We start from the raw sequence: 40,748 nt of genomic DNA on the forward strand, positions 1-40,748 counted from the left end.
ACGGCGGCCATGGCGTCGCGGTGGATGTTCTCGTTCGGGCGGAACGTCCCGTCGGACCAGCCGTTGAGGTGGCCGTTCTGCTTGGCCCAGGTGATCTCGGCGGCGAACTGGTGCCTGGCCGGGACGTCGCGGAACGGCCCGGAGGACACGGCGGCGACCGCGTCGGCCGGAGAGACCTGCAGGCGGCCGAGCGGGCCCGTCGAGGTCGACTTGAGGGTGCGCTCGATCTGGGCCGGCGTCAGGCTCGGATTCGCCTCGAGCATCATCGCCGCGGTGCCCGCCACGAAGGGCGCGGCCATCGACGTGCCGTTCTTGTAGCCGTAGCTGGGCCGCACGGGCCCGGTGCGGCCGGTGTCGATCGCCGAGATGATCGCGTGCTGGCTCCCGTGCCCGCCCGGGGCGAGCACGTCGACGTGGGGGCCGGTGTTCGAGTACGAGGCCACCTGCCCGTTCTGATCGGCCGCACCGACCGCGATCACGCCGTTGCAGTTGGCCGGCGGATAGTCGGAGGCGTCGGCCGAGCCGTTGCCGGCCGAGACGACGACGGGCACGTTCGCGCCGTTCGCGTAGGAGATGGCCGACTGCATGGTGCGCCCGCACTGTCCGCGCAGGTTCAGCGACATGTTGATCACGTCGGAGGGATTGCGGTTGACGGCCCCGCCGATGGTCTGCCCGGCCGCATAGCGGATGCCGTCGGCGATATCCGATTCGAAGCCGTACGTGCAGCTGCCGAGCACGCGCACCGGCTGGATGCGGGCGTCGCGGGCGACCCCGGCGATGCCCTGCCCGTTGCCGGTGCTCGCCGCGGCGATGCCCGCGACGTGGCTGCCGTGCCATGTTGCGTCACAGGCGGAGCCGGCGGTGTCGCCCGGGTCGGTGGGATCCGAGTCGCGGCCGTCGCCGTCGACCGTGTAGCCGGGGTAGGCCGGGGAGACGAAGTCGTAGCCGGACACGCGCTTGCCGTTGAGATCGGGGTGGTTGGCCAGGCCCGTGTCCAGGACGCCGATCGTGGTGCCGCGGCCGGTGGCCGTGGCCCAGGCATCGGGCACGTTCCGGGCCTCGAGGGTGTACTGGACGCCGTAGAGGGGGTCGTTCGTGGCGGAGGCCCGGGCCACGCGGTCCGGCTCGGCGTACTCCACGCGGGGGTCCTCCTCGAGCTGCTCGACGAGCTCCTCCTGCTCGGCGGCCTCGAGCTCGGCGTCGAAGGCCATGACGTCGGCCGCGTCGCCGGTCTCCTTGAGCCGCTCGGGGGTCTGCGCGGCATCGCCGGCGGGCAGCACCTGCGCCTCCTCGGCGGCCTCGGCGACGGTCTGCTCCTTCTGCGCGTCGGTGTCCTGGGGATCCTGGAACTTCACGATGACGCGCGGGGTCTCCTGGGGCAGCTCCTCCTCGCCGGCCGCGGGGCCGGTCTCGTCGAGCTCCGAGCGGTCGACCGGGCCCGCCGGGGCGGGATCGATGCCCTGGGACGAGGCCTTGGCGGGGTCCTCCTGCGCGGAGGCGGGCAGCACGGACAGCGCCGGGGTCACCGCGAAGGCGGCGGCCAGGGCGAGGACGAGGGGCCGCGGCGCACGGCGGGGCCGTCGGGCGCGCGCATCGGTCAGGGGCGGCTGCGAGGACGGGGGCACGAGGGGAGAGGGCACGATCTGGTCCACTTCTGAGGGTGCGGGGGGAGGGGCGGGACGTCGGCTCGGGGGAGGCCGTCGTGTCCTCTGAACACCCTACGCATGCGGACAGCGAACAGCAGGAGGACTCACGGGCGGCGTTCAGCTCGCGCTCGGTCTCGAAGGCGTCCTGACGCCGGGCGGCCGACGGTGTACGATGGCTCGCTGGTGCCCAGCGCACCCGCACCCCAGCGTCATGGCTTCTGGCACAATCCAGCGGCCTCTCCAGCTAAGGAACACAGACTCATGAAGAACGACATCCACCCGGACTACCACCCGGTCCTCTTCCGCGACCTGGCCTCCGGCAAGGTCATCCTGACGCGCTCGACCGCGACGTCGCAGAAGACGGAGACCTGGGAGGACGGCAACGAGTACCCCGTCATCGAGGTCGAGATCTCGTCGGAGTCGCACCCGTTCTACACGGGCAAGCAGCGCATCATGGACTCCGCCGGCCGCGTCGAGCGCTTCAACGCGCGCTTCAAGTCCTTCGGCAAGTCCCGCGGCTGAGCCACCGGCCGGTCCGCCGCACGGCGCCCGACCGGCCGCTGCGCGAGGGGCCGCACCCGCTCGGGTGCGGCCCCTCTCACATTCCGCCGCGCACCCGCGCCACGGGCCGCGCGGCGGGCTACTGTCGACCACGATGAAGACCCCCCGCTTCACCCTCCCCTCCCTGCTCGTCGTCGGCGTCCTGGTGCTCTCCGGCTGCGCCGACGGCTCCCAGGGGCCCGACGCCCCGCAGACGCCGTCGGCCCCCGAGCCCTCCGAGCCATGGCCCACCGCCGCCCCGCCCGAGGATCCGCAGCAGTGGATCGCCGATCGCCGCGCCGAGCAGGCGGACGGCGCGGCCCCGGCCTCCGCCCCGGCGTCCGAGGACGCCGACCTGGCCCTCGATCTGAGCCTCGGCGATCCCGTGGGCACGACCTACCGGGAGGACGCCGCCGGCATCTCCTTCGAGGCCACCGAGCTCGCCGACGAGCGCCTCAGCGCCGAGAACCCGGATCTGGTGCGGCTGCTCGGCTCGCTGGAGCGGCCCACCCTGCGCTTCGGCGGGAACTCGACGGACCGCCGCTTCTTCTTCACCGCCCATGACGAGCCCGTCCCGACGGACTGGCCCCTCGAGGACGGCGAGGAGATCACGCGCGTGACGCCGGAGGACCTCGAGCGGGTCGCGCGCCTGGCCGAGGAGGTCGACGCCGACGTCATCGTCTCGGCCGACCTGGGGCACGCGGACCCCCATCGCGCGGGCGAGCTCGCCCAGCACGCCCAGGCCGCGTTCGGCGAGCGCCTGGCGGGGGTGATGATCGGCAACGAGCCCAACGGCTTCCCCGACATCCCCCAGAACCCCGTGCCGATCCGCGACGAGGACTGGGGGACCGAGGAGTACGTCGACGAGGCCCAGGACGCGGTGGACGCCGTGCGCGAGGCGGCCCCCGGCGTGGTGGTCGTCGTCCCGGGCGCGTACGACGCCGCCTGGTGGGAGGCCGCGACCGAGACCGAGCTGACGGAGCCGCCCGGGCACTCCGCGCTGGCCATGCACCAGTACCCGCTGCCGGAGTGCGGCGACCCGGACGGGGACGCCCACCGACCCGAGCAGGAGCCGACGGTCGAGAACATCACCTCGCCCGGAACGCGCGAGCGCGTGGACGACCTGGTCGCCGAGGCCTCCGCGACCGCCCGGCAGGCGAGCATGCCCCTGTGGATCACGGAGACCTCGGCCTCGTCATGCGCCGGGTCCAACGAGATCACCGAGACCCTGGCGGCGGGCGTCTACAGCGCCGACTACCTCCTGCGGGCCCAGCAGCTCGGAGCGCAGAAGGTCGCGTTCCACTCGTCGCTGGCACCGTGCCGCGGCGGGGCGCCCATGTCCCTGCTGTGCTCCTCCGGGACGTTCCAGACCCCGGGCGCCGCCTTCGTGCCGCGCACCAACGGGCTGGCACTGGCGCTGACGGGATCGCTGCCGGGCGGGGCGTTCCTGGAGGTCGACCAGAGCACGGCGGACGGGCGCGCCGACGGGGCCCGGGGGACCCGCAGCACCGCCTACGCGATCCGGCACGACGACGGCTCGCTGTCCGTGGCCGTCATGGACTTCCGCGATCCCGGCGAGCAGCCGCGCCCGGTCGAGCTGAGCGTGCCGGGCCGGCCGGAGCGGGCGAGCGTCTCGAGCCTGAGCGGGCCCGGGTGGACGCAGCACTACCCCGAGACGGCGCTGTTCGACGACGCGGATCCCGACGGCTCGTCCACCGACGACCCCACCCGGCCCGCGACGCAGGACGAGGACGACGTGGCCCTCGACGCCGAGGCCGCCGCGCGGCCCGTGGCCGACAGGCACGCATCCGTGGACGGCTTCGGGCTGCCCCTGCTGCCGCAGGACGACGCCGCGGCGGAGGTCCGGGCCGGCGAGGACGGCAGCGTCGTCACGTTCTCCGTTCCCGCGGGATCTGCCAGCGTGGTGCGCATCCCGGCCGTATGATGTGCCGACGACACCCCCGTACCGACGACCCGCCGGCCTCTGCCCCCTGATCCCTGGCCGGATCGGGTCGTGCTCCGAGCCTGGAGGCCCCCCGCATGAGCAATGAGATCCAGGACGACCTCTTCGGCGGGGACCGCCGGGGCTCCTCGAGCGACGACCGGCCCCGGAAGCGGGGCCGCGGGCGGAAGGTCCTGCTCGCCTTCCTGATCGCGTTCCTGGTGGTGCTGGTCGGGGTCATCGCGGTGATCGCGCTCTACATCGGCGGGCTGTCGCGCTCCTACGACGAGAACGTCACCTCCGTCCCGTCCACCGAGGCGTTCCCCGACGACGCCGACCGGCCCGAGGACTCCGAGGGGACCACGATCCTGCTGCTCGGCTCGGACAAGCGCCCCGAGGGAGGCGGCGAGCTGGGCCGAGAGGGCGCGCGCGCGGATTCGATCATGCTCCTGCACATCCCCGCCGACGGCGGCGAGGTCTACGTCATGTCGGTCATGCGCGACACCTGGGTCGACATCCCGGGCGTGGGCGAGGCCAAGGTCAACGCCGCCTACCAGAACGGCGGCATGCCGCTGATGGTCGAGACGCTCGAGGGCCACTTCGGCACCCGCATCGACGAGGTCATGGCCGTGGACTTCGAGGGCTTCGAGGGCCTGGTCGACGCCCTGGGCGGAGTGACCGTGGACGTCCCGCAGTCCTTCACCTCCGACTCCGGCACCGAGTACTCGGCCGGGCCCATGGAGATGGACGGCGAGACCGCGCTCGAGTTCTCGCGCGAGCGCTACAACTTCGCCGACGGCGACTACACGCGGGTGGAGAACCAGCGGGCGTTCATCCAGGCGCTGCTGGACCGCTTCCTGCAGCCCGAGGTCCTGGCCAACCCGGGCAGGATCTCGGAGATCGTGGACACCATCTCGCCGTTCCTGACGGTCTCCGACGGCATGGGCTCCGGCTACATCCGCGGCCTGGTGCCCAAGATGGTGGGCACCTCCCGCTCCGACATCCACATGTTCACGGTGCCCACCAACGGCACCGGCACCTCCGCCGACGGCCAGTCGATCGTGATCGCGGACGAGGAGGCGATGACCGAGATCGGCGATGCCATCGACGAGGGCACGCTGGACGAGCACTACGAGGGCCTGGCGGCGGACGACGGGAGCGGTCTGTGACGCCAGCGCCGCTGCGGGCACTGCTGCTGACGCACTCCTACTGGCCGGAGCACTCCCCGCCGCAGCGGCGGTGGCAGACCCTCATCCCGCATCTGGTCGATCGGGGATGGCGGATGACCGTCGTGGCCCCGGTGGCGCACTACGGGCCGGGACCGGACTACGACGCGACGACCCGCGGCCGGATCGGGCGAAGCTCGGGCGGGCCCGTGGGGGAGCGGATCGTCCGCGTCCCGTTCCTCACGGGCCGCGACGCGCGGCTGCCCAAGCTGCTCGATCAGATGGTGACCGCCCTCGGCAGCGCCGTGCGGGCGGCGGCGGTCCCCGATCACGACGTCCTGATCGTCACCGCTCCGTCGCTGCCGCTGCTGGCCGGCGGCTGGCTGGCGGCCCGGATCAGGCGGCGGGCGCTCGTGGTCGAGATGCGCGATGCCTGGCCCGATCTGGCGGCGGAGGCCGGCGTGGTGCAGGGCCGCGCGCAGAAGGCGATCAACTGGGCCGTCGAGTTCGTGCAGAACCGGGCGGAGCTGGTCGTCACGGTCACCGACGGCTTCGCCCAGACCTTGCGCAGCCGCGGAGTGCGGGAGGTCTGCACGGTGCGCAACGGCGTGCGGCTCGAGCGCACGCCCCTGCTGCCTCCGCCCCCGCTGGAGCGCGATCGGCTGGAGGTGCTGTACCTGGGCAACCACGGCGAGAGCCAGCGGCTCGAGCGGCTCATCGAGGCCGCCGCGCTCGTGGGGTCCGGGATGCGCCTGACGCTCGTGGGACAGGGCTCGCAGAAGGCCATGCTCAAGCGCCGCGCGGGCGAGCTGGGGGTGCCCGTGCGCTTCCTGGACCCTGTCTACCGCGACGAGGTCTTCGAGCTCTACCGGCAGTCCGACTCCCTCGTGATCTCGCTGCGCGACGACTGGAAGTCCTTCGAGGCCACGATCCCCTCCAAGACGTACGAGGTCATGGCCGTCGGCCGCCACCTCACCGCGATCGTGCGCGGGGAGGCGGCCTGGGTGCTGCGCCAGGCCGGGGCCGGGGACGTCGTCGGCTCGAGCGCCCGGGAGATCGCCGATCTCTGGGAGGGGCTGATCGCGGACCGCTCGCGGCTGCAGTGCACCCAGGACGGACGCGCCTGGGTGGCCGAGCACGCGGACTACCGGGATCTGGCCGGACGGTACGACGAGATCCTGCGCCGCGCCCTGGAGATCCGCGGCCGGCGGGCCGGGCGATGACCGCCGGGGGCGCCGCCCGCCGCTCGGATCCGCGGCTGCGCCATCTGAGCCTCGTGGCCCGCACCGCCTGGGAGCACCTGGGCGGGGACCCCGCGGTCTTCGCGCTGCAGGTCTCCCGGCGCCTGCCCGGCCCGGTCACGGCGCGGGCCGGGCGGATGCTGGCGGCCGCCGGGGACCGGGCGCTCGGTCTGCATGCCCTGGGCCTGAGCCTGCTGGGGGAGGACTCGGCGCTGTCCGAGGCCTTCGACCACACGGTGGCGGACCCGTCGACGCCCCCGCGCACGCTGCGGACCCTGGCCGAGGTCGCGCTCGCGGTGGACGCGGCCGATGACGCCTTCCGGCTGAGCGCCGCGATCCCCCGGTCGGCGGCGCCGCGCGGGCTGGCCGGGACCCTGGCCCGCCGCGACACGCATCTGGGGGCCCTGGGCCAGGCCCTGGTCCCGCTGCAGCGGGCCTGGCTGCGCGGGGACGCCGCACGGGCCGAGGCCGCGCAGCTGCTGCGCCTGGCCGACGAGCGAGCGCAGCTGCACGGCCGGTCGCCGTCGCTGCCGCCGCTGGAGGGCCCGTACCGCCCTCAGCCGCGCACCGTGGTCCACGTGCTGACCAACTCGCTGCCGCACACGCGCAGCGGCTACGCGATGCGCTCGCACGCCCTGCTCAGCGCCCAGGCCGAGGCCGGCTGGACGGTCCACGCCCAGACGCGCCCGGGCTATCCCGCCCAGGTGGGTCGCCTGCGGGCCCGGGACCTCGATGTCGTCGACGGCGTGCGCTATCACCGGATCTCGCCGGCCGCGCTGCCGCGCACGGCCTCGGGGCGGCTGCAGCTGCAGGCGCAGCGCCTGCTCGAGCTGTGCCTCGAGGTCCGGCCCGCGGTGCTGCACACGACCACCCACTTCGTGAACGCGCTCGTGGTCCGCGAGGTCGCGGCGGTCCTGGGCATCCCGTGGGTCTACGAGGTCCGCGGCCAGCTGGCCGACACCTGGGCCTCCCGCCGTCCCCCGGTCGCCGCGGTCTCCGAGCGCTACGCGTGCTTCCAGCAGCGCGAGGCGGAGGCCATGGCCGCCGCGGACGACGTGGCGACGCTGGGCGCGGCGATGGCGCGCCGGGTCGAAGAGGTCACGGGCGGGCGGGTGCCGGCCTCCGCCGTGCGGATCAGCCCCAATGCGGTCGGCGCCGAGCACGCCGCCGCACTCGAGCCGGTCGAAGAGGCCCGCGCCCGCCTGGACCTCGCGTCGCTCGGGATCGGCCCGGAGCAGTTCCTGATCGGCACCGTGTCCTCGGTGGTCGACTACGAGGGCCTGGACGATCTCGTGCGGGCCGTGGCCCTGCTGCCCGCGCCGATCACGGCCGTGATCGTGGGCGACGGCGCGGCCCGGCCCGGGCTCGAGGCGCTGGCCCGGGAGCTCGGAGTCGCGCAGCGGGTGGTCTTCCCGGGGCGCGTGGACCGCGACGGCGCCCGGACCTGGCAGCGGGCACTCGACGTCTTCGTCGTCCCGCGCAGGGATCGGGAGGTGACCCGCTCCGTCACCCCGCTCAAGCTCGCCGAGGCCTCCGCCCGCGGCGTCCCGGTGATCGCCTCGCGGCTGCCGGCCCTGCAGGAGCTCGTGGAGGACGGCGTCACCGGGATCCTCGTCCCGCCCGAGGACGCGGAATCGCTGGCCGACGCGGTGCGGCGCCTGTGGGCCGAACCGGGGTCGGGCCCTAGACTCGGTCAGGCCGCCCGCGCGGCGGTGCTGCGCGAGCGCACCTGGGACGCGGTGGCCGCGCGCACGCTCGCGCGCTACGACGAGCTCACGGACGCGCACGAGCAGATGGAACGGACGACGGAGGCGGGATGAGCGAGACCACGGATCACCGCTCCGAGCCCGCATCCGCAGCACCCGGGCCGCGGCGGATGCACTACGACTCCTCGACGCTCATGGCCGTCGGCGCCCGCCCGCCGCTGGGGGAGTACCTGCGCCGGCTGTGGGGCGCCCGGCACTTCGTGGTCTACGACGCCCGCGTGCGGCTGTCGGTCAGCCAGGAGCACACGATCCTGGGCAAGGTCTGGCTGATCCTCAACCCCATGATGCTGGGGCTGACCTTCTTCCTGATCTTCGGTCTGCTGCTGCGCACGGACCGCGGGATCGACAACTTCATCGGCTACCTGATCATCGGGCTGATGATGTTCCTCTACACCTCGCGCTCGGTGGCCACCGGGGCCCGGAGCATCGTGCAGGGCAAGAACCTGATCCGGGGCTTCTCCTTCCCCCGGGCGGCCCTGCCCATGGGCATCGTCGTGCGGGAGGCATGGAGCCAGCTCTACGTCCTGGCCGCGATGTTCCTCTTCGTGCTCATCGCGCCGCCGGCGGAGCCGATCACGCCGCTGTGGCTGCTGATCATCCCGATCTTCGTGCTGCAGACGATCTTCAACTGGGGCACCGGCATGCTGCTGGCCCCGCTGGTGCACAAGATCCCGGACGTGGCCAACCTGATCCAGCTGGGGACCAGGCTGTGGCTCTACGCCTCGGGGATCTTCTACGATCCGGCGCGCTTCACGGACAATCCCACGATCCTGGCCCTGTTCCACCTGAACCCGCTGTACCAGGTGCTCCAGATGGCCCGCGGCGCGATCCTCTACGCCGAGCCCCCGGCGCTGGGCTCGTGGCTCATCCTGATCGGCTGGGCCGTGGGCGCGCTCGTGATCGGCCTGCTGGTCTTCTGGTGGAACGAGGAGAGCTATGCCGATGAGAAGCGATGACTCCCTGTTCGAGGACCCCTCGGTCGATCCGCAGTGGCAGGGCCGCGAGCGCCGGTCGAGCGTCGGGCCCTGGGTGGCCGAGGACGGGTCCGGCCTGACCGGCACGCGGCTCAAGCCCGTGCGGGACCCGGCGGTCGTGATCGACGACGTGACCATGGTCTACCGGGTCACGAGCACCGGCGGCGCGGACGAGCAGAAGCTCTCGCGGCCCTCGCGGCTGCTGCGCCGCGCGCTGGGACGCCCGCCGCAGGTCGACAACCAGGCCCTCACCCGCGTCAGCCTCCTGGTCGAGCAGGGTGAGTTCGTGGGCTTCGTGGGCCGCAACGGCTCCGGGAAGTCCACGCTGATGAACATCGTGGCCGGGCAGATGAACCCCACCGCGGGGCGCGTCTGGGCGATCGACCGGCCGTCCAAGCTCGGGGTGAGCGTCTCGCTCGTGCCGGCGCTGTCGGGGGAGCGCAACATCCGCCTGGGCTGCCTGGCGCAGGGGATGACGCCGCGGCAGGTCGACGAGGCCATGGACGAGCTCATCGACATCGCCGCCCTGGGCAAGGCGCTGCACTGGCCCATGAAGGCCTACTCCTCGGGCATGGCCGCCCGGCTGCGCTTCGCGGTCGCCACGGCGACGAACCCGGAGGTGCTCATCCTGGACGAGGCCCTCGGGACGGGCGACGCCCAGTTCCAGGCCCGCGGCAAGGCCCGGATGGACGAGATCCGCGACAACGCCGGCTGCGTGCTGTTCGTGTCCCACTCGATGTCCGAGATCCGCGCCATGTGCACGCGGCTCGTGTGGATCGACGCCGGCGAGGTCGTGGCCGACGGCCCCGTCGAGGACGTCGTCAGCAGGTACGAGCAGTACATGCAGCTGCTGGCCGACGGGAACCTGCTCAGCGCCCGGAGGTTCCGCGACCAGGCCCAGTCCGAGCGCATCCCCCTGGAGCTCATCAACACCGCGTGATCCGCGCATCGCGTGACCGAGAGGACCCCGAACGTGTCTGTGCCGAAGCCCCCCAAGCCCTCGATCCCCTCCCTCCCCGCGATCCCCTCCGTCCCCTCCGTCGCCGAGCTGCGCACGATCCTGTGGCACCTGCGCCGCGGCGGGCCCCAGCAGGTGCGCAAGCACCTGCGCCGCAGAGCGCTGCCCGGCGGCTCCTCAGAGGCGGTGATCTCCGGGGCCGTGACGACCGGGGCGGCCGGTGCCGGGGGCGCCGGGAAGAAGCCGTCCGGGCGGCCGCGCGTCTCCTTCGCGCCGACCGAGTGGCCGCAGCGCTGGGACCGGCCCTTCGCCGACGTCGCGGTCGCCACGATCCTGGACGACTTCTCCTCCCGGGCCTTCAGCTACGAGTGGGATCAGATCCCGCTGTCGCGCACCGGGTGGCGCGATGAGCTCGACGAGCACCGCCCCCGCCTGCTGTTCGTCGAATCCGCCTGGCACGGCAACGGCGACCAGTGGCAGTACCAGCTCACGGGCACGTCGGGGGTCAAGGAGCCGTTCCGCGAGCTGGTCGCCGAGTTCCGCCGCCGGGGGATCCCCACGGTGTTCTGGAACAAGGAGGACCCGCCGCACTACGACGACTTCCTGGAGTGCGCCGGGCTCTTCGACATCGTGCTGACCTCCGACTCCAACCGGCTCGAGCACTACCGCCGCGATCTGGGCCACGACCGCGTGGGCGTGCTGGCCTTCGCCGCCCAGCCGGCTGTCCACTCGCCGGCCCGCGGCAAGTCGGGATTCGACTCGCGCGAGGTCGCCTTCGGCGGCATGTACTTCGCCCACAAGTTCCCCGAGCGCCGGGACCAGATGGACCTGCTGCTCGGCGGGGCGCTGGACGTGTCGCCCAAGATGCAGCGGGGCCTGGAGATCTTCTCCCGCTACCTGGGCGACGACGAGCGCTACCAGTTCCCGGCGCCGCTCGACCAGCGCGTGGTGGGCTCCCTGGACTACGCCCGCATGCTCACGGCCTACCAGGCGTACAAGGTCTTCCTCAACGTCAACTCGGTGGTCGACTCGCCGTCCATGTGCGCCCGGCGGATCTTCGAGATCGTCTCGCGCGGAACCGCGGTCGTCTCCACGCCGTCGGCGGCCGTGGGGGAGTACTTCCCCCAGTCGGAGCTGCCGGTGGTCGAGACCCGCGAGCAGGCGGCCGACGTCGTGCGGGCCCTCGTGCGCTCCAAGCAGCTGCGCGACCGCACGGTGCGCCGGGCTCAGCGGCGCGTGTGGGCCGAGCACACCTACACGCACCGGGCGGCCTCGGTCCTGGACCTCGCGCTGCCCCGGGAGGCCGGGTCGTGGCAGCCGTCCGTGCCCACCGTGTCCGTGCTGCTGTCCACCAACCGCCCGGACCGCCTGGCCGAGGCGATGGACTCCGTGGCGGCCCAGCGCGGCGTGTCGGTCCAGCTCGTGCTCGTGTGCCACGGCTTCGACCCCGCGACCGCTCGGGCGCAGGAGCTGGCCCGGCAGCGCGGGATCGAGGACCTCGTGATCGTCGAGGCCCCGGGCGAGTGGACGCTGGGCACGTGCCTCAACGCCGGCGTCCGGGCCGCCACGGGCTCCGTGATCGCCAAGATGGACGACGACGACTGGTACGGCCCCGACTACCTCGCCGATCAGCTCGCGATGCTGCGCGTGACCCAGGCGGACGTCGTCGGCAAGCAGGCGAGCTACCTCTACGTCGAGTCCTACGACGCCACGCTGCTGCGCTTCGGCGAGCGCGAGCATCGCTGGACGGACTTCGTGCTCGGGCCCACGCTCATGGCCTCCCGGGAGGTCTTCGAGGCCCACCCGTTCCGCGATCGCACCACGGGCGAGGACACGGGGTTCCTGCAGGACGTCGTGGACGGCGGCGGGCGCGTCTACGCCACGGACCGGTTCAACTTCCGCCAGTTCCGCGGCGGGCACGGCCACACCTGGAACGTCACGGATCAGCACGTCATCTCGACAGGCGTGGTCATGTTCTTCGGCCGGGACACCACTCACCTGTGCGTATGATGAGCCGCGCCTGAGCTTCCCCCGAACGGCCTACAAGTCCCCGCAACCGCTCTACTCCGCCGCCTCGCTGCCGAGGCGCAGATCAAGGACGCACCACCATGAACGAGAGCACGCAGACCGTCGTCTTCGTGGGTCTGGGCTACATCGGCCTGCCCACCGCCGTCACCCTCGCCAACAGCGGTGTGCGGGTGAAGGGGGTCGACGTCAACGAGTCCGTCGTCGAGCGGATCTCCCGGGGCGAGGTCACGATCGTCGAGCCGGGGCTCGAGGAGGAGCTCCGGCGGGCAGTGGAATCGGGTCAGCTCACCGCCTCGACCGAGATGCAGCACGGCGACGCCTTCGTGATCGCCGTGCCCACGCCGTTCAAGGACGATCACGTGGGGGACACGTCGTACATCGAGGCTGCCGCTCGGAACATCGCCCCCCTGCTCGAGGGCGACGAGCTCGTGATCCTCGAGTCCACCTCTCCGCCGCAGACCACCCGGCACCTGGGGGAGGTGCTGACCGCCGCGCGGCCGGACCTCACGACCGACCCGGAGGAGGCGCAGCAGGGGCAGAAGAAGCTGATCCACCTGGCCTACTGCCCCGAGCGCATCCTGCCGGGCCGGGCCATGGAGGAGCTCATCTCCAACGACCGCATCATCGGCGGCATGACCCCCGAGGCCGCCAAGCGCGGCAAGGCCGTCTACGAGACCTTCTGCAAGGGCGAGCTGCTCGAGACCGACGACGTCACCGCCGAGATGGCCAAGCTGACCGAGAACTCGTTCCGCGACGTCAACATCGCCTTCGCCAATGAGCTGTCCCTGATCTCGGACCGGCTGGGGATCGACGTGTGGGAGCTCATCGAGCTGGCCAACCACCACCCGCGCGTCAACATCCTCCAGCCGGGCCCGGGCGTGGGCGGGCACTGCATCGCCGTGGACCCCTGGTTCATCGTCTCCTCGGACCGGGAGAACTCGAACCTCATCCGCACGGCGCGCGAGGTCAACGACGGCAAGCCGGAGTGGGTCATCGGCAAGGTGCGCGAGGCCCTGGCCCACCGCTCCGATCCCGTGGTCGCCGCGCTCGGCCTGGCCTTCAAGGCCAATATCGACGATCTGCGCGAGTCCCCGGCGCTGAACATCACCAGGGATCTGGCCGAGGCGCTGCCGGAGGCCTCCGTGCTGGCGGTGGAGCCCAATGTCTCGGAGCTGCCCCAGGCGCTCGCGGGGCTGTCCAACGTGGAGCTGGTCGAGTACCAGGACGCCATCGAGCGCGCCGATGTGGTCCTGGTGCTCGTGGACCACGACGAGTTCAAGAGCGTCCCCGCCACGGCGCTGGCCGGCAAGACGGTGGTCGACACCAAGGGGCTGTGGCGCTGAGCCGCCCCCGGTGAACGACCGGCCGGCCGAGCCGCTTCGCGCCGAGGCGGCCCGGTCGGCATCTCCCCGGCCCACGACGAGAGGATTCCACGGTGCACGATGACGAGCGCCGCCGCCGCGGACAGGCGCGCCGGCTCCTGACGCAGGACGTCCCGCGGGATCCCGAGGGGGTCGTCGAGCAGCTCGAGACCCAGCGGACCGCCCTCCACGAGCTGCGCTCGCGGGTCCGCACCGCCGAGGCGACCGCGAAGACGGCCGGCGCCAGAGCAGGAGGGCTGGCCCGGGAGCTCAAGGAGGCCCGGGAGGAGATCGAGCGGCTGCGCGCGGCCGAGCGCGAGCGGACGGCCGCCGAGCCGACCGTGCCAGGGGCCGAGTCCGAGGTCGCCGCCGGGCCTGCCGCTGCCGGGCCTGCCGCTGCCGGGACTGCCGCCGCGTCGGCCGGGGCCGAAGCCCGGGCTGAGGATCCGGCCGAGGCCCGGGGCGTCGCCGCCGAGGCGAAGGCGGCCGAGCAGCCGGACCCGCAGTCCGCGGGGGACGCCGCCGGCGCGGATCCGAAGGCCTCGGAGCTGAGCCTCGAGCGGCTCGAGGACGAGCTGGAGCAGGAGCCGACGCCGGGGCGCCTGGCGGCCTGCCTCAACCGGCTCTGGTACGCCCACGGCGCCATGGACCGGGCCGCGGAGCTCATCGCGGGCCATGCCGGGCTGATCCCGGAGATGGCGCCCAAGCAGCGGGAGCTCGTCGAGAGGATCCGCGGGACGGCGCACCTCGAGACGATCCTCGATCGGATCGTGCCGGCCCGCAGCGCAGGAGCGGCCTATCTCCCGGAGCGCGACCGGATCATGTACTGCGCGTACTCGACCCCGGCCTTCCACTCCAACGGCTACAGCGTGCGCACCCGCGGCGTCGTCTCCGGGCTGCGCCAGGCCGGCGCCGACGTCTTCGTCGCGGCTCGTTCGGGCTACCCCTGGGACCTCAAGCGGGTCGAATCCAAGCCGGCCCGCCGGCGCCGCCACAGCACCCGGATCGACGGCGTCGAGTACGTGCACCGGCCCGAGGGCGATGCGACCGCGATGCGCGTGGACGACTACGTCCAGGTGGCCGCGGACAGCTACGTCCGCGAGGCGCGCCTGCGCAGGCCGTCGCTGATCCATGCCGCCTCCAACTTCCTGAGCGCGCTGCCCGCCCTGATCGCCGCCCGGCGGCTGGGGCTGCCGTTCGTCTACGAGGTGCGGGGGCTGTGGGAGGTCACCGAGGCATCCGCCAAGGAGGGCTGGGCCGACTCGGAGCGCTATGCCTGGCAGGCCCGCATGGAGGCCTTCGTCGCGGCAGAGGCCGACGCCGTGCTGGCCATCACCCAGGAGACCAAGGACGAGCTGGTCCGCCGCGGCGTGCCCGCCGATCGCATCCGGCTGCTGCCCAACGGCGTGGACACGGCCTCCTTCCTGCCGATCCCGCGGGACGACGGATACGCCAAGACCCACGGCATCACGGCCGACGCGCCGGTGATCGGCTTCGCGGGCTCCTTTGTGGCATACGAGGGCCTCGAGCTGCTGCTCCAGGCCGCCAACATCCTGCGCGGGCGCAAGGTGCCCTTCCAGATCGCCCTGGCCGGCAGCGGCGGCGTCTACCCCGAGCTGAAGGCGCTCAAGGAGCGGTACCGGCTCGGATCCCGCGTCCGCTTCGTCGGCCGCCTGCCGGCGGAGGAGATCCCGCGCTTCCTCTCCGCCGTGGACATCGTGGCCTGCCCCCGGCTCTCGCTGCCGGTCACGGAGATGGTCTCTCCGCTCAAGCCTCTCGAGGCCTATGCCGCCTCCAAGCCGACCGTCCTCTCCGACGTCTCCCCGCACCGCGTCCTGGCCGGGGAGGACCTCGAGCGCGGGCTGCTGTTCGAGCCGGGGAATCCGAAGTCCCTGGCCAACGCCCTCCAGGCGCTGGTCGAGGACCCCGAGCTGCGCACGGCCAAGGGCCGGGCCGGCCGGCTGTGGGCGGTCGACGAGCGGCAGTGGCCGCTGCTGGGCCGGCGGCTCCTGCAGGTCCACCGCGAGGCGGCCGAGGCGCACCGGACGGCCGCCGCCGAGGGGCGGCCGGTCTCGCAGCTGCGCATCGGGCTGATCGCGGACGAGTTCACGACCAAGACCCTGCAGCGCGCGGCCCGGATCGTCGTGCTCGAGCGCGACGGATTCGAGGTCCAGCTGCGGGAGGCGGACCTGGACCTGGTGTTCATCGAATCCGCGTGGAACGGCAACGACGGCCAGTGGCATCGCGGCGTCGGCTGGTACTCCGAGGAGGAGGACGAGCCCATGGCGCGGCTGCTGGAGCAGTGCCGCGGCCTGGGCATCCCGACCGTGTTCTGGAACAAGGAGGACCCGGTCCACATCGACCGGTTCCGCCGCACCGGTGCCCGGGCCGATCACGCGTTCACGACCGATGCCGACATGATCGGGGCATATCTGCGCGAGGCCCACGAGCTCGCCGGGGCGGGGGCTGCAACGGCCTCGTCGTCGTCGTTCTACGCCGATCCGGCGGTGCACAACCCGCTGCCGAGCGCCCGCCCTTACGAGGACTCGATCGCCTACGCGGGCACGTTCTACGGGGAGCGCTATGCCCAGCGCTCCCAGCAGCTCGAGCAGCTGCTCCGGGCGGCGCGGACCGCCGCGGACGGGGACCTGGTGATCTACGACCGCCAGCTCGCGGTGCCCGACTCGCCGTACCGCTTCCCCCCGGAGTTCGCCGGCGCGGTGCGCGGTGCGCTGCCCTATGACGAGGTGCTGGACAGCTACAAGTCCCACATCGCGAACCTGAACGTGAACTCGGTCTCCGAATCGCCCACGATGTTCTCGCGGCGCGTCGTGGAGATCGCCGCCAGCGGAGGCCTCGTCATGTCCGCGTGGTCGCGCGGGCTGACCGAGACCTTCGACGGGCTCATCCCCAACACCAGCAATGAGCTCTACTGGAAGGCGTACCTCCGCGCGTGGGCCCACGACCCGGAGGAGCACCTGGGCGAGGCCTGGCTGCAGATGCGCACGGTCCTGCGCAGCCACACCGTGGAGACGGCGCTGATCCTCATGGCGCGCACCGCGGGGATCGCGGTCCGCGGCCTGCGGCTGCCGTCCTGGGGCTGCGATCTGCGCGCGGAGGACGCCGACCGGGTGATCGGCCAGTCCGTCCCGCCGCAGGCGGTCCGGGCCGCCGGAGCGACGCAGGAGCAGCTCGATCGCGCCCGTGACCTGGGGATCGCCGTGCTCGATGCGGCCGACCCGCTGCCGTCGGACCTCGAGTGGTGGGCCGAGCTCCCGTTCGTCTTCGCCCGGACCTGGGCCGAGGACCTCCTGTGGTCGACCCGCTGGGGCGGCTGGGACATCCTGGCGTCCCGATACCGGGACGCGGCGCCGGGCGACGGTCGGATCCCGGCCCGGCCGGGCCCGATCCCCGAGGACGCGAACGGCCGTCTCAGCCGGCTCGACGCCGCAGGCTCAGCGGAGGCCCCGGAGGCGCTGGTCCTAACGCTGCCGCGGCCCGCCGAGGACCGGGAGAGGGCCCGGTCTGCGGCCGCCGCGCGGACCTCCTCGCAGGAGCCGGCCGATCCGGCGGCCGCCGGCCGCATCCTGGTGGCCGGGCACGATCTGAAGTTCGCCCGCTCCTGGATCGAGCACCTGACGGCCGGGGGCGCCGAGGTGCTGCTCGACGAATGGGAGAACCACGCGGAGCACGACGAGCAGCGCTCGCTCGAGCTGCTCTCCCGGGCGGACACCGTGTTCTGCGAGTGGGGGCTCGGCAATGCCGTGTGGTACTCCCAGCACGTGCGCCCCGATCAGCGCCTGGTCGTGCGCGTCCACGCGCAGGAGCTGCGCCGCCCGTACCTGAGACGGATTCGGCATGCCGCTGTGGACCAGTACGTCTTCGTCGGCGAGCTCATGCGCGATGCCGCCGTGCGCAGCCACGGCGTGCCCCGCGGCAGGACCCGGGTGGTCCCCAACATCGTGCGCGCGGACGAGCTGCGCCGGCCCAAGACCGAGGCCGCCGAGACCACGGTGGGCCTGGTGGGCATCGTCCCCCAGGTCAAGCGGCTGGATCGTGCGGTGACGGTCATCGAGGACCTGGCCTCCCGGGATCCACGATGGACGCTGCGCGTGAAGGGGCGGCGGCCCGAGGACTACGCCTGGATGCTGCGCCGCGAGGACGAGATGGCCTGGTACGACGAGTGCTATCGACGCATCGAGGAGCTCAACCGGCGCGTCGGCCGCGAGGCGGTCGTATTCGATCCCCACGGCGACGACATGCCCGAGTGGTTCCGCGGCGTCGGCTACGCGCTGTCCGTGAGCGACCTCGAGTCCTTCCACCTCACGCTGCCGGACGGCGCCGCCTCCGGGGCCGTGCCGGTCTCGCTGGCCTGGCCCGGCGCGGATCGCATCTACCCTCGGGAGTGGCTCACCGCGGACCTCGGCGGCCTCGCCGACCGGATACGGGAGCTGCAGGACGACGACCAGGCGCGGGACGCGCTGGTGGGCAGGGCGGCGGAGTTCGTGCTCGGCCGCATGGACGAGGCCGTGGTGCATGCCGAGCTGGATCGGGTCCTGGTCGGCGAGAAGGAGAGCGCGCAGTGACGGACGGGCAGGACGGCGGCGGCTCGATGCCGCAGGAGGAGGTGCGCGTGCTCCAGGAGCTGCTCAGCGAGCAGGCCCGCGAGGTGGACGCGCTGGCCAAGGAGCTGGCTGCGAGCTACAAGAAGGAGATCGCCTTCTTCGGCAACCTCGAGCAGCGCGATCAGGCCGCCCGGCAGGCGGAGCTGCGCTGGCAGAAGAAGGTCTGGTGGCTGGAGTCCGAATGGCGCCGCGCCGGGGAATCGCTGCAGGAGGCCCAGACCGCCGAGAAGCGCGGACTGAAGAAGATCTGGTGGCTGGAAGCCGAGTGGCGGCGTCGGGGCGATGCCCTGCAGGCCGCCCGGGATGAGCTGGAGGCCGCCGGCGCGCAGCGGGATGCCGCCTGCTCGGAGCGGGATGCCGCGCGATCCGAGCTGGACGCGGTGCGCGCGGAGCTCGAGACCGCCAGGGCGCAGCGGGATGCCCTGCGCGACTCCGTGACCGGCAGGGCGCAGCGCGCGTACTGGACGGCCCGCAAGCGACTCCGACGTCAGGGGAGGGCCTCATGAACCGCGAACAGGTCCAGCTGCGGATCGCGAATGTGCGGCAGCGCCTCGACGAGCTCGAGGAGCAGAGGCTCCAGGCGGGAAGGAACCGCCACTGGTACCGGTCGGAGTCCTTCGCGCGGGCCCTCCAGCGGGGGGACGCGGATGCCCTGCGGCCGGCCGGCACCGATGAGCAGTGGGCGGCCGCCATGGACCGAGCGCTGCGCCGGGATCTCGTCCAGGAGCTGCAGGAGCAGGCCGCGGGCCTTCCGGAGCACCTGGGCAGCCGGTCGCTGCGCCCGCATCCGGTGCGGGTCGCGATGATCGCCGACGAGTTCCTCTACGACTCCCTGCGCGACACCGCGCAGGTCACCTACCTCCGCCCGGAGACCTTCCGGGAGGTCGCACGGGAGGCGGACCTGCTGCTCATCGCCTCCACGTGGCGCGGCCTGGACGACGAGTGGATCGGCGCCTCGTCTCCGGACGGCCTGGTGCGCACCGAGGTCATCCCGGCCTTCCGGGAGGCCGGTGTGCCCGTGGCCTTCTACTCCAAGGAGGACCCGCCGAACTACGTCAGGTTCCGCGGGCTCGCCCAGGAGGCGGACTTCATCTTCACCTCGGCGGAGGAGGTCGTCGCGGACTACGTCCGGGACTGCCCGCGAGCGCAGGCCGTGCGCGCTCTCACCTTCGGGGTGAACCCGCTGGTCCACAACCCGATCGGCTCCCGGCGGCACCGTCGCGGCGAGGTGCTCTTCGCGGGGTCCTGGCTCGAGCACAAGTACCCCCAGCGCAAGCGCGCGGCCCGGCGGATCTTCGACGGCGTGGTCGAGGCCGGGAGGGACCTGCTGATCCTCGATCGCAACTCCACGCTGGGGAACCCCCGGCACTTCTTCCCGCAGGAGTTCTTCGAATTCATCGGGCCGGGTGTCCCGCATGCGGACCTGATGCGGATCCAGCGCATGGTGGATGTGCAGATCAATCTGAACTCCGTGGCGAACTCCACCACGATGTTCGCCAATCGCGCCGTGGAGCTGCAGGCCATGGGAGCCGCGGTGATCTCCAACTACAGCCGCGCGCTCAACAATCTGTTCCCCGGCATCCTGATCGCGGACTCGCGCTTCGAGACCGCGGCCATGCTCGAGCAGCTGCAGGGCGAGGATCTCTATCGGCTCCAGGCCCAGGGGATCCACCATGTCTTCTGGGAGCACACCTCGCATCAGCGGATGGGCGAGCTCCTGGAGACCATCGGGCTGCCCACGACGGCGACCCATGGGCGCGCCGTGCTGGTCGCGGACGAGATCACCGACGCCGTGCGGCAGACGGCCGCCGCCCAGTCCGTGCCGGTCGAGCTGATGTCCGCGCAGCAGCTGCGCGAGGCCCGCTCCGCGGAGGATCTGCAGCGGACCGTGCTCCTCCCGGTGCGCGCGGACTACCGCTACCACCACGACTACGCGCGCTCGCAGGCGGCGGCGTTCGCCTACGCGGACGTCGACTTCACCGCCAAGAACGGTCTCGAGACGGCGACGGGGGCCGGGTCGCAGGACGACTTCGAGCGCATCGACCGCGCCGCGGACCCGCACCGCAGCGCCTTGTGGGCCGATTCGGAGACGGCACGGCGATGGACCGAGACCGGCGTCGTGGCGGGCAGCGGCCTCGGCCTCGATCCGTTCGGGGTGCTGACCGGCCCGGAGCAGATCACCCTGCGGGGGGCCGCCGGGCCCGAGCAGCCGCTGCTCACCGTCGTGGTGCCGGTCTACAACAACGGCCGGCACCTGGAGGGCAAGTGCTTCCGCTCTCTGCAGCGGTCCTCGATCTTCGAGCGGATGGAGGTCCTGCTCGTCGACGACGGCTCGACCGACGGGATCACGCCCCAGGTGATCCGGGATCTGGAGCGGCGCTTCCCCCAGGTCCGGACCCACTTCAACCCCGCGGGGGGCTCGGGCAGCGCATCCCGACCGCGCAATCAGGGCCTCGAGCTGGCGCGGGCGCCGTACGTGACCTATCTGGATCCGGACAACGAGGCCGTGAACGACGGCTATGCGCGGCTGCTCGAGATGGTGCGATCCGCGGATCTCGACTTCGCGATCGGCGACATGCTCAAGTTCTCCTACACCGCTCGCTACGTGAACAACGCCCGGATCCTCGACGAGGTGCTGGTGCCGGACGAGGAGGCCGGCGGCCGGATGGTTCCGGACGGCGCCATCGCGAGCATCGACTTCCAGCCCATGAGCATCCAGGCGCTCGTGGCGGACACCGCCTGGCTGCGCTCGACCGGCATCGAGCAGCCCGTGGGCGCTCTGGGGCAGGACTCCCTGGCCTTCCAGGAGATGCTCCACGCCGCGCGGCGCATCGACACGGTCCAGCTGCCGATCCACGTCTACTACGGCGCCGTGGCCAATTCGATGGTCAACACCGTCTCGCCCGGCTTCTACCGGAAGTACCTGCCGCTCGAGGAGGCCCGGGGCCGATGGCTGCGGGAGAACGGGCTGATGGACGAGTACATCGCCCGGCGTGCGCGTCCCTTCCTGAGCGGATGGCTCGTGGGCAAGTACAACACCGCCGTCGCGCCCGAGGACCGCGAGGAGTGCTTCGGCCTCCTGCAGCAGCTGGGCGCCTTCTACGGCATCGAGCTGGAGCCGGTGGACCCCGAGTCCCCGGACAGCGACATCCAGCTGGTCCCGCTCGAGACCTCGGAGGACGACGAGCCCGGCCCGGCGGCCGTCTCCGGATCTGAGGAGCCGATGCACCAGGACAGGACGGAGGTGAGGACCGATGGCTGATCTCGAGGCCGCCGCCCGCCAGGCGCTGGGCAAGCACTTCGTCCCCGGACCGGATGAGGAGCGGCAGGTCGAAGACCTGCTCCAGGGCAGGCTCACGCTTCCGCCGCATCGCACCTGGGACCTGCCCGAGGACCCCACCTGGAGCGAGGACCCGTTCCAGGACAACAACTGGCAGTTCCAGTTCCACATGCTGCGGTGGCTCGACCCGCTGCGCCGCGCCGCCCAGGGCGGCGATGACCGGGCGGCCCAGGTGTGGGAGCACTACGCCCGCTCCTGGGTCGCGTCGAATCCGCCCGGGGCGAGCGCCTCGCGCTGGGCCTGGGTCGACATGGCCGACGGCATCCGGGCGCTGGAGCTCTGCCACGGCCTGGCCGTCGTGGGGGAGCAGGACTGGCTGATCCGCAGCCTCGAGCAGCACCGCGACTGGCTCGACGACCCCGCGCATCTGAGGGCGGGCAATCACGGGCTGCACCAGATGATCGGCCTGTTCGTCGTCTCCTCGGTCCTGGCGGACCGGCGGGCCCAGGAGCGCGCCGTCGAGCTGCTCGGGACCCGGCTGCGAGAGTCCTGGGACGAGCAGGGGGTCAACGAGGAAGGGGCCCTGGCCTATCACCGGATGAACTATCTCTGGTGGCAGGAGGCCCTGACCTGGCTCGATCTCGAGGGGATCCGCCGCCCCGACGGCGCGCAGCGCATCGACCTGGCACCCGAGGTGATGGCCCACGCGACGTCGCCGCTGGGCCGGCTGGCGCGGATCGGGGACACGAACGGCGCCGCGATCGGGGACATCCGGCATCCGCTGGCCGCCTTCGTGACCTCCCAGGGGAGGCAGGGCCGCTCGCCCGAGAGCACGGCGGCCGTCTACGACCGCGGCTACGCCTTCGTGCGCAGCGGCTGGGGGGAGCACCGCCCCTTCGACCAGGAGACGTTCCTCGCGGCGGTCTTCGGCGCCCAGGACAAGATCCACGGCCACACCGACGGCGGGAGCCTCACCGTGTGCGCCGGCGGCGTGGCCTGGATCCAGGACGGGGGGCGGCACTACTACGGCCGCGACGCCACGCAGTCCTATCTCGTCTCCCGCGGCGCCCACTCGCTCGTGACCCTCCCGGGGCGCACGTCGCGCCGGTCGGTGCCGGTCGAGCTGGTGCGCAGCGAGGACACGGCCGCCGCCGTCGATCTCCTGCTGCGGGACCGCAGCTACGACGGCGTCGAGATCACCCGGCGGATCGTCTACCTCAAGCACTGGGACCTCACAGCGGTGCTCGACCGCGTCGTGTCCGAGGAGCCGGTGGCCGCGGAGCAGCGCTGGCACTGCGGCCGCGGCGTCGAGGCCACGAGCCTGAGCATCGGCTTCGCGCTGAAGCACCAGGGCTCGAGCTTCCACATCGCCGGGCTCCGGGACCGGCAGCGGCGGGACGTCCGTCGGGGCCAGGAGGACCCCATGCTCGGCTGGTCGGCCACCGGCTGGCGCCGTCGGGCTCCGGTGGACGTCGCCTCGTTCCACGACGAAGGCTCCGATCTGCGCTTCGACACCGTGCTCGGGACCTGGACCCCCATGGCCGCGGACCTCCTGCGGACGCGGCTGCAGGGGATCGAGGACATCACCGGGCCCCTGGAGGAGATCATCCCCGCGGCCCTGCGGCGGGCGCCGTGGACGGGTGCGCGGACGGCTGCGCCCCTGCCGTCGGGCGAGCCGCTGTCGGCGCAGGCGCTCGTGATGGGCCCCGAGACCCTCAAGGTCCTCGCGGACGGCCCCGGCCGGTACTTCGCCTTCGACCTCTACGACGGCGGGCAGCCGGTCCGCCGCGGTCCGTGGATCATGCGCCGGGAGCACGCCTTCGACCTCACCGGCGTGGATGCCCCCCGCCTGCGGATCCGCAATCGCAGCACTCCGGAGGATCTGCAGGCCGTCGTGATCGAGCAGCAGGACTGGGCGCTGCCGCTGCCGCGCCACGTGCCGCAGCCCGAGCCCGAGCCCGCCGCACCGGAGCCGGCCCCGGTGCGGACCCTCGTGCTCATCGAGACCATGTTCTGCGACTACGAGCAGGATCCCGACGTGCTCGACACCTACTTCGAGCGCTTCCGCCTGTGCCTGCGAGCGCTGCAGCGGCTCGAGGTGCCGCCGGGCGCGGAGATCCTGGTCACGATCTACTTCTCGACGGACAAGCAGGAGCATCTCGAGCGGACGCGGCGGCTGCTCGCCGCCGTCGACCTGCCCGACGGGCTGCGCCTGCGGATCCACGAGTACACCCACCCGGCGGGGGGCTATCCGGGCGACGACCGGATCGACTGGGTCAAGAGCCCGAACAAGCACGCCCCCTTCCGGGACCGGCTCTTCGCCGAGGCCCACCGCGACATCGCCTTCGGGGAGTTCGAGCGCCTGATCCGGATGGCGGTGGACGACGACGACGTCCTGCTGCCGCATCAGGCGCGGAACATGGTCGGCATGGCCGCAGCGGCCGAGGCGGAGTCGCCGGACGTCGATGTGATCGTCATGGGGCCGCTGCGCACCTACGTGGCCTACGTCGACGGCGAGGCAGTCGACGTCGAGGAGGTCGAGATGCGCCGCAGCCTGACGGGGAACAAGGCGTTCGTGATCCGGAACCCGGGGGCCGTCGACTTCTCCGAGCTCTCGCCCTGGTCGGCCCCCGAGCTGATGACGGCGGTCCAGGCCCGGTCGATCCGCGCACGGGGCCAGCAGCTGATGCCCGTGCACGGCAACGAGCCCGGCTTCGTCTACATGCGCTGGGGGCAGAACCTCTCGGCCCACCGGAAGGACTTCCACATCGTGCGGACCCACGGACGGCGCCGGCTGGATGCGCTCGACGAGGTGCTCGAGCTGAGGCCGGAGGCGGAGCCCCCGGGCCTGTCCTTCGACCTGGTGCCCCTCGACCTGCGGCTCACGGCCCGGCGCAGCGGCGGCCAGGTGCGCGTCATCAGCAACTTCGACAAGCTGCGGGCCGCAGCCGGGTACATCTGCTTCCAGGTCTTCCACGACGGGCGTCGGATCGCCGGGACCTCGTACGCGCGCAACGCCTCGGCGCGCTTCGAGGACGTCCCGGACGGCGCGCGGATCCGAGGGTTCGTGAAGTTCGACGGCGAGATCGTCGGCCGGAGCGAGGTGGGGGTCTGATGAGCGGCACCGACCATCCGACGCGGGCTCCGGAGGGTGACGCGGGATCCCCGTGGCGCCAGGAGTCCTCCTACGGGAAGAACGCGGTGCACCGGTGGGGCGACCTCGCCGAGTTCCACGCGGCCGCGCACCGGCCCGACGGGATCCACGTCATCGCGAGCGCCCACGGGGGCCCGTACGAGCTGCTGACGCAGGGCGAGCCCTTCGAGCAGCAGGAGGGCCCCGTGCTCGCGATCTTCTCCGGGGCGGTGGGCAAGCGGGAGGGGCGCCGGCCGCCGTTCCTGTCGGGCCGCAGCCTGGCGCCGGGGCTCGGCCTGCCCCTGATCGCGCTCTCGGACCCGTCGCTGTCCCTGGCCCCGGGGCTGAGCATCGCGTGGTACGCGGGCTCCGAGCACCAGCGGGTGCAGTCCGCGACCGAGGACCTGCTGCGGCCCCTGGCCGAGTCCCCGGGAGCAGACCTCTGGGTCGTCGGCGGCTCCGCCGGGGGCTTCGCCGCACTGGAGGCAGGCCATCGGCTGGGGGAGTCCTGCTCGGTCTTCGTCTGGAACCCCCAGACCGAGATCGCCGAGTACTCCCCGCGGTTCGTGCGGCAGTACGCCGAGGCCGCCTTCCCGTCCTCGCGGCCCGCACTGCGGACACCGCAGTGGAAGACGGGGCTGGGCGAGGCCATGGCCGCCGCCGGCTGCCGCGGCGATCTGACGGCCGATCTGCCGGCGGGCAGCGCCCCGCGACGGATCTTCTACCTCCAGAGCGCCGACGACGACCCGCATGTCCAGCGGCACGCGGTGCCGTACCTGGGCTCCCAGGGGTATCGCCGCCTCGAGCCGGGGATCTGGACCGATGGCACCGAACGGGTCGCCTGGTTCGCCGAGACGGGGAAGGGCCACACCCCGCCGGCCGGGGACCGCATCCACGCGATCCTGGAGCGGCTCACGCGACCCGACCGGGACCCGGTGCTCGATCAGGTCCTGGAGATGGACGCCCAGTCCTTCTTCGACCGATCGCGTCCGTGGACCAGGCCCGACGACCTCCGGCCCGTCCGCGACGAGGTGGCGGGTCTCGTGTCCTGGCGGGTGCGGGGCCACCGCGTCTCCTCGTCCCTGCGCATGCTCCCCGCCGACTACGCGCGTCTGCACTGGAAGGCCGCCGTCCTGGACGCCCGGGACCGGGTGCTGCAGTCGGCGGCCGATCTGAGCACGGCATCGTCGTGGGACTTCGTCCCGGACCCCGCGATGCGCCGGATGCGCGTGGAGCTGGTCGACGGAATGGGCCACCTCCTGGTGCGCCGTCACATCCCCCTGAAGGCGTCGTGAGGACAGAGATGACGAACGTGTACGCGCACATCACCGCGGTGAACGCCGAGCGGGGGAACCTCGGCGACCTGATGGGCTTCCACATCGCCGACGCCGTGCTCGGCGCCGGGTCCTACGATCGGCTGGGCATCCGCTCCAAGGACGCCCTGCCGGCGGGGACGGTGGCGATCGTGGGCTCGCTCATCGCCGCGGTCACGCATGCGCCCTGCCGGGTCGTGGGCGGAGGCCTGATCAACGGCAACCGCCGGGAGTACGGGCCGGGCTTCCGGGCAGACGGCGTGCGGGGCTTCCTGACGCAGGCCGTGCTCGAGCGCGATGCGAAGCAGCGCCCCGAGGTCATCGGAGATCCCGGCCTGCTGCTCGCGGACCTCGAGCCGATGCCCCGTGCGGTCCGCCGCAGGCCGCTGGGCTTCATCGTCCACGCCGTGGACCGGGAGGAGTTCGTGCGCCGCTACCCGGAGCACGAGCAGGACATCGTGGACAACTACGCGACGCGCTCGGAGTTCGTGCATGCCCTGGCGCAGTACCGGGCCATCGCCTCCACCAGCCTGCACGGCTGCATCTTCGCGCACTCCTACGGCGTCCCCGTGGCGCCCTTCGTGCTCACCGACCAGGTCTTCGGCGGCGACTTCAAGTTCCGCGACCACTACTCGGCACTCGGGATCGACATCCGCCGCCGTGCTCTCGAGGGCACCGCCGAGGAGATCCGCGAGGCCGTCCTGGAGACCCCCCAGCCCTCCCGCGAGCAGATCGATCGCCTCACGGCACGGCAGTGGACCGCGATCCGCGCGGCCCTCACCCAGGCATGACCCGCACCACCGCACCCGCCCCACGGAAGGCCGGAATGATCATGTCCCAGCGCACCATCGCAGCCGCCGCCCTCGTGTGCGGCCTCGCCCTCACGGCCTCGGCCTGCGCCTCGAGCGAGCCCGAGGAGAAGGCCGCCTCGCAGTCGCCGCAGGAGGAGGCCACGGCCCTGCCCCCGATCGAGACCCAGGAGGGCAGGATGCCGGATGTGACGGGCCGGGATCTGCACGAGGCCATCCTCGCCCTGCGCGAGGTCGGCCTGCTCTACGAGATGGAGGGGGAGGGCTTCGACGCCGAGGCCGAGGCCCAGAGCACTCGGGACTGGGAGGTCGTCGAGCAGTCCCCGGCGGCCGAGGCGGATGTCGAGCGCCGGGACACGGTCCAGCTGACCGTGGAGCGCCGCGGATGACCGGCGGATCCCGTCACCCGGGGGACGGAAGCACCGGGACCCGCCCGCCGAACGGAGCAGCAGCGCAGGATGGAGCCGAGGACATGGCCATGATCGACACCGCCGGGCCCGTCGATGCCGGCCGCACCCCCGACGGCGCCGCGGTGGCCCTCTGGACCCAGCGGGCGGACGCCGCGGAGATCCAGCCGGGCGGGCTTCGACCGGGGGACGGACCGGGGGCTCAGCCCCGGCTCCACCTCGTCGCCGGTGCGAGCCTGTCGCAGGTCCTCGCGACGGTGCGGCGGCTGCCCGGTGCACCCGCGATCTGGCTGGCCGATGACGCGACGACCGAGGAGCTCGCCGCTCTGCCGCCGAAGCAGCGCGTCGAGGCCCTCGAGGCGCTCGTGCGCGGCGGCTGCCTGCTGGCCGCCTCGACCGAGCAGCTGCGCCGGCTCGCGGGCTGGGCGCCGAAGCTGACCTCCCGGATGCACCTGCGGCCCGATGACTTCGGGACCTGGGCCGACGGCTGGCTGGGCTTCGTCGGCGGCGACGGCCTGCTGACGGTCCTCCACGACACCGCCGGCACCGCCGAGCTGCCCGGAGCGCTCGTCCTGCGGGAGGATCTCCGCACCCTCAGCCCGGCCGACACGCAGCTCGCGTCGTGGCTCCCGGCCGCCGGCGACCGGCGCGACGCCGCCGGGAGGATCGAGCCGCGGCTGGCGGCCTGGTACGCGAACACCGCGGCGGTCGAGCTCCGCGCCGACCTGCTGGTCCTCGACCGGCCGGAGGTCGCCGCCGCGCTCGTCCGCTCGCCGAACCTCAAGGTGTCGCTCGCACTGAGCGTGGGGGCCGGGTGGTTCCAGGACGCCCTCGCCGAGGACCCGGTGTCCGCGCGGCGCGTCGTGCGCAACGTGTCGGCCGGCGAGTGCGTGGTCCTGGCCTCGAGCGAGGCGGAGCGGCTCGCGCTGCAGGAGCAGGGCTTCTCGGGATCGCTCGAGATCGCGGACCTGCGCTCCGCCGACGGCCGCGCCCGGCTGCGGCGCCTGGCCGAGCTCGCGCGCCCGATGACGGAGCTGCCCGCTGCGCGCACCCTGCTCATGGCGGGCCACGACTTCAAGTTCGCCGGCGAGCTCGTGGAGCTGCTGCAGCACGTCGGCGGCCTGCGGATCGAGTTCGACCGGTGGCCGCAGCAGAACCGCCACAGCGTGGAGGACTCGGACGCGCGTCTGGCGGAGGCGGACATCATCTTCTGCGAGTTCGCCTCGCACAATGCGATCTGGTACTCGTGGCACAAGCGCCCGGGGCAGCGCCTCGTCGTGCGCTTCCACGGCTACGAGCTCTTCCAGGACTTCGTGCACGACATCAATCTGGCCGCCGTGGACGTGGTCGTCTTCGTCTCGGAGTTCTACCGGGAGCGCGTGATCGCCGAGCTCGGCTGGCCCCGCGACAAGACCGCGGTCGTGCACAACATGATCGACGTCTTCGACCTGGACCGGCCGAAGCACCCCGATGCCCGCTTCCACCTCGGCATCGCCGGCATCGTGCCGATCCTCAAGCGCCCCGACCGTGCGCTGGACCTGCTGGAGATCCTGCTGGCCTCTGACGACCGGTACGTCCTGCACGTCCGGGGACGCGCGCCCTGGGACTACGGCTGGATGTGGCAGGACCCCGTGGTCCAGGACGCCTACCGGGCGTTCTACGAGCGGCTCGCGGCGGATCCGGAGCTCCTGGCCCACGTGGCCTTCGACGCCTTCGGCGCCGACATGGGCGCCTGGTTCCGCCGGATCGGCTGGATGCTCTCGCCGTCGACGCGCGAGACCTTCCACCTCGCTCCCGTCGAGGGAACGGCCGGCGGCGCGATCCCGGTCGTGTGGCAGCGCGACGGAGCCGCCGAGATCTTCGAGGACGACTGGGTGCACGCGAGCACGCAGGACGCCGCGGCAGCCATCCTGCGGATCAATGCCTCGCAGCGCGGCCATGCCGAGGAGGCCGAGCGGGCCGAGCGCAGCGCTCGCCGCTTCGACGTGACGGCCCTGGCCCCCCGGTGGGCCGAGGTCCTGTTCCCCCAGCACGCGCTCGGTCCCGCCGCGCAACCCCAGGTCGATCCCCGCTTCGACGAGGAGTCGCTGCGGCAGCGCTGGCAGGAGCTGGGCACCCCGGCCGCGCTCGATCGGCTGCTGATCGGTCTGCTGGCCCGGCCGGAGACTCAGGGACGGGCCCTCGAGCTGGCGGACGAGCATCGGGACGAGCTCGGCGCGCTGAGCGCCGGGACGCGGCGCGAGCTCGAGGAGTGCCGCGTGCACCGGCAGCTGCGCGCGGGAGACCTGCTGCGGGCGCCCCGGACCACGGGCAGCGCCTACCTCGCCCGGCCGGGCGAGGTCCTCGTCATCGGGCCGGAGCAGCCCGTCGAGCCCGTGGCGGAGCCCGGGTCCGCAGACGAGCCCGCGACGGATCCCGCGGATGACGCCGGGGAGGCCGCCGGCCTGCTGCGGATCTCGGCCGGACCGGTCGGGGAGGAGCCGCAGCAGGTGGTCGAGGCCTCCGCGCAGCGCTCGGTGCTCGAGCGGATCCAGATCGCGGCCGACGGGCTGACCCGGCGGGCGCGCGTGCTGCGTCCGCAGGCGCTGTGCGTCGACCGCGCCTGCGTCGTCGCCTCCTGGGCGGCCGTGCTGGCCGGTCGCAGGCTCGGCGTGCCCGTGGCCGCCCTGGACGGGACCGGTCTGGAGGGGACAGGCCCGGACGCCTCCGCCGGCGGCGCTGCGGCGGCGCTGGAGTGCCCGGCGGAGCACGAGTTCGACGGCCTCGTGACGGATCCGGCGCAGCTCGACGAGGCGGCGGTGCAGCGGCTGCAGCGCGACTACGACGAGCTGGCCTCGGAGGTCGAGCAGATGCGCCTCGATCAGGTGACGGTCGGCATCATCTCCGACGAGTTCACGGAGCGGACGGTCTCCGAGCGCTGCGCGGTCGTGCACATCCCGCGGCAGGACGCGGATCTCACGGTGGCCGCCCACCGCCTGGACGCCCTGTTCGTGGAATCCGCCTGGTCCGGCCGCGAGAGCGAGTGGTTCCACGGGGTGGCCTACTACAAGGACTCCCGGCACGACATCGAACAGGCCGTCCGGGTGGCGCGCGCCAAGGGCATCCCCGTGATCTTCTGGAACAAGGAGGATCCGGTGCACTTCAGGTCCTTCGCGCCCACTGCGGCGCTGTGCGATGTCGTGTTCACGACCGACGCGGACCGGATCCCCGCCTACCTCGACAACGACACGCAGCATCGCAACCGCGCGGTCGCGTCCATGCCGTTCTTCGCGGAGCCCCGGCTGCATCACCCGCTGCCGGGATCGTGGTCCGAGCGCAGGACCGTCAGCTACGCCGGGACCTACTACGGCGCCCGGTACGCGGAGCGCTCGGCCGAGCTCGACAGGATCCTGTCCGCCGCGCAGCTCCACGGGCTGACGATCTACGACCGCCAGCGCAATCACCCGGGCTCCCCGTACTCCTTCCCGCAGCGCTACGAGGGATCGATCGACGGCGGCCTGTCCTACGACGAGGTGCTCGAGGCCTACAAGGCGCATCCCGTGCACATCAACGTGAACTCGGTGAACGACTCGCCGACCATGTTCTCCCGGAGGGTCGTCGAGATCGCGGCCTCCGGCGCCGTGGTGGTCAGCGGCAGGGGCCGCGGACTGCAGGAGAGCATCCCCGCGGTGCCCGTCAGCGAGGACGCCGACGCCCTGGGCCGGATCATGGGCGAGTGCCTGGGCGACGGCCGGGCCTGGCGGCGCAGGGCCTGGCAGCAGCTGCGTGCGGTGCGGCGGTCGTACCTGTGCCAGCACGCCCTGACCATCATGCTGCGCGCCGCCGGCCTGCCGATCAGCACCGCCCCGGCGCAGCCCTGGACGGCCGTCGTCGAGCGGCTGGACGAGGCCGCGGCCCGGGACCTGCTGCGTCAGACCCATCGACCCGCCGCGGTGCGGGTCGTCGCGGGCGAGGCCGAGGCAGGGGCGCTCGGGTTCCTCGAGGCGGCGGGCATCGGCTGCGTCGAGCAGGTGCGGACCCCGTGGGCCGCGCGGTGGGAGCAGGGCAGGCCCCAGACCTGGGCGGAGGATCTGCTCCACGCCGCGGAGTTCGTCCCGCAGGACGTCACGCGCATCGGCGCCCGCCGCGCAGCGGATGAGGAGCCGGGTCTGATGAGCTGGCGGGAGCCGGGGCTGCCCGTCGCGTTCTTCCGACCCGGGCGGGAGGACGGCCGCGCGATCAGCTGGCTGTTGGACGAGCAGGACGAGCAGGACGAGCAGGGAGGCGTGACCCGTGGCCGATGAGAGCACCCCCGTCGCCGGGCGCGCGGCGACCCCGCCGCCGCCGAACACCGGCCAGTCGACGCTGGGCGCCGTCCTGGGCCTGTCCGGGGACCCGCAGCTGCAGACGCGGCGATGGGTCCACGGGCTGATGACCCCGGGCCTCGCGCGCGATCTGCGGTCCCGGGGGATCGAGGTCTTCCCTGCGGCGCCCGGGCTGGCCGCCGAGTCGATCGGCGTGGTCCCCGCCCGCGCCCTGGTGATCGAGGACGCCGCCCTGGAGACGGGTCCGTGGGCCGGTGCGGGAGATGACACCGCCCCGGAGCTCGCCGAGCAGATCGCCGAGCTGCTGGCGCAGTGCGCAGAGCTGGCGGTGCCCGTGCTCCGGGTCAGCGCGACGGAGGACGGCCTCGGCCCCTGGGACGAGGAGAGCACCCTGGCAGGCGCTCTCGGATCGGCGGTCGTGATCGCGCCGGGCTCGGCGATGTTCGACGGCACCCCGGAGGGGGCGCCCTCGAGCCTGCTCGTGACGGCCCTGCGGGAGCACGTCGCAGCCGCCGTAGGCCCGAGCGCGCCGCAGCCGCAGAGCGACCCCTTCAGCTGAGGGGCTCACCGCAGGGGGCCTCTGTCCGGGGCTCGGCCGACAGGGACCGGGCTCGGCGGAGGGATCCGATCAGGAGTGCAGGACCTCCAGGACCTCCGCCGGCACCTCCGCCAGCGACAGCGCGGGGGCATCCGCGGCATCGATCAGGGCGCGATGCACCTGCACGCTGCCCCTGCCGATCCGGTCGAGGCCGCTCACCGGATGCTTGGTCCCGTAGTGCTCCGAGGCCCACCCGCGGTGCCCGCCGAACTCCTCGCCGCGGTAGGTCTCCGATTCCGCCGAGCCCACGAGGTGCAGGCTCACGGCCGGCGCGCCGTCCCGAGAGGCCTCCCACGAGTCCGCGGAGAGCCGGTGCAGGTGCAGGTCGGGGCCGAACAGCCAGCGCTGCCGTGCCGCGCTGCTGCGGGCGAGGGCGAGCAGCCGCACCTCGTCCTTCACGACGATCCACCGGTCGTCCAGCACCGCGACGGACCGGGCGATGCGGAAGCGGTCGGGCAGCCAGGCCTCGACGCCCATCCGGCAGTCTCCCTCCGCGGGGACCTCGTGATGGGTGAAGGCGGCGCCGTAGTCGGGGTGTGCGCGGACGAAGAACTGCCGGAGCTCGCCGTCGTGGTCCTGCGGTGCGATGACGCAGTGGCCCAGGCTCGACTCCATGGCCTTCCGGTACGGGTCGGTCTTGTCGTACAGGTAGGAGCCCGCGTCCACCAGCAGGGGAGCGCCGTCGCGGTGGACGGTCAGCGCCGTGTCGTCGGCGTGCTTGTGGACCTCGGTGCGGGCCCCGCCCACGAGCGAGACGTAGAGCCGCTCCGATTTGTAGACTGCCAGCCCGGAATCCGGGAACGCGGAGGATCGGTTGCGCGAGTGCACCACGGCAGGGCGGTACTTCCCGCTGTCGCCGATCGTCGGGATGGTGTCGTCCTGGAGCATGGTCAGCTCGAGCGCTTCGCGGGCGCGGTCGAGGATGGGCCGGAGCTGCTCGTCGATCGTCTCGCTGATCTGCTCGGCGTCCTGGATCCGCAGGACCTCGCGGTAGCAGTGCAGATTGAAGTTGTGGTAGCCCACGGTGTTCTCATTGCACATGCCGCGGTCGTCGAAGGCCTCTTCGGCCAGCTCCACGATCCGCGTCAGCGCGGTGTCCAGCGCGGTGCTCCCGCCCTCCACGCGCTCGACGGCCACGTGCCAGAGCAGCAGCGCGATGCTGCTCATCAGGCCGTGGTTGTTCGGGCGGTAGTTCGCATCGTCGAGCACCCAGGCGACGGTCTGATCCGCGATCTCGCGGATGCCGCGGCGGACCTCCTCGTCCTCGATCAGCTCGCCCGCCTCGAGGCAGGTCCTGATGCGGGTCGCGCAGGCGTGGTCCATGCTCGGCAGGTCGGTCCACCGCTGCGTGCCCCCCGGCCCGCCGAGGTGCTCGACGGCGGCCTTCCACCCCTCGACCAGCGACGGCAGGTCCTCGGGGTGACCCTGCCGCACGACCTCCCCGGCGCGTCGCAGCGGCTCCAGGGCGTAGAGCCACATCAGGGAGCTGCCCTTCTGGTTCGGGAACTCCTGGGCGAAGTCCAGCCCGGGGGAGCCGCCCACGACGATCTCGGCGCCGGTGAACAGCCGGATGCGCAGCGGACCGTCGGCGTCGCGGCTCCAGTCCGCGTCGCGGATCATCCGCTTCTCGAAGCTCGGCCGCAGCTGCGTCGGGAGTCCCTGGTCAAGTGCTGGGGTGCTCATGAGGCGACCTCCCGCAGACGGGCGATGAAGTGATCGTAGAAGGGGCGGGTGTAGTGGAAGGGGGACAGGCCCCAGCGGTGCGTGCTGTCGGCCACCAGGAGGTCGTCGGGGTACTCGATGACGGCGCAGCCGAGGCTGCGCTCGAGGGTGGTGTACATGTGCTTGAGGGTCCGGTTGTGCAGCTCGATGGGGAAGCGCTCCTGCAGATCCTGGCCGGTGTCGTCGTGCGTGGCCCAGTAGGCCTTGTTGAGCACCACCCGGCGGCCCTCAAGAGCCTCGACGAGCTCTGCGGCGGCCTGGTTCCACGCCGTGATGAATCCGGGGCGGCCGATGGAGATCTGGGCTTCGCGCTGCGGGGCGAATCCCGCGCGGGCCGCTTCGCTGCTGCAGGCCAGGATGCCGCCGGAGACCCGGGCCACCGGGATCCGCTCGTCGATGAGATCGATGATGACCAGGACCTCCGGGTCCAGATCGCGCAGAGTCGGAGGAAGGGTCTTCCGGACGTCCCGGTCGACCATCCGCTTCTGGAAGGCGCTCGGGATCGCCTCGAGGTCCATGCTGGCGGGGAGCTCTGCCGGCGCCCGGCCGAAGGCCGAGACGAGCGGGGTGCGGGCGAAGTAGTCGCTCAGCCCCGGAGCCCCGTCCAGCGCAAAGGCGTCCCGGGTGACGCAGCTGCCGTAGATGAAGGCACGAGTCTGCGCGGGGTCACGGGACTGCACCGGGCTCCGCACGACGGCGGGCTCGGGTGCCTCGCCGTCGCCCACGGCGAGCTGGCCGAGGTGGTGATTGAGCCCGTCCCGCACGGTCACGAGAAGCTCGGAGCCGGTCCACCGGGCGTCGGCGTCGTACTCCAGACGACGGGTGTGCCGGAACCAGGCGAGCTGCCCGCGCCTGTCTCCCAGGGACTGGGTCAGCCCGAATCGCAGGCCGCCGTATCCGGGCTCAGGGGCTCCCTCGGGCAGCGTCACGGTGACGGCGCTCTCCCCGGTCGCGTGCGCGGCACGAGCACCCGTCAGGATGCTCGTCGCGAGCGAGCGCAGATCCTTGGGCATCTGCGCCAGGGAGGCCGCATCGCAGGCTTCGTCGAGCACGATCCGGCGCGCGATGTCCAGGCTCGGGGCATCGCCGTGGAGGAACTCGGCCAGGGCGGAGACCAGCAGGTCGTGGGTCAGGGGGGCATGGCCTGCGCCCCAGTCCCCTCCCTGCACGACGTGATCGGGCCCCAGGATGCGGCTGCCCGTGCCGAGGTCCTGGAAGCGGTGGGCCTGGACGTAGGGCATGGCGTGCGCGCTGAGGTGCCAGTCGTTCAGGTTCTGCAGGTAGAGGAGCCGGTCGATGCACGACGGATCGTGGGTCGTGCGATCGACGAGGCTGTGCTCGATCCCCGCGCGAGCGCAGAGCTCGGTGCGCTCCTGCAGCCAGGTCTCGGCCGACGGGACCTCGGGGGAGTGCTCGGCGAACGCGGACTGCAGGTACTGGTCGACGAAGGTGCGGTTGTACCGCAGGATGTCGGTCTGCGGGTTCCAGACGAGCGCGGAGACCGGGCGATCCAGCAGCGCCGCATAGCGCAGCGCAGCGAAGCCGCCGCCCGAGCCGCCCACCAGGACGAGCTCTCGCCGCCAGGCGTCGGAGAGAGCGCGCAGCGCGTCCAGGATCGCGGCCGTGACGTCGGCGCCGTCGAATCCCGCGTACCACCCCAGGCGGACCTGGGAGTCCCTGTCCACGGCGGGATCGGAGATCGCGGCGTAGACGGGGGATACCGCCGGGCCGACGCGCCCGCCCGAGAAGAACGGGCCGGACTTCTCCTCGCGCGAGGGGACGTTGCCGTTGAAGAAGACGGGGATCGAGGAGGTCGTCCCGGCCTCCGGGGAGCCCTGCACCAGGACATCCAGGGTGACCTCGTCGTCGAGCGCGAGCTGGTGCACGCCGTCGGCGTCGCCGGCTTCCAGGGCCGTGCGGAGGCCGTCGGGACCCGCGTGCGTGTGGACGTGCCCCCACCTCTCGTAGCTGCTGGCGGTGCTCATGCTCGATCCTCTGCTGATGCGGTGTCGTGGTGGTCGGAGCCTGCTCGGCGGCGCATGGCGTCGAGCTCGGCCTCCAGATGGCGGATGCGCTCCTGCAGGACGCGCAGGTCGTCGCCGTCGCCCGGCGAGCCGCCCGAGCCCGCGGGGGCGCCCCCAGCCTGAGAAGGCGCGGGCGCCGTGAGCTTGTGGAGGAAGCGCCCGAAGCGGTCGAGCCGGGTCTCGAAGTCGTCGAAGCGCCGACCCAGGTGCTCGAGGGAATGCGCGATCGCGTCGGTCGCCGCGGGAGAGCCGCCGGCCACGGCCACGAGGGTCGGCGTCGCGTTCAGGCGGCCGAGCACGTGGTATCCGGCGTCGTCGAGCCAGGCGCGCAGCGCCTCCTCCTCGGCAGTGCTGCGGGCCTCGACGGCCAGGACGGGACGGTGCCGTCGGATCAGCCCGAGCGCTCCGGCCAGGACCTCGGCCTCCATGCCCTCGACGTCGATCTTGAGCAGGTCCACGGGCTGATCCCACGCGAGGTCGTCGAGGGCCACGATGCGGATGTCGCCGTCGGCGCCGCACAGCTCGAGGGTCGAGGCGCCCGTGTTCGCGCGGTCCCACGCGCCGACCCGGGCCCGGCCGCTGCGTCGCCCCACGCCGTAGGGCTCGACGCGGACCCGGGCATCGAGCTGGTTCTGGGCGACGTTGTGCGCGAGCACCGTGCACAGGGCCGGCACGGGCTCGAAGGCCCGCACGCGGCAGCCCATGACGCCGGCGAACCAGACCGCGTGATTGCCGATGTTGGCGCCCACGTCCGCGACCAGGCCCCCGGAGGGCACCAGTGCCGACAGGAACGTCAGCATCTCGTGCTCGTAGAAGCGCTGCTGGCCCTCGAGCCAGCGGAAGATGTGGTCCTGCTGGTCCAGTCCGCTCAGCCGCCAGGTGCGGCCGTCGGCCTCGACGGAGGTCGAGGGCAGCTCGGACAGCGGCGGGACCTCCGGCCAGGAGAACCGGTCGGCGGGGGGTGCGGGTGGCAGATCGGCGGTCATGCGGTCGGTTCGCTTTCTGTGAGGATCGCCCGGAGCGTGGCGTCGCGGCTGAGCGGGTTGTGGCCGGCCGCGTCGTCCTCGTACCGGTGGATGTGCAGGTGCGCGGCGAGATCGGGGCGCTGTCGGGCGAACGCCTCCACCTGCGGCAGGTCGACGATCCGGTCGTGCTTGGAGGCGATGTTGACCCAGTAGTCGATCTGGGAGGCGGCGCCGGTGGCTTCCCAGAGCCGCAGGACGCTCGTGCGCTGCGGGAGCCGCTCGCGCAGCGTGGCGGGCAGGATCCCGTCGAACCGGGCGAAGCGCAGCTCGTTGACGGCCTCGGCCATCCAGCGCGTCCAGTCGATCTGGGCGTTGTTGACCACAGCGCGCGAGCCGTCGTCCAGGGCGGCCGCCGACCACGCCCAGAATCCCCCCGCGGAGGAGCCGAAGTAGGTCCGCTGCGAGGGCTCCGGAGCTCCGAGCGCGCCGGCCAGCAGCCGGAGGGCCCGGACCGTTCCCGGGATGACGGACGTCCCGGCGGAGACCTGACCCCAGGACAGGCTCAGCGCGTCGGTGCCCAGGCTCCCCGGATCCGCGACGTAGATCTGGGTCCGGGGGATGTCCCGCCACCAGCTCGAGCGCTGGAACACCGGCTCGCGCTGGGAGCGCTCGAGGTCGACCGCGCCGTTGAACAGGGTCAGGACACGAGGCCGGCCGCTGTGCGCTCGGCGCACGACGAGCAGCGGCACCCGGCGGCCCTCGACCACGAGGTCGAGCCGCGTGGGGGTCTCGAGCGGGAACAGCCGGGGGGACAGACCGGGGATGTCGTGCGGGGCGACCCGCGGCGGCTGCGCGCCCAGCTCGGGCCGGGTCGCATCGGGGACGTCCACGGCCGCTGTCGCCGGCCCGGCCGGCTCCGCCGGCGAGAACTCCACGTCGCGGATCCAGGCCCTGCTGGCCTTCGCCCAGGTGGCAGAGCCCTCATGATCGCGCAGGGCGACGGCCGCCACGGAGACCCGGGCTCCGGACCGGAGATCTGCGAGCCTGACGTGCACCGGAGAGCTCGAGCGGCCGCCGTCCCAGCTGACCTTCGGCTCGCCGTCGACGAGGACCTGGAGGCGCCAGTGCCCGGCGGCGGCGCGATCGCCGTAGGTCGAGGCGATCGTGAAGCGCAGCTCGCCGGGGTGCTCGAGGGGCTCGAACCGCCGGGAGGACGAAGCGCCTTCGCGGAAGCTCCGGGCCGGAATGCTCAGCTGCGTCCCGGTGCCCGGTGCGGCGGTCCCTTCCGCATCGCCGGGCCTGCGCAGCCACGACGAGGCCTCGAGGGACGGGACTGCGGGGTCGGGCGCGCCGGCCCCCCGGCCGCTGCGGGCGGCGTCGCGGGTGATCTCGTAGAGATTGCGGTCGTCGTTCTTGCCGAAGAAGTTCAGCAGGGGGTACGACGCATTGATCAGCTCGGCGAAGAGGAATCCGCTCCGGCGGTCCTCGATGGGAAGCGACAGCGAGATCTCCAGCAGCGAGCGGACATTGAGCTGAACGCACGTCTCGAACGCCAGATCCGTCTCATTGAGGACCTCGGCGCCCCAGCGGCCCATCCGCATCTCCCAGTAATAGAGATCGCGCAGATGCATGCCGTGCAGATCGGTGTCGTACTGCCAGCGCTGCAGCCCCCGGCGGAAGACAGCGCGCCGCTCGGCCGTGGGCTCGGTGGGGCGGGTCTTGGCCGTGCGATGCAGGAACAGCTGCTCGAGCGAATCGATGGTGCTGTTGTCCTCGGCGACGTTCCAGTAGGCCCGTCCGACCTCGTAGCCGAATCCGCGGAGGTGGATGTGTGCTTCGGCGGAGAACTCGCGCAGGTAGTGGGGGAGCAGCCATGCTCCGTGGTTGCCGTACGTGTTCCGGGCGACGACGGATTCCTGCTCGGGCGTCAGCCCGGCCGATCTGTCCTCGATCCGGAAGAACGAGTGCCGGGCCTCCGGCAGCAGGACGCGCAGCCGCTCGACGATGCGCTCGTCCTTGGCCAGGGATTCGCGGTGCCTGCTCCCCGCCCGGCGGTCGGCCGTGTACGTGAACAGGGAGAGCCTCCGCAGGTGATCCCAGTTCAGGGCCAGCGTCGTGCGGGAGTCGGCGCCGCCGGTCAGGGACATGACGAGCTTCTGCGGGCGAGCGGCCAGCTCCTGCATCTGCCGGCTCCAGCGGCGGCGGAAGAGGTCGAGGCGCTCGTCCAGGGGCATGTCCCGGTAGGCGTTGGGGCGCCGGGGATAGAAGCGCCGCACGCGCCAGCCGGTCAGGTGCAGCTCGTGGTTCGGCAGCAGGGCCTCGATGCCCAGGTACGGCGTGCGGCCCCAGACATGCAGGATCCCCGGCCGCCCGTTCCGGGAGGTGCGCAGCGGATGCGCTGAGATGTCGTGGATCAGATGCGCGTGGCTGGAGACGAGCTCGGCCTTGGGGGAGAAGCACACGGAGCGCATGCCCAGGGCATCCTGGCGCAGCACGACGTCCGGTCCGTCGCCGGTCAGGACGACGTGGCGCCCGCCCAGGTGGTCGAGGGCGTCCAGCAGCGCCTCGTCGGATTCCTGCAGGGCCTCGGCGAGCCGCCGTGCAGGCGAGAGACGGCGCTCGTCGTCGCCGGCGTAGAGGCACAGGCCGTAGACCAGGACCCACCGCCGTCCGTCGGCCAGCGGCAGGAACTCGGCGGACTCCTGCGGATCGTGGCGCAGGATCCATCCCGAGGCGCCCAGCTCCCGGCCGGGCCAGTGCGCGACCGGGCCGATGCCGGTCCCGCGGCGGTGCAGGAGGAAGCCGCGGCGATAGGGCTGGAGATCGGGCAAGGGGCTGGGCACCTTTCGGGCAGAGGCGTGCGGGGTCTCAGGCGTCGTCGGCCGTCTCCGGATCGAAGTCCCTGATCCGCTCGCCCACGCCGAACATGTGCGCGATGGCGGCGATGGTGCGCTCGGCGGCGCGGCCGTCGCCGTAGGGATTCACCGCATTGGCCATGGTGTCGTAGAGCACCTGGTGGTGCAGCAGGGTGTCCACCTCGGCCACGATGAGGTCCTCGTCGGTCCCGATGAGCTTGACCGTGCCGGCGGTGACGGCCTCGGGGCGCTCGGTGTTCTCGCGCATGACCAGCACGGGCTTGCCCAGCGAGGGGGCCTCCTCCTGGACGCCGCCGGAGTCGGTCAGGACGATGTTCGCGACGGAGAGCAGCCGTGTGAACTCCCCGTAGGCCAGCGGCTCGGTGACCAGGACGTTGTCCAGGCCCTCCAGGGCCGGCAGCACGGCCTCGCGGACCACGGGGTTGCGGTGCGCGGGCAGCACGATGGTCAGCTCGGGCTCGGCCTGGGCGATGCGCGCCAGGGCACGGCCCACCCCGCGCATGGCATCGCCCTGGTTCTCGCGGCGGTGCGTGGTGACCAGCAGGACCTTGCGCCCCGAGGCGGCCAGCTCCTCGAGCTGCGGGTCCGTGAACGGCAGGGCCTTGGCCACGGTGTGGTGCAGCGCGTCGATCACCGTGTTGCCGGTGACGACGATGTCCTCCCCGTTGATGGACTCGGCCAGCAGGTTGTGGCGCGAGATCTCCGTGGGAGCCAGGTGCAGCGAGGTGATCTGGGAGGTCATCTTGCGATTGGCCTCCTCCGGGAACGGGGAGAAAAGGTTGAACGAGCGCAGTCCCGCCTCCGCGTGGATCACCGGGATGCCGCGGTAGAAGGCGGCGACGGCTCCGGCCGTCGAGGTGGTCGTGTCGCCCTGGACGACGACGGCGTCGGGGGCGCTCTGCTCGAAGATCGCGTCCAGCCCCTCGACGGTGCGGGTGAGCACGCCGTTGAGCGTCTGCCGCGGGCGGATGATGTTGAGGTCGTGATCCGGGGTGATGTCGAAGATCGGCGGATTCAAGCGGTCAGCGCAACATCTCCTGTGAGATGGGACAGTCACTGACCACAGGAGG

Annotated in this window: 24 protein-coding genes; 18 read left to right on the forward strand and 6 right to left on the reverse strand. The window is 72.5% G+C overall.

Annotated elements, in window-relative coordinates; all coding sequences use genetic code 11:
• A partial coding sequence (locus FSY66_RS11155) for a S8 family serine peptidase (protein WP_144794953.1) occupies positions 1-1,640 on the reverse strand: 1,640 nt, incomplete at its 3' end.
• 267 nt (positions 1,641-1,907) lie between these two features.
• Between FSY66_RS11155 and FSY66_RS11160 the strand changes: the two genes are divergently transcribed.
• From FSY66_RS11160 to FSY66_RS11245, 18 genes are all read left to right on the forward strand, one after another.
• The gene (locus FSY66_RS11160) at positions 1,908-2,168 is read left to right on the forward strand and encodes a type B 50S ribosomal protein L31 (RefSeq protein WP_144794956.1); all 261 of its coding nucleotides are present in this window, start codon (positions 1,908-1,910) and stop codon (positions 2,166-2,168) included.
• Positions 2,169-2,301: 133 nt separating this feature from the next.
• The gene (locus tag FSY66_RS11165) at positions 2,302-4,131 is read left to right on the forward strand and encodes a cellulase family glycosylhydrolase (RefSeq protein ID WP_144794958.1); all 1,830 of its coding nucleotides are present in this window, start codon (positions 2,302-2,304) and stop codon (positions 4,129-4,131) included.
• A 95-nt stretch (positions 4,132-4,226) separates the two neighbouring features.
• Positions 4,227-5,297 (forward strand): LCP family protein, encoded by a 1,071-nt coding sequence (locus tag FSY66_RS11170; protein ID WP_144794960.1) that lies wholly within the window; start codon positions 4,227-4,229, stop codon positions 5,295-5,297.
• Complete coding sequence (locus tag FSY66_RS11175) at positions 5,294-6,517, forward strand: glycosyltransferase family 4 protein (protein ID WP_144794962.1); 1,224 nt, start codon at positions 5,294-5,296, stop codon at positions 6,515-6,517. The genes FSY66_RS11170 and FSY66_RS11175 overlap by 4 nt, the downstream gene beginning before the upstream one ends.
• A complete protein-coding gene (locus FSY66_RS11180; protein WP_144794964.1) occupies positions 6,514-8,355 on the forward strand; it encodes a glycosyltransferase in 1,842 nt (613 codons plus the stop codon). Before FSY66_RS11175 ends, FSY66_RS11180 begins: the two co-directional genes overlap by 4 nt.
• Positions 8,352-9,257, forward strand: a complete 906-nt coding sequence (locus FSY66_RS11185) for an ABC transporter permease (protein WP_144794966.1) — start codon at positions 8,352-8,354, stop codon at positions 9,255-9,257. Before FSY66_RS11180 ends, FSY66_RS11185 begins: the two co-directional genes overlap by 4 nt.
• Entirely contained in the window at positions 9,244-10,215 is a 972-nt protein-coding gene (locus FSY66_RS11190; protein WP_260853664.1) for an ABC transporter ATP-binding protein, read from the forward strand. Before FSY66_RS11185 ends, FSY66_RS11190 begins: the two co-directional genes overlap by 14 nt.
• A gap of 33 nt (positions 10,216-10,248) precedes the next feature.
• A complete protein-coding gene (locus FSY66_RS11195; RefSeq protein ID WP_313955550.1) occupies positions 10,249-12,243 on the forward strand; it encodes a glycosyltransferase family protein in 1,995 nt (664 codons plus the stop codon).
• A 98-nt stretch (positions 12,244-12,341) separates the two neighbouring features.
• On the forward strand, positions 12,342-13,604 hold the full coding sequence (gene wecC, locus FSY66_RS11200) for a UDP-N-acetyl-D-mannosamine dehydrogenase (protein ID WP_144794971.1): 1,263 nt from the start codon (positions 12,342-12,344) through the stop codon (positions 13,602-13,604).
• A 92-nt stretch (positions 13,605-13,696) separates the two neighbouring features.
• Positions 13,697-18,208 (forward strand): glycosyltransferase, encoded by a 4,512-nt coding sequence (locus tag FSY66_RS11205; protein ID WP_144794973.1) that lies wholly within the window; start codon positions 13,697-13,699, stop codon positions 18,206-18,208.
• Complete coding sequence (locus FSY66_RS11210; protein WP_144794975.1) at positions 18,205-18,753, forward strand: hypothetical protein; 549 nt, start codon at positions 18,205-18,207, stop codon at positions 18,751-18,753. Before FSY66_RS11205 ends, FSY66_RS11210 begins: the two co-directional genes overlap by 4 nt.
• Positions 18,750-21,509 carry a glycosyltransferase gene (locus FSY66_RS11215; RefSeq protein ID WP_144794977.1) on the forward strand — a complete coding sequence of 920 codons (2,760 nt, stop codon included), beginning with the start codon at positions 18,750-18,752 and terminating at the stop codon, positions 21,507-21,509. Before FSY66_RS11210 ends, FSY66_RS11215 begins: the two co-directional genes overlap by 4 nt.
• Positions 21,502-24,642 carry a heparinase II/III domain-containing protein gene (locus FSY66_RS11220; RefSeq protein WP_144794979.1) on the forward strand — a complete coding sequence of 1,047 codons (3,141 nt, stop codon included), beginning with the start codon at positions 21,502-21,504 and terminating at the stop codon, positions 24,640-24,642. The genes FSY66_RS11215 and FSY66_RS11220 overlap by 8 nt, the downstream gene beginning before the upstream one ends.
• Entirely contained in the window at positions 24,642-25,955 is a 1,314-nt protein-coding gene (locus FSY66_RS11225; protein ID WP_144794981.1) for a hypothetical protein, read from the forward strand. The genes FSY66_RS11220 and FSY66_RS11225 overlap by 1 nt, the downstream gene beginning before the upstream one ends.
• Positions 25,956-25,963: 8 nt before the next feature.
• The gene (locus FSY66_RS11230) at positions 25,964-26,764 is read left to right on the forward strand and encodes a polysaccharide pyruvyl transferase family protein (protein WP_144794983.1); all 801 of its coding nucleotides are present in this window, start codon (positions 25,964-25,966) and stop codon (positions 26,762-26,764) included.
• A gap of 41 nt (positions 26,765-26,805) precedes the next feature.
• On the forward strand, positions 26,806-27,171 hold the full coding sequence (locus FSY66_RS11235; protein ID WP_144794985.1) for a PASTA domain-containing protein: 366 nt from the start codon (positions 26,806-26,808) through the stop codon (positions 27,169-27,171).
• An 83-nt stretch (positions 27,172-27,254) separates the two neighbouring features.
• The gene (locus tag FSY66_RS11240) at positions 27,255-31,472 is read left to right on the forward strand and encodes a glycosyltransferase family protein (RefSeq protein WP_144794987.1); all 4,218 of its coding nucleotides are present in this window, start codon (positions 27,255-27,257) and stop codon (positions 31,470-31,472) included.
• On the forward strand, positions 31,462-32,052 hold the full coding sequence (locus tag FSY66_RS11245) for a hypothetical protein (RefSeq protein ID WP_144794990.1): 591 nt from the start codon (positions 31,462-31,464) through the stop codon (positions 32,050-32,052). Before FSY66_RS11240 ends, FSY66_RS11245 begins: the two co-directional genes overlap by 11 nt.
• A gap of 69 nt (positions 32,053-32,121) precedes the next feature.
• Here FSY66_RS11245 and FSY66_RS11250 read toward each other — a convergent pair whose 3' ends face one another.
• The 5 genes from FSY66_RS11250 to wecB all read right to left on the reverse strand — a co-directional run.
• Positions 32,122-33,774 (reverse strand): heparinase II/III domain-containing protein, encoded by a 1,653-nt coding sequence (locus FSY66_RS11250; RefSeq protein ID WP_144794992.1) that lies wholly within the window; start codon positions 33,772-33,774, stop codon positions 32,122-32,124.
• Complete coding sequence (locus FSY66_RS11255) at positions 33,771-35,798, reverse strand: DUF6270 domain-containing protein (protein ID WP_144794994.1); 2,028 nt, start codon at positions 35,796-35,798, stop codon at positions 33,771-33,773. Before FSY66_RS11255 ends, FSY66_RS11250 begins: the two co-directional genes overlap by 4 nt.
• Positions 35,795-36,823, reverse strand: a complete 1,029-nt coding sequence (locus FSY66_RS11260) for an FkbM family methyltransferase (RefSeq protein WP_144794996.1) — start codon at positions 36,821-36,823, stop codon at positions 35,795-35,797. The genes FSY66_RS11255 and FSY66_RS11260 overlap by 4 nt, the downstream gene beginning before the upstream one ends.
• The gene (locus tag FSY66_RS11265) at positions 36,820-39,633 is read right to left on the reverse strand and encodes a hypothetical protein (protein ID WP_144794998.1); all 2,814 of its coding nucleotides are present in this window, start codon (positions 39,631-39,633) and stop codon (positions 36,820-36,822) included. Before FSY66_RS11265 ends, FSY66_RS11260 begins: the two co-directional genes overlap by 4 nt.
• 37 nt (positions 39,634-39,670) lie before the next feature.
• Positions 39,671-40,748: non-hydrolyzing UDP-N-acetylglucosamine 2-epimerase (gene wecB, locus FSY66_RS11270; protein ID WP_144795001.1), on the reverse strand; the 1,078-nt coding region annotated here is incomplete at its 5' end.

The sequence above is a fragment of the Kocuria palustris genome (assembly GCF_007666205.1).
Classification (GTDB): Bacteria; Actinomycetota; Actinomycetes; order Actinomycetales; family Micrococcaceae; genus Kocuria; species Kocuria palustris_A.

Coding starts and splice junctions, on each gene's coding strand:
- FSY66_RS11160 (WP_144794956.1), top strand. CDS start 1,908: ATGAAGAACGACATCCACCCGGACTACCACCCGGTCCTCTTCCGCGAC.
- FSY66_RS11165 (WP_144794958.1), top strand. CDS start 2,302: ATGAAGACCCCCCGCTTCACCCTCCCCTCCCTGCTCGTCGTCGGCGTC.
- FSY66_RS11170 (WP_144794960.1), top strand. CDS start 4,227: ATGAGCAATGAGATCCAGGACGACCTCTTCGGCGGGGACCGCCGGGGC.
- FSY66_RS11180 (WP_144794964.1), top strand. CDS start 6,514: ATGACCGCCGGGGGCGCCGCCCGCCGCTCGGATCCGCGGCTGCGCCAT.
- FSY66_RS11185 (WP_144794966.1), top strand. CDS start 8,352: ATGAGCGAGACCACGGATCACCGCTCCGAGCCCGCATCCGCAGCACCC.
- FSY66_RS11190 (WP_260853664.1), top strand. CDS start 9,244: ATGAGAAGCGATGACTCCCTGTTCGAGGACCCCTCGGTCGATCCGCAG.
- wecC (WP_144794971.1), top strand. CDS start 12,342: ATGAACGAGAGCACGCAGACCGTCGTCTTCGTGGGTCTGGGCTACATC.
- FSY66_RS11215 (WP_144794977.1), top strand. CDS start 18,750: ATGAACCGCGAACAGGTCCAGCTGCGGATCGCGAATGTGCGGCAGCGC.
- FSY66_RS11220 (WP_144794979.1), top strand. CDS start 21,502: ATGGCTGATCTCGAGGCCGCCGCCCGCCAGGCGCTGGGCAAGCACTTC.
- FSY66_RS11225 (WP_144794981.1), top strand. CDS start 24,642: ATGAGCGGCACCGACCATCCGACGCGGGCTCCGGAGGGTGACGCGGGA.
- FSY66_RS11230 (WP_144794983.1), top strand. CDS start 25,964: ATGACGAACGTGTACGCGCACATCACCGCGGTGAACGCCGAGCGGGGG.
- FSY66_RS11235 (WP_144794985.1), top strand. CDS start 26,806: ATGTCCCAGCGCACCATCGCAGCCGCCGCCCTCGTGTGCGGCCTCGCC.
- FSY66_RS11240 (WP_144794987.1), top strand. CDS start 27,255: ATGGCCATGATCGACACCGCCGGGCCCGTCGATGCCGGCCGCACCCCC.
- FSY66_RS11250 (WP_144794992.1), bottom strand. CDS start 33,774: ATGAGCACCCCAGCACTTGACCAGGGACTCCCGACGCAGCTGCGGCCG.
- FSY66_RS11255 (WP_144794994.1), bottom strand. CDS start 35,798: ATGAGCACCGCCAGCAGCTACGAGAGGTGGGGGCACGTCCACACGCAC.
- FSY66_RS11260 (WP_144794996.1), bottom strand. CDS start 36,823: ATGACCGCCGATCTGCCACCCGCACCCCCCGCCGACCGGTTCTCCTGG.